We start from the raw sequence: 56327 nt of genomic DNA, 5'->3' as shown, positions 1-56327 counted from the left end.
GGCGATCCAGGCCGTAGCGATCTTGGGCATCACTTTTCTCTCCCTTAGGTATTTGGTGCATGCGGCGCACCGACGCAGACCGCGCAGTATAGAGTGAACATCCTGTTTTCGGCAGTCAGCCGGATATTCGGCTTTCGTGGCACAGGCCGGCGCTTGCGCCAGCGCCGGTAAAGGCACAGACAAGGCCTGGCCGCTGGTTTAACCTTCAGCTATCGACGTTCATTACACGCCGCCCGTAAACCCATGAGAGGGAAGCAAAATGCCGGAACATGATCTGCAGTCGCAGCTCGAAGAACTGCGTTATCAACTGGCCCAGGACACGCCGCTGACCGATGAGGAGCGGGCTTCGCTGCAAGCGATCGCCCAGGACATCGAAGTTCGCCTGGCGACGCAGGGCAGCACCGACCACAACGACTCGCTGGTGGATGGCGTCAACCTGGCCGTCGAGCGCTTCGAGGTCAGCCACCCAAGCATGGCCATGACGCTACGCAACATCATGCAGACCCTGGCCAACATGGGCATCTGAAGCAGGTCACGGGTCGCGCTGCGACCCTGACTCGCTGCGTTACTGGCGCACCAGACGGCGATTGTCCACGACCATCGCCTCGGTACTGCGGTACGGATTGATGTCCAGCCCGCCACGGCGCACGTAACGCGCGTAGACGGTCAGCTTCTCCGGCTGCAGCAAACGCTGCAGATCGAGAAAGATGCGCTCCACGCATTGCTCGTGAAAGTCGGCATGCTGACGGAAGCTCACCAGATAGGCCAACAGGCTCTCCGCCTGCAACGCCGCGCCACGGTACTCGACGACTACGCTGCCCCAGTCCGGCTGACCGGTCACCGGACAGTTGGACTTGAGCAAGTGGCTGTGCAGCGACTCCTCGACCATATGCCCGGCATCACAGGCCAACAGTCCCGGTTGAGGATGGTCGTAATGCTCGATGGTCACGTCCAGATCGTCGACGCAGCGCCCCGGCAGCGTCGCAACACCCTCGGCCGCCACCTCATCCAGTGTGCGCAGGCGCACCTTCACCGGCTTGCCGGCTGCCGCGGAAAGATCGCTGCTCATCACCTCGGCCAGCGCTTCCCGCGACTCGAACACCGACTGGTTCAGCGAGTTCAGATAGAGCTTGAACGACTTGGATTCGATGATGCTCGGCGAGTCCGCCGGAATCTCGAATTCACCGATCGCCACCACCGGCTTGCCGGAAGGCAGCAACCATGACAGTTCGTAGCAATTCCAAAGATCCACGCCCTGGTAGGGCAGCGTCTCGGCGGTGAGACCAAGCTCGGCCCACTTCGGCGCGCGCGGAATCGGAAACAGCAGGTGCGGGCTGTAGGTGGCGACGTAGTCACTGGACTTGCCCAGCGGGGAATGTTCGGCGGGATGCTGCATGGGGAATGGCCCTGAACGAGAAACGCCGCGAAGTTTAGCGCTTCGCGGCGTTCTTTTCAGTGGCATCGGCGCAGCGGCCGAAATCAAGTGCCAGCTACTGGCGCATCCCGCGCCCACTCTTGAGCAGCCCGACGGAGACCAGATAGAGCGCCGCCACCGCTACCAGCATGAAGCTGATCGCCACACCGATGCGGATATCCGAGACACCGAGAATCCCGTAGCGAAACGCATTGACCATGTGCAACACCGGGTTGGCCAGCGACAGCGTCTGCCAGAAGGGCGACAGCAGGTTGATCGAGTAGAACACCCCGCCCAGGTAGGTCAACGGCGTCAGAACGAAGGTCGGGATGATCGAGATATCGTCGAAGTTGCGCGCGAACACCGCGTTGATGAAGCCACCCAGAGCGAAGATACTCGCCGTCAGGGTGATCACCAGAACGGTCACGCCCAGGTGGTGCACCTGCAGATCGGTGAAGAACATCGACAGCAGCGTGACGATTACCGCAACCGCCAGCCCGCGAGTGATACCACCCAGAGCAAAACCAATGACGATCACATGCGGCGACACCGGCGAGACCAGCAGTTCCTCAATGGAGCGCTGGAACTTGGTGCTGAAGAAACTCGATACGACGTTGCTGTACGAGTTGGTGATCACCGACATCATGATCAGCCCCGGCACGATGTAATCCATGTAGCTGAAGCCGTCCATGTCGCCGATTCGCGCGCCGATCAGGCTGCCGAAGATGACGAAGTACAGCACCATGGTGATCGCCGGGGGCAGCAGCGTCTGCGGCCAGATGCGTGTGTAGCGACGGATCTCGCGCTGGACGATGGTCTGCAACGCGACCAGGTTGGGACGCAGTTCGCCGCTCATGACTTCACCTTCAGGTTGTTCTCCACCAGCGACACGAACAGCTCCTCCAGGCGGTTGGTCTTGTTGCGCAGGCTCAGCACCTCGATGCCCTGAGCGCTGAGCAGACGGAACAGTTCGGTCACGCCCTGACTCTTCTCCACCTGCACCTCGAGGGTGTGATGATCGATCAACTGCGCCGGATAGCTGCCCAGCTCCGGCGCGACCAGTTGCGACTCCTTGAGGTCCAGCAGAAAGGTTTCCACGTGCAGCTGCGAGAGCAGCTCGCGCATGCTGGTGTTCTTTACGATCTGGCCATGGTCGATGATGCCGATGTTGCGGCACAGCTGTTCGGCCTCCTCCAGATAGTGGGTGGTGAGGATGATGGTGATGCCTTCGCGGTTGAGTTCGGTAAGGAACGACCACATCGAGCGGCGCAGCTCGATATCCACACCCGCGGTGGGCTCGTCGAGAATCAACAGCCGCGGCTGATGGATCAGCGCCCGCGCGATCATCAGGCGGCGCTTCATGCCGCCGGAGAGCATCCGCGAGGAAACATCACGCTTGTCCCACAATCCCAGCTGGTTGAGATAGCGCTCCGCGCGCTCCTTGGCAATCTTCGCCGGGATGCCGTAGTAGCCGGCCTGGGTGACCAGGATGTCGAAGGCCTTCTCGAACTGGTTGAAGTTGAATTCCTGCGGCACCACGCCCAGGCAACGCTTGAGCCCGGACGGGTCGCGATCCAGATCGTGACCGAACACGTTGACCGTGCCGCCGCTCTTGTTCACCAGGGTGGAGAGGATGCCGATGGTGGTGGACTTGCCGGCGCCATTGGGCCCGAGCAAGGCGAAGAAGTCGCCTTCGGCCACGTCCAGATCGATACCCTTGAGGGCCTGGAAGCCGTTGCCGTAGGTCTTGGTCAACTGCCGGATGGACAGAGCAGTACTCATAAGAAGGTGCACACAACGCGAAGGGAGTGAAGCTAGATAAGGGCGCAAGTGACCGATTGCAACCGCCCATTTCCGGAGCGAGCGCCTCAGTGCTACGTGTCGGACTGCTCCAATGGCACAACGATCAATGCAGCACGCTGTCCTTCGGCAACATCGGCCATGGGGAAAAGAATGCGCGCGTCCGGCTCATCGACCACCCAGCGCATGCCGTCGTCCTCGGCAAGCAGGCTGCCAAGCGGCAATGGCGCAAAGTTCTCGATGTCAGCGGGTAGACACAGCCGAAACCGCGAGCTGCGCTTGATGATCTCTCGAGAAATACTCAGCAGCTGCGGTTGCGCCTCTGCACCCGCAGGCAACTCGCGCCCCTCGATCATTGCGATCAGCCCCTGCTCGAACTGCAGCACTGCCGGCGGCAGTGCCTCGTCCTTGCCTTCGGCAAGCTCCAAGGTAAACGCCTCGGCGCCATGAAGCGTGGCGGTCATGGCACTGAAGGTAGAGCTGGGCTGGCACTGCAACAGGACGCCGTCGACTGCCAGAGCATGCAGTCGGGCCAACGCATTGGGTTGTGCGCCCCCTCCCTCGCGCCAAGGGCAGATCGCAAACTGGGCGAGACGCGACGGGCGCATCGCTGAGTGCAGGTCATAGTGCCGGCGCTGGCGTCCGGACACGCTGAAGAAGCCTCCGACCAATGCCTCAAGCTCTGACGCACGAATGGCTTCGCCGCCCCATACATCAGCATGGGCACCGAGAAAGAGACGGTTAAGGTCATGTTCGATGTACCGAACCATGCGACGCATCGCTGCAGGATTGGCAAACAGCAGCAACAGTCGCGCACGGGGCTGCACATCGCCCCGTGCGAGCGCACGGATCAGGCGATCCAAAACATGTATGGGGATGAGTTCATTGCCGTGTATGCCGGCCGACAGGACCAGATCGCCGCCTTGATCCTGGCCGCTCGGCGGCGATACCAGCAGCGCGCCCTCGGCCAGCCAGTGCAGCTTCACCCCGCGCGGGGTGAGCTGGACTTTCTCGCAGGGCTCGCGCCCGGCGAGGGTCAGTTCCAGCAGCTTGCCGATAGCGAGCATGCCGGTCTGCAGTCAGTGATTGCAGTCAGGGCCGTGGACGTGCTCGTCGTCATCGGCCTCGACCGGCTCCATTTCCAGCTGCAGGCTAACCAGATTGGTGGCCAACGGACGCAGCACCAGATTGGCGTACTCGGTGTCGCCGTCCTCGACGTCCACACCGATCATCAGCTGACCGTTGCCGACCTGCTGAATCCAGACCTCGCGGCCCTGCCAAATCACGGCAAAACGGGTGCAGGAAGTTTCCAGTTGGGTTCCGTCGACATCTTCCAGAACTAGTTGCAGGCTATCGCTCATTGAATTGCTCTCGCTAGTAGAACGCGCGGCGCCCGCGGCGCTGCGCATGGGGAATGGTCAGGCCTGGGTCAGCGTCGCGACGGCGCGCTCGAGGCGATCCAGCCCTTCGTCGATATCAGCTTCGTCGATGACCAGGCTCGGCGCCAGGCGCACCACGTCGGGGCCGGCCTGCAGCACCATGAGAGCTTGCTTCTCCGCGGCGGCGCAGAAGGCACCGGCCTTGCCCTTCCAGGCCTCGCTCAACACACAGCCGATCAGCAGGCCACGGCCACGCACCAGGCTGAACACGCCATAGCGCTCACCGATCTGCATCAGGCGCGCCTTGAAACGCTCGTGTCGCGCCTTGACGCCTTCGAGCACCTCCGGCGTATTGACGATATCCAGCACCGTCTCGGCAACTGCGCAGGCCAGCGGATTGCCGCCATAAGTGGTGCCGTGGGTGCCGACGCTCAGGTGCGCGGCGATCTCGTTGGTGGTCAGCATCGTCCCGATCGGGAAGCCGCCGCCCAGGCTCTTGGCGTTGGTCAGGATGTCCGGCGTGACGCCGTAGTGCATGTAGGCGAACAGCTCACCGGTACGGCCGAGGCCGGTCTGCACCTCATCGAAGATGAGCAGCGCGTTGTGCTCGTTGCACAGCTGGCGAGCGCCTTCCAGATAGGCCTGGTCGCCCGGCAGGATGCCGCTCTCGCCCTGGATCGGCTCCAGCACCACCGCGCAGGTCTTGTCGGAGATCGCCGCTTTCAGGGCGTCGAGATCGTTGAAGGGAACATGGGTAATCCCTTCGATCTTTGGCCCGAAGCCGTCGGAGTACTTCGACTGCCCGCCCACCGTGACGGTGAACAGGGTGCGGCCGTGGAAGCTGTTGAGCGCCGAGATAATCTCGAATTTCTGCGGCCCGTAGACGTCATGGGCGTAACGACGGGCCAGCTTGAACGCCGCCTCGTTGGCTTCCGCGCCGGAATTGCAGAAGAACGCGCGGTCGGCGAAGGTCGCTGCCGTCAGCTTCTTCGCCAGGCGCAGCGCCGGCTCGTTGGTATAGATGTTGGAAATGTGCCAGAGCTTGCCAGCCTGCTCGGTAAGCGCCGCGACCATCGCCGGATGCGCATGGCCCAGTGCGTTGACCGCGATGCCGCCAGCGAAGTCCACCAGTTCTCGCCCGCTCTGATCCCATACTCGCGAACCCAGGCCACGTACCGGTACGAAGGCTGCGGGGGCGAAGGTGGGAACAATGACCTGGTCGAAATCGGCGCGTTCTACCGGGGTGTGCGGGGCGGACATCGGGGCTCTCCTGCGAGGCGACACGGAATGAGAAATGAAAACGCCCCGCCATCGGCGGGGCGTCACTCGCGCAGTGTAAACGCAGGGCCGGCCCTCGTGCGCACTCGAGAAGAAATTCTCTTGCGCTCCGCGCGCTCTTTCAGCCGAAGTGCTGCTGGTCCAATGCGATCGCCTGATCCAGGGTTTCCAGCAGCGCCTTGCGCACTTTGAGCTTGGTGTTCTTGTGCGCCACCATGTTGATCTTCTTCAGCTGCTCGGCCGCGGCTTTGGCGACTGCCAGCAGCTCACCGATCGGCACCACCTTGTCGAGAAAACCGGCATCCACCGCGCCAATCGGATCGAACATCTCGCCGTTGATCACCGAGCGATGGAAGGCTGACTTGCGCAAACGGTCACGCGCCAACTCGATGCCTGCATGGTGCATGGTCATGCCGATCTGCACCTCATTGAGGCCGATATGGAATGGCCCTTCGACACCAATGCGGTAATCGGCGGACAACAGTAGGAAGGCGCCTTTGGCGATCGCATGCCCTGGGCACGCCACGATGATCGGGAACGGGTGTGCCAGCATCCGGCGGGAGAAGGTCGAACCGGTAGCGACCAGCGTCATGGCGTTCTGCGGGCTCGACGTCATGACCTTCAGATCGTAGCCGCCGGACAGGATGCCTGGCTGCCCGGTGAGAATCACGACGGCACGGTCCTGCTCGGCGCGATCCAGCGCGGCGTTGAGCGCCTCGAACACGGCAGGCGAAAGGGCGTTGACCTTGCCATTGCACAGCGTCAGCGTGGCGACGCCGTCTTCGAATTGGTAGGAGACCAGCTCACTCATGACGAGATTCCTTGTTTTTAAAGTGGGCAGACGTTACCCAGCGCTCAGGCTCAGGTAAAGCGCGATGACCGACCGGCCGGTCACGCCAGAGGCGTCAAAGCCGCACCGAAACGTATCTGTACAGAAGGGATCAGCTCGATTCGAAGTCGGCCAGTGTCTCGGGGTGCAGGATGGCCTGTAGCTCGGGGTCGGCGAGATGAAGCCCGAAAGAGCCATCCGGCAGACCGACGGATATCCGGTAAGGCGCACCCTCCTCGTCCACGGTGATCTGCGCCAGATCCAGATAACGCGGCGTGCAGCGCTGCTTGGCGGCATCGCGCAACACCACAACACGGGGGCGGAGTTGGTATTGCCGATGTTTTTCCACTACCACGGCGACCTCGCCGGTGTGCAACTCGACGAGCGTACCCACCGGGAAGGCTCCCAGCCAACGGATGAATTCGCTCACCAGGTCCTCGTCGAACTGCCTGCCGCTGGCGCTGCGCAGGATCTCGAAGGCCGATTGCACCGGACGCGCGCAATCGTAGGCCCGGTGGCTGGTAATGGCGTCGAAAGCGTCGACAATGGTGATGATGCGCGTCATGTAGGAAATCTGCGCCGGCCCCGAACCCAGCGGATATCCAGTGCCATCGAGTCGCTCGTGATGGCCATACGCGGCGTGCAGTGCAGCCTCCGGAATACCGGGTTGCGCCCGCAGCGCTTCCAGGCCGAAGACCGGATGCCGCTTGATCACCTCGAACTCCTGCGCGGTGAGCTTTCCGGGCTTGTTGAGAATCTCCGGATCAATGCGCATCTTGCCGACGTCATGCAGCACCCCCGCCATGCCCAGCAGCTGGAGTTTGTCGTCCTGCAGGCCGAGATGATTGCCGAAGCCCATCGCCATGATCGACACCGACAAGCAGTGCAGGCTGGTGTAGAGATCCTTGTTCTTCAGCCGGACCAGCCAGAGCATGGCGCTTTCATTGCGCAGCATGCTGGCCAGGTTGCGCTTGACGGCGCCATGGCATGCGCGGGTGTCGATCACTCGTCCATGCTGCACGTCGGCCAGTACCTGTTCGATCAGGCGGGAGCCATCCAGATAGGCTGCGCGGGCCTCTTCCACCTCGGTCGAAAGCGCGTGCTGCGGTCGCTCTATCGGCTTGCGAACACGCGGCCCGACGACCGGAACCGGCGTATCGTGCTGCAAGCGAACTCTGCGCGTATCGTCGACATAGACATACTCGCAACAGCTGCGTAGCGCGCGTATCTCGGCGGGCTTCAGCAGCGGAAAACCCTGGAACGCAAAGTTCGTTTCATTCCACGGCCGATCCAGCTCGCAGACGTACATACCCAATTCCAGACGGGCGACAGCAACCCGACGCCGGGTCGGCACCAGCAAGGTATCGATATGCTTACCTGACTTGCTTGTCAGTTTCATGGAACAGGTGAGCTCCGCTCGGCTTCTTATTCAAAATAACCCAGGCATCGGCCAAGGCTGCAATCAGGAGTCTAGCGGAACGTGCAGCCTGTCACCTGAGCGAGACGAATTTGTTAAGCGCATGAATAAGCTAAAAAAGTTTTTGCCAAAGGCACAGGGTTCGATTACATTAGCGCGCCTCGACGGACATGAACCTCCGTCGATCCGGTGAGGTGTCCGAGCGGTTGAAGGAGCACGCCTGGAAAGTGTGTATACGAGAAATCGTATCAAGGGTTCGAATCCCTTCCTCACCGCCATATTCGATTCAAGCAAAACCCCTGACTTCCCCGAAGTCAGGGGTTTTTTGCGTTCTAGAGCCCAGATCCGAGGGCACCATACGTCCGTCAGCGATTGTCGTGCCGCCTGCCCTGTTGCAGATTGCTCGCAGTCCTTTCATGCCGCAATCACTTCCATGGCCGATCCCTACCACCTGCAGCGCTTCGTCGACGCGCAACAACTCCAGTATCCGCAGGCGCTGGCAGAACTGCGCAGCGGGCGCAAACGTACGCACTGGATGTGGTTCATCTTTCCGCAGCTGCAGGGGCTTGGCCGCAGCGCCATGGCACAGCGCTACGCGATTTCGGGCCGAGCCGAGGCTGAAGCCTATCTGCAGCATCCGCTGCTGGGCCACGTCTGCTGGCCTGCACCGAGGCGATGCTAGGGCATCACCGCAACAGCGCACAGCAGATTCTGGGAAGCCCAGACGACCTGAAGTTTCACTCCTGCATGACCCTCTTCGCCCATGTAGCGCCAGACGCCGCCCAGTTCGAGCAGGCGCTGCAAGCCTTCTTTGACGGTCAGCCCGATCCGGCCACCCTGAGACTTCTGAGCAGCGGCGACACCACCAGCTGAACGCCGGCCGACTCATCGCTGGCCGGCGGCGCCACCCGTTGCGCCGCCGCTGGCCGCACCGCCGCTGCTGGCTCCGCCTGCACCGTTACCGCTACCTGTTCCGATTCCACCCGGCGGTGTGACGCCGCCCTGATTAGCGTTTCCATTGGCACCACCCGGAGCGGTCTGCGGCTGGGTGGTGCCCGGAGCAGGATTCGCGCCCACGCCACCGTTCGGCTGGCGGACATTGTTCTGCGGACTCGGCAAACCGGTCCCGGTCGGCGGGTTCGTGGCACCCGGAACGTTGGGTCGGGGGTTGTACGCATCACTCTGCACGCCCCCTCGGTTGATACCAGGCGTCTGCTCCCGAGTGGTGCCCGGCTCACGGATACGGTTGATATCGCGACCGATCTGCTGGCGATTTTCTTCCAAATCGGCACCCATCTGGTCACGCTCCTGCTGCAGTGTCATGCCCTCCTGCTGCGCCAAGGCAGCGCTGGAAATGGCAGTGAGTAACAGTACTAGCGGTAACTTCGGCTTGTTCATTGTCCGTCCTCCGATGCGGTGTAAAACGGAAGACAACCAAAAGAAGCGACCAGCTCCATCGCTGGAAGCGTTCGCTGGTGCGGAAATTGCTTTCTCTTGAGTCTGGGCGAATGTCCGGCACGTCTCGTTTACCGGCGTCGGATTCTGGAAATCCGCGGTCACGTACCGTCTCCGCCCCTTCGGCAAGGCGATAATCGCTACACACAAGAATAAAAGGCCATGTCATGCTCAAGCAGAAGAAATTTCGGCAGGCGACACTGATCGTCATTGCCACGGCAGTGATTCTGATCCTGCCCAACCTGACTCGCATATTCAGCTGAGCGCGCCCACCGGCGCGCCGTGAGGAAACATCCATGCGCACGACCGCCGTTTTCCTGTTACTCGCCTTGAGCACCGCCGCAACGGCAGGTGAAATCGAGCAGCGCACCGCCGTCCAGACGTTGCAACGACCCGATGCTGTGCTGATTGATGTGCGTACCGCGGAGGAATTCGCCCAGGGTGCGCTAAAGGGCGCGACGCGCATTGAGACTCCAGACCTTGCAGGTCGAATCGGCACCCTGGTGCCGGAAAAGGATACGCCGGTGGTGGTCTACTGCCGCAGCGGCAGGCGCTCGTCGGCCGCGCAAGAGGTCCTGGAGAAGCTCGGCTACAGCCAGGTGATCAACGCCGGCGCTTATCACGAACTTGCTTCGATATTGCCGAGCAACTGACACCACGGACTGCCTCACCTCCCCCCGCCCGACCGCCAACTAGGGAACTTATGAGCAGCAAGGGCCACTGAAAAACGTGGTCTTCGCCGCATCATGCGCACCCTTGTCGGAGGATATGGATGAACTGGGACGCCCTGCTCAACGAGACACTCTGGATCAACCTGGCGATCGTGCTGGGCATCACCATCGTCAGCTACCTGGTTCTGCGCACCATCCTCGGGATCGTCACCAGGCGCCTCAACAAGCTCGCCACCGGGTCCAAGACCAAGTTCATCGGTATCGCCGCCGAACTGCTTTCACGCACCAGCAATCTGCTGATCCTGGCGTTCTCGCTACTGATCGCACTGAAGACGGTCGAACTGTCGCCTCGCTGGGAATCGACAATGTCCCACGGCTGGTTCATCGCCCTCGCGTTCCAGTTCGCGCTGTGGATGGACACCGGCGTGCGCCTGTGGATGGAGAGCCTGACCCGCGACGGCAAGGCCCGCAATCCGGTCACCACCACCATCATCGGCATCATGATCCGTATCGTGGTCTGGACCATGATGCTGCTATCGATCCTCGCCAACCTGGGTGTCGACATCACCGCCATGGTCGCCAGCCTCGGAGTTGGCGGTATCGCCATCGCCCTGGCAGTACAGACGCTGCTCAGCGACATCTTCGCCTCGCTGTCCATCGGCGTGGACAAGCCGTTCGAGATCGGTGACTTCGTGGTATTCGGCGAGGTGGCCGGCAACATCGAGCACATCGGCCTGAAAACCACGCGCATTCGCGCCCTCAGCGGCGAACAGGTGGTCGTATCCAACGCCGACCTGTTGCGGCAGATCGTGCACAACTACAAGCGCATGAACACGCGGCGGATCGTCTTCAAGTTCGGCATCACCTACGACACGCCAACCGAAAAGGTGAAAGAGGTGGCAGAACTGGTGAAGCGCATCATCGAAGGCATCGAAGTGGCGAAGTTCGACCGCGCGCATTTCCTCGGCTTCGACGACAGCCAGCTGACCTTCGAGGTCGTCTACATCATGCAGGTCTCGGACTACAACAAGTACATGGACACCCAGCAGGCGATCAACCTCGCCCTGCTGCAGGGCATTCGCGACATGGACGTGCAGTTCGCCTTCCCCACCCGCAGCATCGAATTCATCGGTGGGCGATTGCCGGAAATCAATGTTGCCGGCGTGCCGCAGGAAAAGCCGGCAGCCAACCAGAACGCCGACGATGCCGACACGCAAATGCTCGGCGCCCGGCCGAGCTGAACCATCCCCCGTCGCCGCCCGTTGGCCGGCGGCGACACCTCGTCCCTTCGCTGCAGCGGCGCAAGCGCCTATGCTGAAGACGGAAGCTGTTCGAACCTGAAAGGATAAGACTCATGACGCTGCTCTGGTTGCTGGTTCTACTGCTCGGCATTGCCGTAATCGCCCACCTGCGCCTGTCGCCGGTGCCGGCACTGGTGATCGTCGCCACCTACCTGGTCTTCATGACCGCTGCCGACACCTCCGGGGTGGTGGTATTCCTGCTCTGGCTCGCCTTGATCGCCATTGCGGTGCCTCTATTGGTCGCAGACGTGCGCCGCAAGTACTTCAGCGGGCCGATGTTCGACTGGTTCAAGAAGGTGCTACCGCCGATTTCCGCCACCGAGCGCGACGCCATCGACGCCGGCACCGTCTGGTGGGACGGCGAGCTGTTCAGCGGCCGGCCGGACTGGGACACCCTGCTCGGCTATCCGAAGGCGCGCCTTACGGATGAAGAACAGGCCTTTCTCGACGGCCCTACCGAAACCCTCTGCGCCCTGGTCAGCGAATGGGATATCGCCCAGCGCATGGACCTGCCGCCCGCCGCCTGGGACTACATCAAGGCCGAAGGCTTCTTCGCCCTGATCATCCCCAAGGAATACGGCGGCAAGGGCTTCTCCGCCTACGCCCACTCGCAGATCGTGATGAAACTCGCCACCCGCAGCGGTGACCTGGCCAGCACCGTGATGGTGCCCAACTCTCTCGGTCCGGCCGAGCTGCTGATGCACTACGGCACCGATGAGCAGCGCAACCACTACCTGCCGCGCCTGGCCAATGGCACCGACATTCCCTGCTTTGCCCTGACCGGACCATATGCCGGCTCCGACGCCGGCGCCATGAACGACAGCGGCGTGATCTGCCGCGGCCAATGGCAGGGCGAAGAAGTGCTCGGTATGCGGCTGAACTGGGAGAAGCGCTACATCACCCTCGGCCCGGTGGCGACCCTGCTCGGCGTAGCTTTCAAGACCTACGATCCGGATCACTTGCTGGGCGATGAGGAAGAACTCGGCATCAGTCTGGCGCTGATCCCCACCGACACGCCCGGCGTCGAGATCGGCCGTCGCCACCTTCCGCTGGGCGCTGCCTTCATGAACGGGCCGAACTGGGGCAAGGATGTCTTCGTGCCGCTGGAAGCCATCATCGGTGGTCGAGACATGATCGGCAAAGGCTGGATGATGCTGATGAACTGCCTCTCGGTCGGCCGCTCGATCTCCCTGCCGGCGACCGGCACCAGCGCCGCCAAAGTCTGCAGCTACGTGAGCGGTCGCTATGCGCAAGTCCGCGAGCAGTTCAACGTGCCACTGGCCGCCTTCGAAGGCATTCAGGAGCCGCTGGCGCGCATTGGCGGCAACGCCTGGCTGATGGACGCGGCGCGTATTCTCACCGCCAACGCCGTCGACCTGGGCGAAAAGCCCTCGGTGCTCTCGGCGATTCTCAAGTACCACCTCACCGAACGCGGCCGTGCCTGCATCACCGACGCCATGGATATCCACGGCGGCAAGGGCATCATCCTCGGCCCGAACAATTACCTCGGACGCCTGTGGCTGTCGGCGCCGATCTCCATCACCGTGGAAGGTGCCAACATCCTCTCGCGCAACCTGATGATCTTCGGCCAGGGCGCAATCCGCTGCCATCCGTTCGTGCTGCGCGAAATGGAGCTGGTCCACGAGCCGGATCGTGAAGCCGCTGTTGTGAAATTCGATGACCTGTTGATGCAACACATCGGCTTCGCCGTCAGCAACACGGCCAGTACCCTGCTGCTGGGTCTGAGCTTCGGTCTGATGGGGCGTGTGCCGGGGACGAGCGTCACGCAACCCTACTTCCGGGCGCTCAATCGCATCGCCGCGGCATTCGCGATGCTGGCCGATCTGTCGATGATGCTGCTCGGCGGTGAGCTCAAGCGTCGCGAGCGGCTGTCGGCGCGGCTGGGCGACGTGCTCAGCCATCTCTACCTCGCCTCTGCAGCGCTCAAGCAGTTCCATGACCTCGGCCATCCGACCGACCAGGAACCGCTGCTGCGCTGGGCGCTGGAGGATTGCCTGGAGAAGGCCGAATCCGCCCTGCAGGACGTGCTGGCCAACTTCCCCAACCGCATTCTCGGGCACCTGCTGCATGCTCTGGTGTTCCCCTTCGGTGCGCGCCACAAGGGGCCGTCCGACGTCCTGGACGCCGAGGTCGCCGCCCTCCTCGGCCGCCCGGAAGGCGATCCGGCTTTGGAGCGCATCCTCGATGGCATGTACCGCCCGCAGGATCCCGAGCAGCCGCTCGGCGCGCTGAAGCACGCTTTCGAAATCCTCGCCACCAGCCAGGACGCAGCGAAGAAGCTGGCCAAGGCGCTCAAGTCCGGCGCGGTGATGCCGGCCGCTGGCGAAAGTTCGATCGATGCTGCGCTGGCTGCCGGCGTCATAGATGCCGTGGAGGCCGAGCAGCTGCAGATGGCAGAACTCGCACGGCGCAAAGTCATCGACGTGGACGACTTCGCCAAGGAGGACCTGGAGTTGCAGGAAGGACGAATCCGCTGATTCCCGATCAGCCCCGGTAGCCCGGCGAGCGAACTCCAAACGCCTCGCCGGGCTCCAACCCTGCAAGCCCATCGAACTGCCAGTCGTCATGGATCTTGTCGTTGCTCGTCCCGAAGGCCTCTACTGCCCACCCGGTGATTTCTACATCGATCCCTGGCGTCCGGTCGATCGCGCCGTCATCACCCACGCCCACGGCGACCACGCGCGCTGGGGCATGGGCCATTACCTGGCTTCAAGCGACAGCGAAGGCATTCTGCGTTCACGCATCGCCGCCGATGTGCCGCTGCAAACGCTGGCCTACGGTGAGTCCATCGAACATCACGGCGTAAAGCTCAGCTTCCACCCGGCCGGCCATGTGCTCGGCTCGGCTCAGGTGCGACTGGAATACAAGGGCGAGGTCTGGGTGGCCTCAGGCGACTACAAGGTCGAGCCGGACGGCACCTGCGCCCCGTTCGAGCCGGTGCGCTGCCACACCTTCATTACCGAATCGACCTTCGGTTTGCCGATCTACAAATGGCCGTCCCAGGCCGAGATATTCCGCGACATCAATGACTGGTGGCGCGCCAACGCCGCAGCCGGGCGCGCCTCGGTGCTGTTCTGCTACGCCTTCGGCAAGGCGCAGCGCATCCTTCACGGCTTGGATGAAAGCATCGGCACCATCGTCGTCCATGGCGCGGTGGAGCCACTGAACAAGGTCTATCGCGAAGGCGGCGTCTATCTTCCACCGACCGTTTATGCCGGCGACCTGAAAAAGGGCGAACCTCGCCTGAAGCATGCCATCATCCTCGCCCCGCCGTCGGCTGGCGGCAGCACCTGGATGCGCCGTTTCGGTGACTATGCCGATGCCTTCGCCAGCGGTTGGATGATGTTGCGCGGCATGGATGTTGTGGCGCGCCCCCCGCCGTAGGCGTGGTGTCGACCGCGGCTTCGTGCTCTCCGATCACGCCGACTGGCCGGGCCTGCTCTGGGCCATCGAGCAGACCGGCGCCGAGCGGGTGATGGTCACCCACGGTTCCGTTCCGATCCTGGTCCGTTATCTGCGTGAGATGCGCGGGCTCGATGCGCAGGCCTTCGAGACCGAATATGGCGAAGAAGACGACGCGAACACCCAGGAGCCCGAATGACTAGGCGGATCACCACCCCGCCTTGTAGGAGCGAGCTTGCGCGCAAACCGGCCGCACCACACCGGTACGGAGGCGCCGCATGAAAGCCTTCGCCACTCTCTATAGCCGCCTCGACGCGACCACCTCGAGCAACGCCAAGCTCGCGGCAATGCGCGACTATTTCCGCGAGGCCGATCCGGCCGACGCCGCCTGGGCGGTCTACTTCCTTTCCGGCGGTCGACCTCGCCAACTTGTGCCGACCAAGGTATTGCGCGAAACCGCCATGCAGGCCTCGGCCTTGCCGGAATGGCTGTTCGAAGAAAGTTATCAGGCCGTCGGTGATATGGCCGAAACCATCTCGCTGCTGATGCCCGAGGCCGAGCACAGCTCCGAGGACGGGCTGGCCGTATGGATGCAGGACAAACTGTTGCCCTTGCGCGGTCTGCCGCCGGAAGAATTGGCTGAGCGATTGCCCGCACTCTGGGCACAGCTGGACCGGCTGAGCCTGATGGTATGCATCAAGCTGATCACCGGCGCGTTTCGCGTTGGCGTTTCGAAATTGCTGGTCACCCGTGCGCTGGCCTCGCTGGTCGATCTCGATCCGAAACGGGTCGCGCAGCGGCTGGTTGGCTATACCGACCTTTCGCACCGTCCCAGCGCCGAAGGCTACCTCGCGCTGATTGCCGACGAGTCCGAACACGAACATGCGCAGCGCGGCGGCCAGCCCTACCCCTTCTTTCTCGCCCATCCGCTGCAGGCCCCGGTCGAGGAGTTCGACACCCTGCTCAGCGCGCCAGAGAACTGGTTCGTCGAATGGAAGTGGGACGGCATCCGCGCCCAGCTGGTCAAGCGCGACGGGCAGATCTGGGTCTGGTCGCGGGGCGAAGAGCTGGTCAGCGAGCGCTTCCCGGAACTCTGCGAGCTGGCCAGCGAACTGCCGGACGGCACAGTCATCGATGGCGAGATCCTGGTCTGGAAGCACGCCCCCGGCGAGCCTACGACCAATCTTTTCGAACATTTCGATAGTGATGATTCAAAGACAGCCGAACGCTTCGGCGTGCAATCCTTCGCCCTGTTGCAACAGCGTATCGGCCGCAAGAATCTCACGGCGAAAGTGCTGGCTGACGCCCCCGTCGCGGTGCTCGCCTACGACCTGCTGGAATGGCAAGGCGACGACTGGCGCCAGCGCGCCCACCGCGATCGGCGGCAACAGCTCGAAACTGTGGTCGGCCGGTGCGCCAATCCCAGGCTCATGCTTTCGCCGCTGGTGAGCGGGAATGACTGGCACGATCTCGCCCGCCAGCGCGAAGCGTCACGTGCTCGCGGCGTCGAAGGGATGATGATCAAGGCCCGCGCGGCGCAGTACGGTGTCGGCCGGACCAAGGACGTCGGCGTCTGGTGGAAATGGAAGATCGACCCCTACTCCGTCGATGCCGTGCTGATCTATGCCCAGCGCGGTCATGGCCGCCGCGCCAGCCTCTACACCGACTACACCTTTGCCGTCTGGGACGGTGAACCGGGCGACCCCGAGCGCAAACTGGTGCCCTTCGCCAAGGCCTACTCCGGGCTGACCGACGAAGAAATGCGCAAGGTCGACGCCATCGTGCGCAAGACCACCGTGGAGAAATTCGGCCCCGTTCGCAGCGTGACGCCGACGCTGGTGTTCGAGCTGGGCTTCGAAGGTATCGCCGCCAGCAGCCGACACAAGAGCGGCATCGCCGTGCGCTTCCCCCGCATGCTGCGCTGGCGCCTCGATAAGCCGGTGGATGAGGCCGATACCCTGACCACCCTGCGGGAATTGCTGGGATGAAACCAAGGCACCCGGCACCCGCTCAGCCCTCACCCCAACCCTCTCCCAGAGTGAGAGGGAGCAAGAGCGGAGCAGTGCCAGGCGAGAACGCTGAGCAACCGCGCGATCGCCCCCCTCTCCCTCAGGGAGAGGGGCCGGGGGTGAGGGAAGCGTTAGGCGACCCCGACGTGAGCCAGCCCGCACTCCGGCCCTCTCCCCTCAGAGGGAGCAAGACCGGAGCCATGCCAGACGAAGATGCCGAGCAGCCACACGATCACTCCCCTCTCCCTCTGGGAGAGGGGCTGGGGGTGAGGGACGGGGCCGAGAGCCTCGCTGCGGGCTGGTTTTCCAGCCGTGCCTGGCAACCCTTCCCGTTCCAGCAGGAGGTGTGGCAAGCGATAGGCCATGGCGAATCGGGGCTGCTGCACGCCACCACCGGCTCCGGCAAGACCTACGCTGTCTGGCTCGGAGCCCTGAATCGCTTTGCGACCAAGGCACCCTCTTCCACCGCGACGGACAAGCCAGCGTCTTTGACGGTGCTCTGGATCACCCCGATGCGCGCATTGGCGGCCGATACCGCGCGGGCTCTGCAAGCACCGCTGGATGATCTCGGCATCAACTGGAGCATCGGCCTGCGCACCGGTGATACCAGCAGTTCCGAGCGTGCGCGCCAGGGCCGAAGGCTGCCCAGCGCGCTGGTCACCACACCGGAAAGCCTGACCCTGCTGCTGACCCGCGCCGACGCACGCCAGGCCTTTGCGGGCCTGCGCATGCTGGTGGTGGACGAGTGGCATGAGCTGCTGGGCAACAAGCGCGGCGTGCAGTTGCAACTGGCGCTGGCGCGGCTTCGTCAGTGGATGCCGAAGCTCATCGTGTGGGGGCTGTCGGCGACCCTTGGCAACCAGCCCCATGCGCTGGAGGTGTTGATGCATCCGGGGCGCGGCAAGCTGGTGCAAGGTCGGGTCGACAAGGACCTGCACGTCGATACCTTGCTGCCGCCGAGCATCGAACGCTTCCCCTGGGCCGGCCATCTCGGGCTGCGCATGCTGCCGCAGGTGGTCGAAGAGATCGACTCGGCTGCGACCACCCTCGTGTTCACCAATACCCGTTCGCAGTCGGAAATCTGGTATCAGGCGCTGCTGAATGCGCGGCCGGACTGGGCCGGGCTGATCGCGCTGCACCACGGCTCGCTGGCACGCGAGGTGCGCGACTGGGTCGAACTGGGCCTCAAGCAGGGCGCGCTCAAGGCCGTAGTCTGCACCTCCAGCCTGGATCTGGGCGTGGATTTCCTGCCGGTCGAACGTATTTTGCAGATCGGCTCACCCAAGGGCGTGGCGCGGCTGATGCAGCGGGCCGGTCGCTCCGGGCATGCGCCGGGCCGGACCTCCCGCGTCACGCTGGTGCCTACACACAGCGTCGAAGTCGTGGAAGCCGCTGCCGCCCAGATCGCGATCGCCGAACGCCGCATCGAAGCCCGCAGCGCGCCCCATCGACCACTGGACGTACTGGTGCAGCACCTGGTGAGCATGGCGCTGGGCGGTGGGTTTCGTCCGGAAGAATTGTTCGATGAGGTTAGGCAGGCCTGGTCGTACCGCGATCTCACTGGCGATCACTGGCAATGGGCGCTGGCCTTCGTGCGGCACGGCGGGCATTCCCTGACCGCCTACCCGGATTACCAGCGTGTGGAGCCGGACGACACCGGCCTCTGGAAAGTACCCAGTCGCCGCGTGGCGCTGCGCCATCGTATGAGCATCGGCACCATCGTCAGCGACGCCAGCCTGACGGTGAAGTTCTGGGCCAAGGGCGGCAGCGGGCGTTCGCTGGGCAGCATCGAGGAAGGTTTCATCGCGCGCCTGCGCCCCGGCGATAACTTTCTCTTCGGCGGTCGCCTGCTGGAACTGGTGCGGGTCGAGAACATGACCGCCTACGTCAGCCGCGCGACGGGCAAGAAGGCTGCCGTGCCGCGCTGGAACGGCGGGCGCATGCCGCTATCCAGCGAGCTGGCCGATGCCGTGGTCGAGCAGCTCGGTGCTGCCTCGCGCGAGCAGTTCAGCACGCCCGAAATGCGCCTGGTCGAACCGCTGCTTCGCGTCCAGATGGACTGGTCGGCGCTGCCCACCAAGACCACCTTGCTGGCCGAGGTGATGAAGTCCCGCGAAGGCTGGCACCTGTTCCTCTACCCCTTCGCCGAGCGCCATGTGCACCTGGGCCTGGCCAGCCTGCTGGCCTGGCGCATGGGCCAACGGCAGCCGCTGACCTTTTCCATCGCGGTCAACGACTATGGCTTCGAACTGCTTTCGGCCACCGAGGTGGACTGGCTGCACTGGCTGACGCCGGCGCTTTTCAGTGAAAACGACCTGCTGCAAGACGTGCTCGCCAGCCTCAATGCCAGTGAGCTGGCGCGCCGCCGTTTTCGTGAGATCGCGCGCATCGCAGGTTTGGTGTTTTCCGGCTACCCCGGAGCGCAGAAAAGCGCGCGTCAGCTGCAGGCTTCCAGCGGACTGTTCTTTGACGTCTTCCGCCAGTACGACCCGGCCAACCTGCTGCTGACCCAGGCCGAAGAAGAAGTGCTGCGTCAGGAACTGGAGGTCGAGCGGCTGGAGCAGACCATGAGCCGGCTGCAAGGGCGCCAACTGGACATCCATCAGGTCAAACGCACCACGCCGTTGGCGTTTCCGTTGATGGTCGAACGCTTTCGCGAAAGCATGAGTTCGGAAAAACTCGCCGACCGCATCCGCCGCATGGTCGCCGAGCTGGACAAGGCGGCTGGTCCCGGCGGCTATCAGCCGGAAGCGAATGCCAGCATCATGGTCGAACGTGAAACCGCGCCCAAGCGCAAACCGCGGCAGACCAAGGACGGCACGCCACGCCTCAGGAAGCCGAAACGCGCCCCATGACGCTAGCCTCAGCACGCCCATGTCTCACATGAATCCTTACCAGCCCATCGAACTGGCCGGCAGTACGCTCTGGTTGCTTGCGGAAAAGGCCGTCTACTGGCCTGAGCAGCAGGCGTTGCTGATAGCAGATATACATTTCGGCAAGGCCGCAGCCTACCGGCGCCTGGGCCAGCCCGTGCCCCACGGCACCACCGACGCTAACCTGCGCCAGCTGGACGATCTGCTGGCGCGGTACGCCTGCCGCCAGCTGATCTTTCTCGGTGATTTCCTGCACGCGCCGGAGTCCCGTGCACCATCCACGCTGGCCCGTCTGGCCGAATGGCGTGCGCAACATGCGCAACTGGACATCACGCTGGTGCGTGGCAACCACGACCGCCGTGCCGGCGACCCACCGCGCGAGTTGGACATAAGCGTAGTCAGCGAACCGTTACTGCTCGGCCCCTATGCCCTGCAGCATGAGCCGGACCCGCATCCGACCCATCACGTACTCGCTGGCCACGTACATCCAGCCTTTCAGCTACATGGCCGCGGCCGCCAGCGCCTGCGCCTGCCGTGCTTCTGCATCGGAGCGCGGCTCAGCCTGCTGCCGGCCTTCGGCAACTTCACCGGAACGATGACGGTGGCAGCCGAAGACAACTGGCAGATTTATGTGATCGGGGATGGAGAGGTCTGGCCGCTGAGACGCCCTGCGCCCGTCAGGCCTGGGATATGCCCGTGATGGTGATGCCATAACGCTCGGCCAGGCGTGTGGCCGGGGTGTCCTCCAGATCGGGCTCGTGCTCGTGCTCGATCTCCTGATCCGGATACAGCTCTTCTGCCTTGCGACTCACCAGCTCCACAGCCTCATCGATATCCGGCTGGTGCGCCGAGTCGATCTTCAGTGTCGCGGTGTTGCCGTCTTTGTTGTACGCAATGATCCAAGTCGTCATGAAAGTGCCCCTCGCCTTAAAGAAACCCGTGTGGACGTAATAACGCCCATTTTGGTTTTTGTAAGTTTTTAGACCCATCCGGCGTCGGCAGTTCGGTCCCTCACTTCAAAGTTAGCAGCTTTAATTGAATTGCCAGGAACAACCATGCGGACGCCCGGTCATCCGTATGCAAACACCATGGAGTCGGGAATATGAATGCCTCGCCTCTACGCATTACCGAACCGTCCGAAGAGCATTTGGTGAGCTTACTGCGCCAGCACGCCGAACCGCTGCCCGCTCTGGATGGCCCGCGCTTCGCCGATGCATTCGAACGCTTCGCCGACGCTCGGGTGGTGCTGATCGGTGAAGCCAGCCACGGCACCTCCGAGTTCTACCGCGCCCGGGCCGCGATCACCCGGCGCCTGATCGAGCGCCATGGTTTTTCCATCGTCGCGGTCGAGGCGGATTGGCCCGATGCCGCGCGAATCGACTGCTACTGTCGCCAGCGTGAATCGGTCGCCTGGACAGAGGATGCCTTCAAACGCTTCCCGACCTGGATGTGGCGCAATCGCGAAGTCGACGCTTTTGTCCGCTGGCTGCACAAGCACAATGCTGCACTTGATGCCGCACGGCGCGTCGAGTTTCGCGGCCTGGACGTCTACAGCCTAGGCAGCTCGATCCGCGAGGTGCTGCGTTACCTTGACCACACCGACCCTGAAGCCGCGGCGGATGCGCGCCAGCGCTATGGCTGTCTGAGCCCCTGGCAGGAAGACCCGGCCGACTACGGTCGAAACGTCATGCTCGGCCAGCCAACCTGCGAAAAGGCAGTGATCGAACAGCTGCAGGCCCTGCTCGCCCAGCGTCTCGAATATATTGGCCAGGATGGTGAACGCTTCTTCAACGCCGAGCGCAACGCGCGGGTGGTACTTGCCGCGGAGAGTTACTACCGGGCGATGTACCGCGGCTCGACAGAATCCTGGAATCTGCGCGACCGCCACATGTTCGACACCCTGCGGGCTCTGCTCGACCACCGCGGGGCAAACGCGAAAGCGGTAATCTGGGCGCACAACTCGCATATCGGCAATGCTGCGGCGACTTCGATGGGCTGGGGTGGCGAGTTCAACATCGGCGAACTCTGCCGCACCGCCTTCGGTCGCGATGCAGTGCTGATCGGCATGGCAACCGATCGCGGCGAGGTGGCCGCGGCGGCCAACTGGGACGAACCGATGCAAATCAAGCAGGTCATCCCGTCACGGTCGGACAGCTGGGAGCAGCTCTTTCTGCGCGCCGGCGTGCCGGCCTCGCTGACCGACTGGCGCAATGATCGCAGCGAATTTCGCAAGGCGCTCAGCCATCCACGGCTTGAGCGTGCGATTGGCGTCATCTACCGGCCGCTGACCGAGCGACAGAGTCACTACTTCCGCGCCATCCTTGCCGAGCAGTTCGATGCGTTGATCTGGTTCGACCAGACGCAGGCGGTGACGCCCATCGGCCCGCAGGACATCGATGCGAGCGTCGTACCGGATACTTACCCGTTCGGCGAGTAAGACGTCATCGCGGCGCCGGAGCGCTGCGACGCCGTCACGCAAGAAAGGGACAGTCGACCGGCTTATGCCACCGGCGCTGGCGGTGGCTGATCGGGCACGGTGGGCTCGCCGGGCTCGGACGGCTGGGTGGGAACGCCTGGCTCCTCCGGATCACCCGGAATCCCGGCGGCGTGCCAGCCATCGGTTTCGGCGGCGTGGAAATAGCGATTCGATCGAGCGTCCATAACGTCCTCCACTGCATTAACCCGCAGCTGCGGGCTGGTCTGTAGTAGAGGTCGGGGCAGGCGCTTTCTATCCAACCTTCCGTCGGGCGGCCGATCTGCCCCAGCGGATTACCACATCAGGTCGTCCGGCACCTGATAGGCGGCGTAGGGATCGTCGGCATCCGGCTCTTCGGTGCGGATGTTGAGCTGCACCACCCGCTGCGGGTCGCGCTCCTGAATCTTAAGCGCCGCTTCACGCGGGATCACTTCGTAGCCGCCGCCATGACGAACGATTGCCAGCGAGCCGCTGGCCAGCTTTTCACGCATCAGCTTGTTCACCGACAGCCGCTTGACCTTCTTGTCGTCGACGAAGTTGTAGTAATCCTCGGTGGTCAGCTTCGGCAGGCGGCTGGTCTCGATCAACTGCTTGATCTGTGCTGTACGGGCCTTCTGTTCGGCCTTTTGCTGCTGCTGGCGGTTGAGTTCCTGATCGCGGGCGATCTTTTCCGCCTGCGCCTTCAGCGCCGCTTCGCGTTGCGAATCGTCCTTCTCGACCTGGCCTTTCTTCTCCAGGCGCTGCTGCTTCTGCTTCTGCTTGACGGCCTGCTTGGCCTGCTTTTCGTTGACCAGCCCGGCTTTGAGCAGCTGATCACGGAGGGAAAGACTCATGTTTCGGCTCGTCTCGTCGTGAATTCAAGTGGGACGCGGGTGGACGCTTCGGCCGCCCACCGAGCGGCATTGTGGTGGATGTGAAAAGACACATCCACCCGGAAAGTACAGTTAGGCGCAGGACGGCGATCGTTCGGCCTTCTTCGCCTCGCCCCAGAGCGCGTCAAGCTCTTCGAGATCGCAGTTCTCGATTGGCCGCCCCCCTTCACGCAAGGCCTGCTCGATGAAGCGAAAACGCCGCTCGAACTTGCCATTCGCGGCACGCAAGGCGTTCTCCGGATCGACCTTGAGATGGCGCGCCAGGTTGACCACGACGAACAGCAGATCGCCAAGCTCTTCGGCAATGGCTTGCGGATCGTTCTCGCTCATTGCCTCCAGCACTTCGCCGAGTTCCTCGCGCACCTTGTCCACCACCGGCAGCGCCTCGGGCCAGTCGAAACCGACCTGCGCCGCGCGCTTCTGCAGTTTCGCGGCCCGGCTGAGCGCCGGCAGCGCGCTGGGCACGTCATCGAGCAGGGACAATTGTTCAGGTGCGGCCGCTTTCTCGGCACGCTCTTCGGCCTTGATCTCCTCCCAGCGCTGCTTGATGGCCGCTTCATCGAGGCGCGGCAGCTCCGGCGAGCTGTACAGATCGCCATCGGGGAACACGTGGGGGTGGCGACGGATCAGCTTGCGGGTGATGGCATCGACCACCGTGGCGAACTCGAAACGCCCTTCCTCCCGGGCCAGCTGGCTGTAGTAGACGACCTGAAACAGCAGGTCACCCAACTCGCCGGGCAGATGATCGAAGTCGCCGCTTTCGATGGCATCGGCCACTTCGTAGGCCTCTTCCAGCGTATGCGGCACGATGCTCGCGTAGTTCTGCTGCAGGTCCCACGGACAACCATGCTGCGGATCACGCAACCGGGCCATCAGGTGCAGGAGATCGTTGAGTTGGTACATAGGATTCCTCAGCGAATCGAAGGCTGGTGAGGGACGCTGATGACATCACGGTGGATGTAAAAAACGACATCCACCCCACGGTTCGGTCTCGGGCAAAACGCCCCAAAACCGTATTGCATCGTAGGGTGGATGACGCTTCAACCATCCACCATGGCGCAGTAGGCGCCGCCGCTGTGCTGCGCCTTACGTGGCTCTTTGGCGCTTGGCTTCGATGATGTTCGGCAGCTGCGAAATACGGCTGAGCAAGCGACCCAAGGCATTCAGCCCCGGAATCTCGATAGTCAGCGTCATCTGCGCGGTGCTGTCTTCCTTATTCGAGCGGGTGTTCATCGACAGCACGTTGATGCGCTCGTTGAGCAGCATCTGCGAGATGTCGCGCAGCAGGCCGGCGCGGTCGTAGGCACGGATCATGATTTCCACCGGATAGGTCTTCTCCGGTACCGGCCCCCAGCTGACCTGGATAATCCGCTCCGGCTCGCGCCCGGCCAGTTGCAGCACCGACGGGCAGTCCTGACGGTGGATGCTGACACCGCGGCCCTGGGTGATGTAACCGACGATGGGGTCGCCCGGCAGCGGCTGGCAGCAGCCGGCCATCTGCGTCAGCAGGTTGCCGACGCCCTGGATCTGCACGTCACCGCGCTTGCCCGGCTTGTACGGTGCCGAACGCCGCGGAATCAGCTCCAGCTGGTCGTAACCGCGCTCCGGCTCGACCAGCTGTTGCGCCATGTTGACCAGGTGCGCCAGGCGCAGGTCGCCAGCACCCAGCGCGGCGAACATGTCCTCGGCGTTCTTCAGGTTGGCTTTTTCGGCCAGCTTGTCGAAGTCCACCGGCGGCAGATCCAGACGGCCCAGTTCGCGCTCCAGCAGTGCCTTGCCGGCGGCGACGTTCTGGTCACGAGCCTGCAGTTTGAACCAGTGGACGATCTTCGCCCGCGAGCGCGAGGTGGTGATGTAACCCAGGTTCGGGTTCAGCCAGTCGCGGCTCGGCGAGCCGTGCTTGCTGGTGATGATTTCCACCTGCTCGCCGGTCTGCAGGCTGTAGTTGAGCGGCACGATGCGCCCGTTAATCTTGGCGCCGCGGCAGTTGTGGCCGATCTCGGTATGCACCCGATAGGCGAAGTCCAGCGGCGTAGCGCCCTTGGGCAGGTCGATGGCATGGCCGTCCGGGGTGAACACGTAGACCCGATCCGGCTCGATATCCACCCGCAGCTGGTCGGCCAGGCCACCGATGTCGCCGAGCTCTTCGTGCCATTCGAGCACCTGACGCAACCAGGCGATCTTCTCCTCGTAATGGTCGGAGCCGGAATTGACATCGGTGCCCTTGTAGCGCCAGTGCGCGCAGACGCCCAGCTCGGCCTCTTCGTGCATGGCGTGGGTGCGAATCTGCACCTCCAGCACCTTGCCCTCCGGGCCGATCACCGCGGTGTGCAGCGAGCGGTAGCCGTTCTCCTTGGGGTTGGCGATGTAGTCGTCGAACTCCTTCGGAATGTGCCGCCACAGGGTATGCACGATCCCCAACGCGGTGTAGCAATCGCGCACTTCCGGCACCAGCACGCGAACGGCGCGAACGTCGTAGATCTGGCTGAACTGCAGGCCCTTCTTCTGCATCTTTCGCCAGATGGAATAGATGTGCTTGGCACGCCCGTCGATGTCGGGCTGGATGCCGGTCGCAGTCAGTTCGTCCCTGAGCTGCTGCACGACGTTCTGGATGTACTGTTCGCGATCGAGGCGACGCTCGTGCAAGAGCTGGGCGATCTGCTTGTACTGCTCGGGCTCGAGGTAGCGGAAGGACAGGTCCTCCAGCTCCCACTTGATATGGCCGATGCCCAGGCGATGGGCCAGCGGCGCGTAGATATCGAAGACTTCGCGGGCGACCCGTTGACGCTTCTCGTCGTCGGCCAGCTTCACCGCGCGAATGGCACAGGTGCGTTCAGCCAACTTGATCAGCGCGACGCGCACGTCATCGACCATGGCCACCAGCATCTTGCGCAGATTTTCCACCTGCGCCTGGGAGCCGAGCACGAGCGATTCGCGTGGGTTGAGACTGGCGCTGATCGCCGCCATGCGAAGCACGCCTTCGACCAGCTTGGCCACCACCGGGCCAAAACGCTGGTTCACATCGGCCAGCTGGATCTTGCCTTCGCGCACGCCACGGTAGATAACGGCGGCGACCAGGCTGTCCTGGTCCAGCTTGAGGTCGGCGAGGATCTCGGCGATCTCGAGGCCGATCTGGTAGCTGGAGGTGCCTTCACTCCAGAGGTTCTGCGCCGCATTGGCCTGCTGTTCCGCCTCGCGGGCAAACTCGCAGGCCTCCTTAAGAGCCGCGCGGTCGAGTGCCGGGTCCATCCCCAGCACATGATCGAGCCAGCCATCCAGGTTGATACTGCCGTCCGTATTGATCGGCTGAAGCGCTCTGACCTGTACCATCTAAACCTTCCCTTCTGCGCAGCTAATGCGCCATGAACGCCGGCATTCTGCGTGCCGGTCGGTTGAACCACAGGCAATTCGCCTGTCAAGAATGCAGCGTCGAGCGCTAACCCCGCTCGAACAACGCCATGGCCTCGACGTGGGCGGTCTGCGGGAACATGTCCAGCACACCCGCACGCTTCAGGCGATATCCCTGGCTGGCCAGCTCGCGCGCATCGCGCGCCAGGGTGGCCGGATTGCATGAAACATAGACCACGCGCCGCGCCTTCAGCTTCGACATTTGTCGAACGATTTCCAGCGCGCCGTCGCGCGGCGGATCGAGCAGCACCGCGGCAAAATCATTGCGCGCCCAGGGTGCGTCAGCCAGCGGCTTCGACAAGTCGGCCCGATAAAAGTGCGCGTGCGCCAGAGCATTGCGACGGGCATTTTCCTGCGCCCGCGTGACCATCGTCTCTACACCCTCGACACCCACTACTTGAGCGCCCGAGCGCGCCAGCGGCAGGCTGAAATTGCCTAGCCCGCAGAACAGATCAAGCACTGTCTCATCCTGGCCGACGTCCAACCATTCCAGAGCCTGAGCGACCATCGCATCATTGACCGGCGCGTTGACCTGGACGAAATCGCCCGGACGCCAGGCCAGCTCCAGATCCCAGGCATCCAGTCGGTAACCCAGCGTCGCCGCGGGATCATCCGATTCAGGCTCACCCTCGCCCTGCCACCAGAGCTGCGCTCCATTGATGGTGGCGAAGCTGCGCAAACGTGCCACGTCTGTTTCCGACAAGGCTGCGGTGTGGCGGATCAGCACCGCCTCGGCCGTACCACTGAAGAGTTCGACGTGGCCGATAACCTGCGGCTTGCTCAGATCACGCAATGCAGCCAGCAATGCCGGCAGCAGCGATTGCAAGGGCTGTACCAGAACCGGGCATTCACTGATGGAGACGATTTCCTGGCTGGCGCTGGCGCGGAAACCGATGTCCAGATGCTTGCGCTTGACGTCCCAGCGCACTGCCAACCGAGCGCGACGGCGATAGCCGAAAGCCGGTCCCACCAGCGGCTCGGCCCATACCTCCGGCTGCAGATCGGCCACCCGCGCGAACTGCTCGGCGAGCGTGTGCTGTTTCAGCGCAAGCTGATCGGCGACGGGCACATGCTGCAGGTTGCAACCGCCACATCGGCGAGCATGCGGACAGGGTTCGGCCCGACGCTGCGCACTGGCCTGGAGCACGCGCTCGCAGCGCGCTTCGACGATCTGACTGCGCGCAGCCAGCACGCGCGCCTCGACCTCTTCGCCAGCCAGCGCGCCTTCGACGAACCAGGTGCGCCCCTCGATGAAGGCAATGCCGCGCCCATCATTGGCCAGTCGCTCGATAATCAGGCGCTGCTTCTTGCCGACCGGCACCTGGGGCTTGCGCTCGCCGCCGCTAGGTTGAAAGCGCAGAGCGCCGCTACGTTTGGCCATCAGCTGAAACCTGCGCTGTTGTGTTCGTTGAAAATGTCATGGGCGACGCAATGCGGCGCATGGGAGCGCGCCGCTGATGCGCGAGTCAATTGGGCGCGTCATACACACCGGTCGACAGATAGCGGTCGCCACGATCACAGATAATCGCCACGATCACCGCGTTCTCGACCTCTTGCGACAGACGCAACGCCGCGGCAACGGCGCCACCGGAGGACACGCCACAGAAGATGCCTTCTTCGCGCGCCAGACGGCGCATGACCTGCTCGGCCTCGGCCTGCGACATGTCGACGACGCGGTCGACGCGCTCGGCCTGATAGATCTTCGGCAGGTATTCCTGCGGCCAGCGACGGATGCCGGGGATGGCCGCCCCCTCCATCGGCTGTAGGCCGACGATCTGCACCGCGGCGTTCTGCTCCTTGAGGTAGCGCGAGACGCCCATGATGGTTCCGGTGGTACCCATGGAGCTGATGAAATGGGTGATGCTGCCGTGAGTCTGCCGCCAGAGCTCCGGCCCCGTGCTGTTGTAGTGCGCCTCCGGGTTGTCGCCATTGGCGAACTGATCGAGCACCTTGCCGCGACCTTCAGCCTGCATCTTCAACGCCAGGTCGCGGGCACCCTCCATGCCCTCTTCCTTGCTGACCAGGATCAGCTCGGCGCCATAGGCGGTCATCGCCGCCTTGCGCTCGGCCGTGGAGTTGTCCGGCATGATCAGGACCATCCGGTAGCCCTTGATCGCCGCCGCCATGGCCAGGGCGATCCCGGTATTGCCGGAGGTCGCCTCGATCAGGGTATCGCCGGGCTGGATGTCGCCGCGCATCTCGGCACGGTTGATCATCGACAGCGCCGGGCGGTCCTTGACCGAACCGGCCGGATTGTTGCCCTCGAGCTTGACCAGAATGGTGTTGCTGGTCTTACCCGGCATCCGCTGCAGGCGAACCAGCGGGGTGTTGCCGATGCAATCGGCAATGGTCGGATAGTGTGTAGTCATGGCGTCGCACGGCAGCGGAAAAGGTTGCCATGATACCGGCAACGCTCGACGACGGGCAGACCGTCTCTGCCTGTCCGCCACGACAACGGCTTACCCGCCGTCCCTCCCGATCAGGCTATGGCCGCGCGAGGATCTTCGGCGCCGCTTCGATGATCTGCCGCGAAAGGTGCTCCATACGCGGTGATTGCACCTTCCAGGTGTGCCAGTAGAGGGCAATTTCCAGCGGTTCGTCGGTCGCCAGATCGACCACCTCACCAGTCTGCAACGCATCATGCAGCAACAGTTCCGGCACCATCCCGTACCCCAGCCCGTAGCGGATCGCGCTGAAATGAGGTTCGGCACCGGGGACGAAATGGCAGGGATAGGCGCCCTCCGGCAGCCCGAAGCGGCGCAGCAGGAACGACGACTGCAGGGTGTCCTTGCGCGTGTAGGCAACCACCGGCGCCTTGCGCGCGGCGTTGCGGGTCAGCCCGTTGGCAAAATGCTTCTGCCGGAACTCGCTGGATGCCACCAGTCGGTAGCGCATGCTGCCCAGCGGGCTGGCCGTGCAGCCACGCATCGGCTTGGGCTCGGTGCTGATGCAACCGATCGCCAGACCCGTCTCCAGCAGACTGTAGGTGTGATCCTGGTCCTCGACGGTGAGATCGAGCAAGACCCGCTCGCGGATCAGCACCTCGGCCAGCGCCGGAAAGAACCAGGTGCCCAGGCTGTCGGCATTGAGCGCCGCGACCACGACCAGTGGCGCATCGCTGCGCTCGGCGAGGTCCGCCAGCAGATCGGCCTCGAGCAGGGTCGCGCGTTTGAGGTACTGCAGCAGGCGTTGCCCGGTTTCGGTGGGTCGGCAAGGCCGACTGCGCACAACCAAGGCGTTGCCCAGCGCACTCTCCAGTGCACGCACCCGCTGTGAAATCGCCGGTGGCGTCAGGTGCAGGCGCTGCGCAGCCTGTTCGAAGCTGCCAGTACGGATCACCGTGCGAAACGCTTCGGTCTGCTTCGGATCGAGATTCATGCGACCTGCCGATTAAGAAAATGTTTGGATGGCCTAAAAATACTTAGCCACGACAAATTTAGCCATCATTGCTCCATAATCGCGCATCCCTCGCTGCAGCGCCCCACTGGCGTGCAGCCCAGCCCGTCCGGAGTATCGTCGTGGAACTGCTGCACACCATCTACCTGATCGCCATCACGGCCGAAGCGATGTCCGGCGCCATCATGGGCATGCGCCGCGGCATGGACCTGTTCGGCATCTGCCTTCTCGGCACCGTGACGGCGCTGGGTGGCGGCACCGCGCGGGACGTGCTGCTCGGTCATTATCCGGTCGGCTGGATCGCTCACCCGGAGTATCTGACCTTCACCATCGGCGCGGCGATCGTCACCGGCTTCATCGCCCGCCACCTGCATCACCTGCGCATGGTCTTCCTGCTGGTGGATGGCCTCGGCCTGGTAGCGTTCACCGTGATCGGCTGCGATGTGGCGATGGGCATGGGCGCGCACCCGTCCATCGTCGTACTGGCTGGCGTGATCACCGGCATCTTCGGCGGGCTGATGCGCGACGTGTTGTGCAACCAGGTGCCGATGGTGCTGCAGCGTGAGCTGTACGCCACCGTCGCGCTGTTCACCGGTGTCTTCTACGTAGGCATGCTGTGGCTGGAGATCAATACCACGCTGGCCACTCTGGCGGCATTGGGCTGCGGCTTCCTGTTCCGCGTACTGGCGATGACCTTCCACTGGAAACTGCCGGACTTCAACGGCAAGGAAATCCGCGGCCTCGACTGAGGCTGCGACGCCACGGCTAGACCTGGCGTGCAGATTCCACCGAGCCGAGTCGCTACACTAGCGCGCTGCAATCAGGATCGGTGGACGGACTGTGCTGAAAGACCTAGGAATTCGTGGCCGCGTGCTGATGCTGACGCTGCTGCCCAGCACCTTGCTGGCGGTGGTGCTCGGTGCCTACTTCACCTGGATGCAGCTGTCCGAGATGCGCCACCAGCTCGACGAGCGCGGCCAGCTCATCGCCGAGCAGCTGGCGCCACTGGCCGCGCCCGCGATGAATCTGGGCTACGACAAACGCCTGCAGCGCATCCTGACCCAGGTGCTGGATCAGGCCGACGTCCGCGCCGTGACCATTCTCGATCCCGAACGCGTGCAGCGCGTACATGCCGGTCCGCGCATGTTGACCCCGCCTCCGCCGAGCGATCCGGAGAGTCTGACCCGCGTCAGCAGCATGGACCACACGCGCATCCTCATGCCGGTGCTCAGCCGCCACCTCAACCTCGCCGACGAAACCCGCGGGCCGGACGAAAAGCTCATCGGCTGGCTGGAGCTGGAACTGTCGCACCACAATACCCTGCTGCGTGGCTATCGCAGCCTGCTGACCAGCCTGTTTCTGGTGAGTGCCGGCCTGATCATCACCGCCCTGCTGGCTCTGCGCATGAGCCGCGCCATCAGTCTGCCGCTGCAGCGTGTCAAAGGCGCCGTCGCGCAGCTCAAGGACGGCCACCTGGAAACCCGCCTGCCACCATTGGGCAGCCATGAAATGGACGAGCTCGCGTCCGGCATCAACCGCATGGCCGAAGCACTGCTCAGCGCCCGTGAAGAACTGCAGCAGAGCATTGATCAGGCCACCGAGGATGTGCAGCAGAACCTGGAAACCATCGAGATCCAGAACATCGAACTGGATCTGGCGCGTAAGGAGGCCCTGGAGGCCAGCCGGATCAAATCCGAATTCCTCGCCAACATGAGCCACGAGATCCGCACGCCACTGAACGGCATCCTCGGCTTCACCCAGCTGCTGCAGAAAAGCGACCTCACTCCGCGGCAGCAGGATTATCTGGGCACCATCGAGCAGTCCGCCGACAGCCTGCTCGGAATCATCAACGAAATTCTGGACTTCTCCAAGATCGAGGCCGGCAAGCTGGTGCTCGACAGCGTCCCGTTCAACCTCCGTGATCTGATCGAGGACACACTGACCATCCTCGCCCCGGCTGCACACACCAAGCATCTGGAGCTGGTCAGCCTGGTCTATCGCGACACGCCGCTGTCGCTGCTGGGCGATCCGCTGCGCCTCAAACAGGTGCTGACCAATCTGATCAGCAACGCCATCAAGTTCACCAACGAAGGCACCATCGCCGTCCGCGCCATGGTCGAGGACGACAATACCGATCGCGCCCAGCTGCGCATCAGCGTGCAGGACACCGGCATCGGCCTGACCGATCAGGACCTGCGCGTGCTGTTCCAGGCGTTCAGCCAGGCGGACAACTCCATGTCGCGCCAGCCCGGCGGTACCGGCCTTGGACTGGTCATTTCCAAACGACTGATCGAGCAGATGGGCGGCGAGATCGGTGTCGACAGCATCCCCGACGAAGGCTCCGAGTTCTGGATCAGCCTCAGCCTGCCGAAGGCACGGGATGACATCGAAGACCTGCCGCACCCGGCCTTGCAGGGCCGGCGGATCGCATTGCTGGAGCAGCACCCACTGGCCCGCCAGGCATTGCAGCATCAGCCGGAAAGCCTCGGCCTCGAAGTGCATACCTTCGATACCCTCGACCAGATGCAGGAAGCCATCAGCGCTCAGCGCCAGGGCAGCCAGCTGATCGACCTCGCCGTGCTCGGCGTCACCGGCCGCGAAATCGAGCCGGACGCGCTCAGCCGGCGCCTGATGGAAATCGAGGCGCTCGGCTGCAAATGCGTGGTTCTATGCCCGACCACCGAGCAGGGCCACTACCACGACGCCCTCCCGGAAGCCCACAGCTATACCCAGCTGCAGGGCAAACCCGCCTGCACGCGCAAGCTGCAACGCGTACTGGTGGCGCTGGTACGCCCCAACCAAAGCTACCCGGAACCCACCGCGGCGGCGCCCGACCGGCCGGCGCGTGTGCTTTGCGTGGATGATAACCCGGCTAACCTGCTGCTGGTAAAAACGCTGCTCGGCGATATGGGCGCCGAAGTCGTTGCGGTGGATAACGGGCCCGCCGCGCTGGAAGCGGTCAAGCAGCATGCGTTCGACCTGATCCTTATGGACGTGCAAATGCCCGGCATGGACGGCCGACAGGCCACCGAAGCCATTCGCCACTGGGAGCACACCAACAACAGCGCGCCGTTACCGATCATCGCGCTCACGGCTCATGCACTGGCGAACGAGAAACGCTCGCTGCTGCAGAGCGGCATGGACGACTACCTGACCAAGCCGATCAGCGACCGGCAGCTCGCCCAGGTGGTGCTGAAGTGGACCGGCCTGGCCCTGCGCAGCCAGCCGCAACGTGCAGCGGAGCCGCCGCAGCAGGCTGAACCGAGCCTGAAAGTGCTGGATGAGGAAGAAGGCCTGCGCCTGGCGGCAGGCAAGGCCGATCTCGCCGATGACATGCTCGGCATGCTGCTGCAGTCACTGGAAGGCGACCGCCGAACCATTCGCGAAGCCCGCCAGGCAGGAGATCGCCAGGCGTTGATCGAGCGCGTACACCGCCTGCATGGCGCCACCCGTTATTGTGGCGTGCCGCAGTTGCGCAACGCCTGTCAGCAGAGCGAGACCCTGCTCAAGCAGAACCATCCGGACAGCGAGGCCGCGCTCGACGAGCTGGACGCCGCCATCAGCCGCCTGGAGCAGGAAATCCAGGTCGACAGCTGATCGACCGCGCCGGGTGCCTCATCTGCGCCCGGCGACGCCCATCGCGTTGCACCGTTTTTTCAGGAACCAGCATGAACGACCACCCCGCTTCCGACGCCTTCCAGCATGCCGAACTCGACTGGGACGAGAACGGCCTGCCGCAGTCCCGCCAGTACGGCGACGTGTACTTCTCCCGCGCCAGCGGCATGGCCGAGACCGAACATGTGTTCCTCACGCAGAACGATCTGCCCCAACGCTTCGCCGCGCTACAGGACAACCAGCGCCTGGTGATTGGTGAGACCGGCTTCGGTACCGGGCTGAACTTTCTTTGTGCATGGCATCTGTTCGAGCGCGTAGCCCACCCGCAGGCGCGGCTGCACTTCATCAGCGTCGAAAAGCACCCGCTGACCCGCGAGGACCTGCAGCGCGCACTGGCGCTGTGGCCGGAGCTGCGAGAGCAGTCCGAGCAACTGCTGCAACAGTACGTGGCGCTGAATCCGGGCTATCAGCGTTTCGTCTTCGCTGGCGGCCGCGTTGTGCTGACCCTGCTGATCGGCGACGTGCTCGAATGCCTGCCGAGCCTGGATGCGCAGGTCGATGCCTGGTTCCTCGACGGCTTTGCCCCGGCGAAGAATCCGCAGATGTGGCAACCGATGCTGTTCGCCGAGCTGGCCAGGCTTTGCGCGCCCTACGCAACGCTGGGCACGTTCACCAGCGCCGGCTTTGTGCGGCGCGGCCTGATCGAGGCCGGCTTCGACATGCAGCGGGTGCCCGGCTACGGCCACAAACGCGAGATTCTGCGCGGGCACCTGCGAGCCGCCAACGTCAGCATTTCGGACAAGCCCTGGTTCGCTCGCCCGGGCTATACGACGGCCGAACGCCACGCGGTAATCGTCGGCGCCGGCCTGGCCGGCTGCGCAACGGCTGCATCGCTGGCCGCCCGCGGCTGGAAGGTGACAGTCCTTGAGCGCCACGCCGCGGCGGCCCTGGAAGGCTCGGGCAACCCGCAAGGCGTGCTCTACCTCAAGCTTTCTGCCCACGGCACCGCACTGTCGCGGCTGGTGGTCAGCGGCTTCAGCTATACGCGCCGCTTGCTGAGCAATTTGCAAGCAGGCCAGGACTGGCAGGCATGCGGCGTACTGCAACTGATCTACGACGAAAAGGAGCGCGAACGCCAGGCCGAGCTGGCGGCAGCCTTCCCGGCCTCTCTGGTCCATCCGCTGTCGCGCGAAGCCGCTGAGGCGCTGGCCGGAGTGGCCCTGCCCGAGGGCGGATTGTTCTACCCCGAAGCCGGCTGGGCCAACCCACCGGCGCTATGCCAATGGCTGCTGCGGCGACCGGGAATCGAGCTGCACAGGCATCATGAAGCGCTCGAACTGCGCCGTAATGGGCGATCCTGGCAGGTGCTGGGCGGCCAAGCATTGTTGGCCGAAGCGCCCGTGGTGATCCTGACCGGCGCGGCGGACGCCGCGCGTTTCAGCCAGAGCGCCTGGCTGCCGCTCAAGCGTATTCGCGGGCAGATTTCCTGCCTGCCGGCGAACACCCAGAGCGGCCAGCTGCGCACCGTGCTGTGCGCCAAGGGCTACGTCGCGCCACCCCGAGATGGCACGCACACGCTGGGTGCCAGCTTCAACTTCCAGCAGACCGACGATACCCCCAGCGTCGCCGAACACCAGGCGAATCTGGAAATGCTCGAGCAGATTTCAGCGGATCTGTACCAGCGTCTGCAGGCGGACCCGCAACGTACCGAGGAGCTGGACGGGCGCGTGGCATTTCGCTGTACCAGCCCGGACTATCTGCCGCTGATCGGGCCATTGGCCGAGCCCGAGGCCTTCGCTGAAACCTATGCGGCGTTGGGCAAGAACGCCCGTCAGTCGCTGCACACGCCCTGCCCGTGGCTCGACGGGCTCTACGTCAATACTGCACATGGCTCGCGCGGAATGATCAGCGCCCCGCTGTCCGGCGAGCTGCTGGCCGCCTGGCTGGACGACGAACCGTTGCCGCTGCCTCGGGACGTCGCCGAAGCCTGCCACCCCAATCGTTTCCTGCTACGCAAGCTGATTCGCGGTACCTGAGACGTTCCGATGCCCGAGCCGCTGCCTACCGCAGGCTGTGGCTTGCATCGTGCGCCGTCCGCACGGATACTCCCCCCACTATACTTCACATCCTGGGAGGCATCATGAAATCACTGTCTTTGCTGACGCTCGGCTGGTTTGCATTGCAGGCCCACGCCGCGCCTGACGTCGATACCGAGCAGCTGCGCGGCGAGGCTGCCAGCCTGATTCCACCGTTCCAGCAGCAGTTGCTTGGCACGGTCAAGCAGGCGATGGCAGACGGTGGCCCGGCGGAAGCCGTCAAGGCATGCCGTCTTCTCGCGCCGGAAATCGCCAGCCAGCATAGCCAGGCGCCCTGGAAGGTAGGCCGCACGGCGCTGAAGCTGCGCAATCCGGACAACGCGCCAGACACCTGGGAGCGCTCGGTGTTGGAGCAGTTCGCCAAGCGTTCGGCTGCAGGTGAACCGATCGAACAGCTCAAGCATGGTGAGATAGTGGCAGGCGAGTACCGCTACATGCAGGCGATCGGCACCGCTGAGGCCTGCCTGGGTTGTCACGGCGAAAAGATCAAGCCGGAGCTGGTGGAGCTGATCGACCAGCACTACCCGCAGGATCAGGCCCGCGGGTTTCGCGAGGGCGATCTGCGCGGCGCCTTCACCCTCAGCCGTGCCCTGCCACGCTGATAGGCCGTACACTCCGTCGGCGGGTGCGTGGCCCCGCTGCGCCCCGCCGTTCATCCAAGAAACGCTCGCCAGCGCGAGCGTACCAACGATGGACGATGGAACGCTGACGACGGAGCACGCATGCAAACCGATACGGTCCCTACCATTCCCCTGGCATCCGGCAGCTTTGCCTGATGGACGTTCTACTGCTGGAAGCACTGGGCATCGGCCTCATTCTCGGCCTGTTGCTTGGCCTCACCGGCGCCGGTGGCTCGTTGGTCGCCCTGCCCCTGCTACTCAGCCTGCACCTGCCATTGCGCGATGCCATCGGCGTCAGCCTCGGTGCGGTGGCCATGTCCGCACTCATCGGCGCGATTCCGCGGGCACGGCTCGGCCAGATCGCCTGGCGCCCGGTCATGCTGCTGGCTGTCTGCGGCTTGCCGGGCAACGCTACCGGTCAATGGCTCGGGCAGTTCATACCGGAGCGCGCACTGATCATCGGTTTCTGCCTGTTGGTGCTGTGGTCCGCCTGGCGCATGTGGCGCGGCGCCAACCTGCCGGCCAAGGAGAACGTCGAGGACCGACAGATGGCGCTGCTGGGCATCGGCGTTGGCGTTGGCCTGCTCTCCGGGCTGATGGGTGTCGGCGGCGGCTTTCTCATCGTCCCGGCGCTGCTCTGGTTTACTTCGCTATCGCTGCTCAGCGCCATCGCCACCTCGATGGCGGTGATCGCCGTCGTCAGCGGCGGTGGCTTCCTGCTCTACCTCACCGATGCCGAGCCACCGCTACCGCTGCTCGGTGGCCTGGCGCTGGGCGGTGCCTTCGGCGTGCTGGCCGGTAATCGCCTGGCGCAATACCTCAACAGCAGTCTGCTGCAGCGCCTGTTCGCGCTGATGTTGGTCACCGTCAGCCTGTCGCTGGGGATTCAAAAGCTGGTGCTGGGTCACTGACGATCAGGGTCGTCCCAAAACGGCCGGTTCGCTTCCCATTCGATATCGGCACGGCTGCGGCCGATGTCCTTGAGCATGTCGTCACCGAGCGCGGCCAGCTGGCGCCGTTGGCGTGCCAGTTCGTTCCAGCGCTGCAGCTTGTGCCAGGCCTGTCGCAGCAATCCCGGCGCGGGTGCCCGAAGTGCCTTCGGCAGATGGAAAGATTGCAAAGCGACTTTGTGCATGTTCATCACGACGCCCTCCAGTTGGGTTGGCGTCAGTCTCGCGCCCGGATTAAGATCAATCCAACGAATGTTCCTGATGCCTTGCATCTCGAGGATTGATGAATGGCCAACTACCCGAATATCGACACCGAACTGCTGCGCAGCTTCGTGGCCATCGCCGACCACGGTGGCTTCACCCGTGCCGCAGCCGCGGTGAACCGCACCCAGTCGGCGGTGAGCATGCAGATGAAACGCCTGGAAGAGGATGTGTTACAGCGCCCGCTATTCGAGCGCAACGGTCGGCAGGTCAGGTTTACTGCCGAGGGCCAGATACTGCTGGGCTACGCGCGGCGCATTCTCAAACTGCACGGCGAAGTCATGACCACCCTGCGCCAGCCACACATGGTCGGCGCGGTGCGCATCGGCACGCCAGACGATTACGTCATGCGTTTTCTACCCGGCATTCTTTCGCGCTTCGCCCAGGCGTATCCGCTGGTGCAAGTCGAGGTGCATTGCGAGCCATCGACCCAGTTGTTGCAGCGACGGGATCTGGACCTGAGCATCGTCACCCGCGAACCGGGCACCGAGATTGGCCAGTTGCTGCGCCAGGAGCACGTCGTCTGGGCCGCCGCCCCGGGCTTCGACCTGCATGAGCATCGCCCCCTGCCGCTGGCAACGTTCAATACCGATTGCTTCTGTCGCGCCTGGGTATGCAACGCGCTGGATGCGCGGGAAATCGAGTACCGGATCGCCTATAGCAGCCCGAGCCTGTCGGCGATCATGGCGATCGTGGGTGCAGGATTGGCGCTGACCGCACAGCTGCAGAGCCTGATTCCTGCCGATCTGCAGATACTCGGTGAAAAGGAGGGCCTGCCGCGCCTGCCTCAGACCAGCATCGTGCTGCTGCGCAATCCGCAGCAGCAGTCGCCGGTCAGCGAAACGCTCGCCGGCTACATCGCCGATGGCTTTCGCCTGTAACGACAACGCCGGTCATGGGCGACCGGCCGCCATCTCGTCGAACACTTCCGGCACCAGCGCCGCATCGCCCTTGTCCGTCAGTTGCTGGCGTTGCGTCTGCTGCGGATCGTCGAGAATCGCCAGTAAGCGCGAGCCGCGCTCAGTCAGGACGAAGTTCTCGCCATTGCCGCCCTCCTCCTCGGGCCGCGAAACGATGAAGCCACCTTCGAATAGCAGACTTTCGTAGTCGGCCGCCTCGGCACGCAGGCTGTCCAGATTCGGCATCGGTTGACCTTCACTTTCCATCTGCGTCGCATGTTCTTCGGCGTAGTGGCGTGGCTTGAAACTGTCATTGGCGCCGCGTTGAACTTCATGCAACAGACGCTGGATAAGGCCCCAGTTATAGCTCATGGTCGTTCTCCCTCAGCAGATGTCCGCCTCACGAATGAGGCGCCTACTGATTGGGACCTTTCACCACGTCGACCGGTTCGTTGTCTGAACTAAAGTGGCGGCGCTGCGATCCACCGTTCAGACCGATTGAACGAGGAGCGAGCCATGAAATTGTTGATGATTGCCCTGACCGCCGCCGCACTGGCCAGCCCGACCGTGCACGCCGCGTGCACCCCGGACGAAGTGAATGCCAAGGCCGAACAGCTGGCCGAACGCGTCAATCAGCTCACCAAGAGCAATCCGGAGCGCGCCAAGGAAATCAATGAGGAGATTCGCCAGATGGAAGCCAAGCGCACCGCCGACCAGTTGGGCGACGAGTGCGAGGCCTATGACAAGCGTCTGAAGCAGATCGAGGAAGCGGAGCGCGAGGCCGACATCCCACCGGCCGACGCGCAGCGCTGAGGCTGAAGGCCGACGGTTACTCGGCCGTCGGCTTCTTGCGCTTAAGCGGTGCCATGCCATCCTGGCTCACCACCGGCGATAGTGACTCGCGCTTGGCGCCGTTCGGGCGCTTGCCGGCGGGTTTGGCTTTCTTCTCGGTGCCTTTCTTCTTTTCGATCTTTTTCTTCTTGGTGCCAGCTGCCTTGCCCGACGCTTTAAGGTTCTTCGGGCCCATATAGCTGCCTTTCAGCCCCTTGATCACCCGCCGCTCGAAACGCTGCTTGAGATAACGCTCGATGCTGGACATCAGGTTCCAGTCGTTGTGACAGATCAGCGAGATCGCCAGCCCTTCGCCACCGGCGCGCCCCGTACGACCGATACGGTGCACGTATTCGTCACCCGAGCGCGGCATGTCGAAGTTGATCACCAGATCCAGCCCTTCGATGTCCAACCCGCGCGCCGCCACGTCGGTCGCTACCAGCACCTTGACGCCGCCTTCCTTGACCCGGTCGATCGCCAGCTTGCGGTCTTTCTGGTCCTTGTCGCCATGCAGCACGAACGCCTTCACGCCCTCGGCAACGAGCCGGCCGTAGAGGCGGTCGGCCTGTACGCGGGTGTTGGTGAAGATCACTGCCTTCTTGTACGTCTCGTTGGCGAGCAGCCAGTGCACCAACTTTTCCTTATGCTCGGTGTTTTCGGCAGTGATGATCTGCTGGCGCGTGCCTTCGTTGAGTTCGCTGACGCGGTTCAGCTGCAGCTGCAGCGGATCGCGCAGCACGCTGGCGGTCATCTCGCGCAGCGCGGCGCCGCCACTGGTCGCGGAAAACAGCAGCGTCTGCTGGCGTTTGGCGCACTCGCCGACCAGACGCTGCACGTCCTCGGCAAAGCCCATGTCGAGCATGCGGTCGGCTTCGTCGAGGATCAGCATCTCGACATCCTTGAGGACCAGCGTGCCGGCATTCAGGTGCTCGATCATGCGCCCAGGCGTGCCGATGAGAATGTCCGGCACCTTGCGCATGACTGCGGCCTGGACCTTGAAGTCCTCGCCACCGGTAATCATCGCCGACTTGATGAAGGTGAATTGCGAGAAACGCTCGACCTCCTTCAGCGTCTGCTGCGCCAGCTCTCGGGTCGGCAACAGAATCAGCGCCCGAACATCGGTGCGCACCACGGCATCGCCAATCAGCCGATTGAGCATCGGCAGTACGAAGGCGGCGGTCTTGCCGCTGCCAGTCTGTGCCGTCACCCGCAGGTCACGCCCTTCCAGCGCCGGCGGAATGGCCGCCACCTGCACTGGAGTCGGCTCGACGAATTTGAGTTCGGCGACGGCCTTTAGCAGGCGTTCGTGCAGGGCGAATTGGTCAAACAAGGGAGCTACCTCGGAGGTCGAAAAAAACAATGGCATAGGGTAACTCGTCTGCAGGGCAAAGGCGCGTTCTGTAACGGTCGCCATGTTTTCCCAGGCAAACACAGGCTAAGCTGAGGAGATCGAAGCGGCTTAATACCCAAGAGGTTCGCATGATGCCCAAAAAGCGAGTGGTACTGCTGACTGGCGCACTTTCACTGGCGTTATACGCCGCTGCTGGCGCAGCGCAGCCGAACAGTGATCACCCAGGCAAGGGCAAGCCCGACCGCGCACAGCAGCATCAGCCTTCGGCACAGCAGCCGCATCGCTACCAGGGTCCGTCGGTGGACATCGGTTCGGTCCGCATCACCCTGCGTAGTCATCGCGATCTGCTAGCGCCGGTCTCGTCTCTGCCACCGGGCATCCAGAAGAATCTGGCGCGCGGCAAGCCGCTACCGCCGGGCATCGCCAAGAACATGGACAGCCGTCTGCTGGGACACCTGCCGCGCTACGAAGGCTACGAGTGGAAACAGATCGGCCGCGACGTGGTTCTGGTCGCCATCGCCACGGGCATCGTTTACGAAATACTCGAGAACATACTGGATTGATCGGTTCGCGTTCAGGCAGCCCGCGCGATGAGGGCAGCCTAGCGTCCTACTCTGGCTGGCAGGTCAACTTGATGCGCAGGCGAATCACGTCGCGCTTGAACTTGGACGTCAGTGCCTTGCGCTCACCTGGTTGCAACTCCGTGCGTCGCGTGCGCGGCGCTTCCGGGCCGTTCTGGAACACGGCGGTACACACTGCAGCAGTGCCCCCATAGTTGAGCAGCAGTAGCCCGGCGAGGTCGCGATCAATGGTCTGCGGGGTGACGGTGATCTCCGCGCCGTTGAGCTGCTGCTCGACGTCTACCGGATAAGTGACCGCATTGGCCGTGAGTGGCAGCAAGGCGACGAGTAGGTAACCGATTGTTTTCATTTTGACTGGGCTCCTCTACGAAGTGGCCAGCCTAACAGACCTTGCTAAAGGAACCGAAGGAATGAAAGTGCCCCGTGTGACCCTCGATCAGTGGCGCACCCTGCAGGCGGTCATCGATCACGGCGGCTTCGCCCAGGCGGCCGAAGCGCTGCATCGGTCGCAGTCTTCGGTCAGCTACACCGTGGCACGCATGCAGGAACAACTGGGCGTGCCGCTATTGCGCATAGACGGGCGCAAGGCAGTGCTGACCGAGGCAGGAGAAGTGCTGCTGCGCCGGTCGCGACAGCTGGTCACACAGGCCAGTCAGCTGGAAGAACTGGCGCACCACATGGAACAAGGCTGGGAAGCCGAGGTGCGCCTGGTTGTCGATGCCGCCTACCCCAGCGCCAAGCTGATCCACGCCCTCACCGAATTCATGCCGAAGAGCCGCGGCTGCCGGGTGCGCCTGCGCGAGGAAGTGCTCTCCGGGGTCGAGGAAGTGCTCAAGGACGGCACCGCGGACCTCGCCATCAGCGGCCTGGACATCACCGGCTATCTGGGCAGCGAGCTCAGTACCGTGGAGTTCGTCGCCGTCGCACACACCAACCATGCCCTTCACCAGCTCGGACGCAAGCTCAGCGTGCAGGACCTGCAGAGCCAGATGCAGATCGTGGTGCGTGATACGGGCCTGCGCCAACCTCGTGATGCCGGATGGCTGGGTGCCGAACAGCGCTGGACGGTGGGCAGCCTGGCGACGTCGGTGGCCTTCGTCAGCAGCGGTCTGGGCTTCGCCTGGCTGCCCCGGCATCTGATCGGGCGCGAACTGGCCGAGGGCATACTCAAGCCGCTGCCACTGGTCCAAGGCAGTATTCGCCGGCCACTGTTCTATCTCTACACTAACCACGACAGACCGCTCGGGCCGGCTACCCGGATTCTCATCGAGCTGATCAAGACGTACGATGCTGGCCAGGCCAATCCACTGGCCGGCTGACAGCTTCCCCAACATCAGGAAAGACATCATGTTGAAACGCATCGCCCTCGCCGCCTGTACCGTTCTGCTGGCCGGCAACCTGTTCGCCGCGGAAAACCCTCGCGTACTGCTGACCACCAGCCTGGGCGAGATCGAGCTGGAGCTCGAAGCGGAAAAGGCACCGATCAGCGTCGAGAACTTCCTCGGCTACGTCGACAGCGGCTTTTATGACGGCACCGTGTTCCACCGCGTCATTCCGGGTTTCATGGTCCAGGGCGGCGGCTTCGGCGAAGGCCTGAACCAGAAGCCGACCAAGGCCCCGATCAAGAACGAGGCGGACAATGGGCTGCACAACGTGCGCGGCACCGTCGCAATGGCCCGGACCCAGAACGTGAATTCGGCTACCAGCCAGTTCTTCATCAACCATCGCGACAACGATTTCCTCGATCACGGTGGCCGCGACTTCGGCTACGCGGTGTTCGCCAAGGTCGTACGCGGCATGGAGGTGGTCGACCAGATCGCCCAGGTGCCCACCGGCAACCGCGCCATGATGCAGAACGTGCCGCTGACCCCGGTGAAGATCATCACCGCGAAGAAACTCTGATCCACGAGGGGCCGGTTCACCGGCCCTTTTCATTTCTACCGGCACTACCCGGCTGCCGCCAGCGTGCGAAACCCTCGACCGACAGGAGATCGCGACATGACCGAACCACAAAGTCCACTGAACACCCCGGAAGGCGAAGCACAGCTGCTGCAGGACCTGCTCAGCGCGGAGCGCGCCGGGGCCAAGGTGGCCGGCGACTCGTTGCAACAACCCTGCACGCCCGAGCAACGGCAACTGCTCGAGCAGGTCCGTCAGGGCGAAATCGAAAGCTGCAAGTTGCTGCTCAACTGCCTGCAGCATCTGGGGCTGGAGCCCAACAAGGACACCGGCACCTTCTATGGCAAGGCGATGGCCATCGAGTCGCTGGACGAGCGCCTGCCCTTCATCGACAGGGGCCAACAATGGGTGATCCGCAAACTGCGCGAGTACCTGCCGGGATGCCAGGACCCGCTGTTGCGTAGCGAACTGCAACGCATGCTGCTGATCCACGAGGAGAACAGCGCCGCCTCCCAGGCCTGAGACAAACGACTAGCTGCCGGCCTGCCGGTACGGCAGCGCCTGGCGCGCTGCTTCGGCGTAGGCCAGCACCCCCGCACGTTCCTGTCGCAGGAAATCCGCTACCGCAGCGCGCAAACCAGGGTGCTGCAGATAGTGCCAGGAGCGCGTGACCACCGGCTCGAAACCACGAATGAGCTTGTGCTCACCCTGCGCCCCCGCATCGAATCGCTCCAGGCCGCCCGCGATGGCCTGATCGATACCCTGGTAAAAGCACGTCTCGAAGTGCAGCCGGTCGAACTCCGCCAGACAGCCCCAGTAACGACCGTACAGGCCAGACGCACTGCGCAGGCTGAAGGCCATCGCCACCGGCCTCGAGCCCTGTAACGCCAGCACCACGCGAATCGCTTGCGGCATGCGCTCAGCCAGCAGGCTGAAGAATTGCCGAGTCAGATAGGGCGTCTGACCGCGGACCTGATAGGTGTTGGCGTAGCAGGCATAGACGAAATCCCATTCCGCCTCGCTGAGCTCGTGCCCATCGCGCCACTCGAAGCTGATGCCCTGCCCCGCCACCTGTTCGCGTTCCTTGCGCAACTGCTTGCGCTTGCGCGAGGTCAGTGCATCGAGAAAGTCCTGAAAATCGCGGTAACCACGGTTGTGCCAATGAAACTGGCAGCCGATGCGCTCCAGCCAGCCATCCCGCCCCGCCAGCAGCTGATCGGCCCGCGGCTCGCTGAAATTCACGTGGAGCCCGGACAGTTCCTGCCTTTCAAGCCCAGCGGTGAGTACATCGAGCAGCTCACCGGCAGCCTGTACGTCGCCCAGCAGGCGACTGCCGGTGACCGGGGTGAAAGGCACCGCGCAAAGCAGCTTGGGGTAGTAGGCGATGCCGGCCCGCTGGCAGGCATCCGCCCACGCCCAATCGAACACGTACTCGCCGTACGAATGAAACTTGCGATACAGCGGCAAGGCTGCCTGCAACGCGCCCTGCGGGTCGCGCAGCAGGAGATGGGCAGGTTGCCAGCCGCTACGCCCACCCACGCTGCCGCTGTCTTCCAGCGCGCAGAGGAAGGCGTGACGAAGGAAGGGCTGATCATCGCTCAGCAGCGCGTCCCATTCGGCGGGGGGCAGTTCGGCGAGGCGGTACAGGGTCTGGATAGGCATGCGCGCAGTCTGGCCTGTCCCGCAGGCGAAAAAAAGCCCCGCCAGGGCGGGGCTCAATGGAGCATCACGGATGAGGTGATGTTTTAGAACACGTACTGGGCGCGCAGGCTGATGGCGTCGCCGTCGTCGTCGCCATTGGCGTTTACCACGTCGTCCACGCTGGTCTTCAGGTAGTTGGCCGAGAGCTTGACCGACTCGTTGGCGTACCAGTTGAGACCGATGGTGTGGGTCTTCGCACCAGCTTCTGCGCTGTCCAGCGCACCGACATAACCGCTCGGTGCAACACCGGTTTCATCGACGGTGATGTCGTCGAAGCGGTAGAACACTTCCCATGCACCGATCTGCTTGTTTTCCGGCTTGATCTTGTCGAACTTGCCGCCATCGAGCTTGTAGGAACGCGACTCGCCGGTCAGGGTGTAGGCCAGCTGGACGTTGTAGCCGGACGCTTCCAGATCCTCGAAACCATCCTGGGCGTCGACGGTGCGGGTCAGGTATTCACCCTGAACCGAGAACGGGCCGATCATGTAAGCCGCTTCCAGACCCCAGGCCTGATCGCTGCCGTCAGTGACAGTGCCGCCGAATGTGGCACGGTTGCCGTTGGCGCTGTCTTCGGTAGTGCCACGCACGGACAGACGCGGACGGATGCGCTCCAGGTAACCTTCTTCCACGTCACGCTTACCGAAGCTGGCGCCGAGGTGCAGCACCTGGTCCTTCTCGACGATCGGAGCTACCACGCCACGCAGCACGAAGCTGGTGTTGTTGGAGCCATCTTCATCTTCCAGCATGTCGGCACCGGCGCCGGCGTCCTGACGGTAAGCACCGGCTTCACCGTGGAACATGCCGACGGTGGTACGCACGCGGATGCCTTCGCCGTCTTCGTGGCTGTTCAACCAGGGCGCCAGGTCATAGATCGCAGAGCGCTCGATGGCGGTGATCCACTTGGAGCTGACCGCTTCTTCCAGGCCAAAGGTCGGATTGATACGGCCAATCGAAACCTGGACCGGCTTCCAGCCGTTGTAGTGGATGGCCAGTTCGTCCCAGTTGCTGGAATCGTTGGTGAAGTTGCGGTTGAAGGTGTAGCCCCAATCGGTGAAGGCAACACCGGAAATCTCCAGACGCGCACGACGGAAATAGGTCTCGTCTGCGCGCTCGCCGTTCTGGGTGTAGAAACCATCGAAGCTGTCGGCATCAGCCTGCAGGCGGCCATTGATCTTGAACGAGAACTCCTTGTCGGTGGTTCCGACCTCCAGGCCGCCCTTGGTCTTGATAACGAGATCGGCGCCGTCGGTGGTGACGGTACCGGCGAAAGCCTGGGCGGAAACGGCCAGAGCCAGAGCGCTGGCAGCGAAACCGGCGAAGTGCTTACGGATCATCCAAAATTCCCCTTTATGTTTAGCGTCGGAAACACACGAGATGGGCTCTTTGTGTTGGGGGGAATCTTGGCGACGGCGTATGTCAGCCAAATGGCTGATATGTAAAGCTTTTGTGACAGCGGAACTTTCCGTGGAGCCGCATCACAGAGCGGCTGCGGCACTTTTTCGTCAGCTGCGAACGTTGCGCTCGCTGGGGCGTCGGGCTCCGGCGACCAGCTTGTCGACGGCCCTGGCGGCTGCAACCATGCCGAAACTGGCGGTCACCATGGTCACCGCGCCGAAGCCTCCGGCGCAGTCGAGCTTGACCCCCTCACCAACGAAGCTCTTGCTCTGGCACACGCCGCCGTCCGGCTTCGGGTAGCGCAACTGCTCCGTGGAGAACACACAGGGTACGCTGTAGGTGCGCCCCGGCGTGCGCGAGAAGTTGTATTCGCGACGCAGCAGCGAGCGCACCTTTGCCGCCAGCGGATCGTTGAAGGTCTTGTTCAGATCAGTGACCTGGATCTGTGTCGGATCGATCTGCCCGCCGGCGCCGCCGGTGGTGATGATCTGGATCTTGCGGCGCTTGCACCAGGCGATCAGCGCCGCCTTGGCCGGCACGCTGTCGATGCAGTCGATGACGCAGTCCATGTCTTCGGTGATGTACTCGGCCATGGTTTCGCGGGTGACGAAATCCGCCACTGCATGAACCTGGCAGGCCGGGTTGATGGCGCGAATACGTGCGGCCATCTCGTCGACCTTGGCTTTGCCCACTGCGCCATCTTGGGCGTGAATCTGCCGATTGGTATTGGTGATGCACACATCGTCCAGGTCGAACAGGCTGATCTCGCCTACCCCGCTGCGCGCCAGCGCCTCGGCCGCCCACGAGCCGACGCCACCGATGCCGACCACCGCCACATGCGCAGCCGTCAGCCGCTCGAGGCCGACGCGGCCATACAGGCGGGCAATACCGCCGAAACGCTGATCATCGATAGACATGCCGACTCCCCGGAAAAAACCTGGCGATTATAAGACCTCATGACGCCACGACCACTGCATCCAGCCGTCACCGCAACCGCGCCTTTGCTTTAATATGGCGCCCTTTCCCCGCCGCACCGGAGCCCTGATGACCGCGCCTGCCCTCTCCCCGACGCTCGAACTCGCCTGCGAGCTGATCAATCGCCCATCGGTGACGCCGCTGGATGAAGGCTGCCAGCAGCTGATGAGCCAGCGCCTGGCGGCCTGCGGCTTCGCCATCGAGCCGATGCATATCGAGGACGTGGAGAACTTCTGGGCCATTCGCGGCAACGAAGGCCCGGTGCTGTGCTTCGCCGGCCACACTGACGTGGTCCCTACAGGCCCGCTGCAGGCCTGGCAGAATCCGCCGTTCAGTGCGCGCATCGACGAGCAGGGCATGCTCCACGGCCGCGGCGCGGCAGATATGAAAGGCAGCCTGGCGGCGATGGTCGTGGCAGTGGAGCGCTTCGCCGCCGATCACCCGAATCACAAGGGGCAGATCGCCTTTCTCATCACCAGTGATGAAGAAGGCCCTGCGCACCACGGCACCAAGGCCGTCGTCGAGCGCCTGCGCGAGCGTGGCCAGCGCCTGGACTGGTGCATCGTCGGCGAACCGTCGAGCACTGCCTTGGTAGGTGACGTGGTGAAGAATGGCCGCCGCGGCTCACTCGGCGGCACCCTCACCGTACGTGGCCAGCAGGGCCATGTGGCCTATCCGCATCTGGCGAAGAACCCCATCCACCTGGCTGCGCCTGCGCTAGCGGAATTGGCCGCCGAGCACTGGGACGACGGCAATGCCTTCTTCCCGCCGACCAGCTTCCAGATCTCCAACCTGAACGCCGGCACCGGCGCCACCAATGTCATTCCCGGCACGCTGGAAGCGGTGTTCAACTTCCGCTTCTCCACCGAGTCCACCGTCGAACAGCTCAAGCAGCGCACCGCCGCGATTCTCGACAAGCACGGTCTGGACTGGAACGTGGACTGGGCACTGTCCGGCCTGCCGTTCCTCACCGAACCGGGCGCGCTGCTCGACGGCGTGGCCAAGGCAATCCGCAGCGTCACCGGCCGTGAGACCACGCCGTCCACCAGCGGCGGCACCTCTGACGGGCGCTTTATCGCCACCCTCGGCACCCAGGTGGTCGAGCTCGGCCCGGTCAACGCGACCATCCACCAGGTCGACGAACACATCCTGGCCAGCGATCTCGACCTGCTGACCGAGATCTACTACCAGACCCTGGTGAACCTGCTCGCATGCTGATCTGCCCGATCTGCCAGGCGCCGCTGAGCGCGCTCGACAACGGCGTGGTCTGCGCGGCCAACCACCGTTTCGACCGCGCGCGTCAGGGTTACCTGAACCTGCTTCCAGTGCAGCACAAGAACAGCCGCGATCCGGGCGACAACCAGGCCATGGTCGAAGCACGGCGACGCTTTCTCGACGGCGGCCACTATGCGCCGCTGGCCCGACGCCTCGCCGAGCTGGCCGCCGAACGCGCGCCGCAGCGCTGGCTGGACATCGGCTGTGGCGAGGGCTACTACACCGCCCAGCTGGCCGAGGCACTACCGGACGCCGAAGGCTATGCACTGGACATCTCCCGCGAAGCGGTCAAGCGCGCCTGCAAACGCGCGCCGCAACTGGAATGGCTGGTGGCGAGCATGGCCCGCGTGCCGCTGGCCGATGCCAGCTGCGACCTGCTCGCCAGCGTGTTCAGCCCGCTGGACTGGCAGGAGGCGCGACGCCTGCTCGCACCCGGCGGCGGACTGCTGCGCATGGGACCGACCCGCGAGCACCTTTGGGAGCTACGCGCCCGGCTCTACGACGAGGTACGCGACTACGATGACGAGAAGCACCTGTCGCTGATTCCCGAAGGCATGCGCCTGGCCCACAGCGAAACCCTCAGCTACGAGCTGCAGCTGGACAACGCCCAGGCCCGTGCCGACCTGCTGGCGATGACCCCGCACGGCTGGCGCGCCAGCGCCGAGCGCCGCGCCGCCGTGATCGACAGTCACCTCAGCGTGCGGGTTGCGATACGCTACGACTGGATCGAACGCACGCCCTAGCGTTCGTATATTTGCCTACGACCAAAACCTCGCACCACCACATAAGGCAGTCGCCCATGCGTCAACCCGATATCGAGATCTACCTCAGGGATGCCAGTCAGGAGGCCGTCGGCAAGTGGCTGGCCCAAGCCATTGGCTCATGTTCCGCCTGGCAACAGAAAGGCCAGACCTTCAAGTGCAGCGCCGCCGGCATTCCGGTGACCTGGCTGCCGAAGGCGGTGGGCAAATGGCATTGTCTGCTGCTGGAAAGCGATGCCACCCCCTGGGACGATGACCTCGCCTGCGCCCGCGCGGCGTATCAGGCTTTAGGTGTGGAAATCCGCTGCGCGCCAGGCGGCTGGCAGGAAGAGGAAGCCGTTGAAGAGGCCGACCGCTGGATCCGCATCAGCGATGACGGTGAAGAGGAAATCGTCTGGCGGACGGGCTGATCGGCATCGGCCGTATCGCTCATCCATGGTGGACCGAAACCACCGGATAGCAAAACAAAGCCCGTCACTTGGACGGGCTTTGTCATTGCGCAACCGAAGTTACACGCCGGCGACGTCTTCGGCCTGCAGGCCCTTCTGGCCCTGGGTTACCGAAAACTCCACCTGCTGCCCTTCGGCCAGCGAGCGGTGGCCGTCGCCACGGATCGCGCGGTAATGCACGAACACGTCGGCGCCATTACCCCGCTGAATGAATCCATAGCCTTTTGCATCGTTGAACCACTTGACGGTTCCGGTCTCACGCTCAGCCATTACCACTTCTCCAACTCGCTTTTTGTTATTCCTCGGAAGAGGGGTCGACGGTCAGGCCTCCGTGCATTCGGCTCCGGCGCAAATGCGACTCGAACGCGACCGTTGCCGGAGTATAAAACAACGATTTTCGCTGTCAGCCTCTTTTTTCCGCTGCGGATTTGACACCTCGCCCGCCCCGGCCAATGCCGGAACGGGTGCTCTGTTCAGGCGCTCCGGCGGCGTCGCCATAGCCACAGGGCGAGCACGCCCAGGGTCAGCAGCAAGGGCACCAGAGCGATGTTGGCGAACTTCAGCGTACGCCCCAGCGCTTCGATATCGGCATTGAGCTGGTAGCGCACCTCACGCAACTCCTTGCGGATACGCACCTTCTCCTGCTGGAACTGACGCAACGCCTGCTCCTGCTCAGCCGTCAGCTCCAGCGCCTGCTCCGGGTCCGGACTCTGCAGCTCGGCCAGTTGCTGCTCGGTATCAGCCAGGCGCTGCTGCAGCACTTCTTCCTTCTCGCGGAAACGATCCTCGGCCTCGCGCTGCAAGGTTTCTACCATCACGAACGGACGGGTGAAGCGACCACGCGAACGCACGCTGATCAGCGCATCGGTGCCGGAAAGGTTGTCCAGCGCATTGATCACGAACGCGCAGTTGTCCGCCCACGGCTGCGGAACGCGCTGGCCGAAGAAGTCCTGCACCTGCACCCACATGCGATCACTCAGCAGATCGGTATCGGCGACGGCGATCACGTTGATGTTCTGGCTTTCCTTGATGCCCTCTTCACGGCCTTCGATGCCGTCCGGAAAGGCAGTTTTCGCCGGCCCCTGGATGCGCGCCGCCAGGGTGTAGCGCTCGCCGGTCGGCTCGAGGCCAAGCAGCAGGGTTTCCGGGTTGTCCAGCGTGGCGAAGCGCTCGGCCTCCACCGGCATGGCGTAGTCGGAACTGCCGAACAGCGGCGTGAAGCGCGTCGTCGCGTCCTCCAGCGGCTCCAGAATGCCGGCACTGGCGATGGTGATGTTTTCCAGCGCGGCGGTGGTCACGTCATCCTGATCCAGCGCGTTGCGCGGCAGGCTCAACCAGCCTGCGTGGCGCACCGGACGGCGCTCCGCACCGACGCCAACCGACATCGCGTAGGCTGCATCGACCAGCGCCTGTTGCGGCACCATGCGCACGCCCCAGGCCTTGAACAGTGGCTCGAGGTCGGAGGCACGCTCCTCGCCGAATTCTCCCGGACCGATGCCCATGCCCGGATCGGCCTCGCTGTGCGGATCGACGAATACCAGCAGCTTGCCGCCACGCAGGACGAACTGGTCGATGGCGTACAGCGTCTGCTCCGGCAGATCCTTCGGGTGAATCAGCAGCAACACCGAGACGTTGGTCGGGATCATGTCCACATCGCGGCGCAGGCTTTCGATATGGAACAGCTGGCGGACTTCCTCCAGTACCATCCACGGCGGCGTCGCCTGCTGAGTCCGCATGTCGAAACCGCCGGTCAGCTGCAACCCTGACAGCACGCCGACCACCGGCAGCTCGCCGCTAGCCAGGCCCTGCACCAGGCGGCTGATCTCGTACTCGAGAAACTCTTCCTGATCCAGCGGGAAGAACGGAATGATCTGCGTGCTGCCCTCGGCATTGGTGCCGGCGAGGCCGAAGTAGATCTTGTCACCGCCCTGGTTGAGCGGCACCGCCTGCAGGCCGAACTCGGCGGCGTGGTCCTCCTCTTCGGAGAACGGCTGCGGGTCGATCACATGCAGCTTGAGCTTGCCAGCGGAGGCCCGCTCGTAGGCCTTGAGCATCTCCTCGACGCGACGCGCGTAGTTGCGCAGCGCCACCAGCTCCTTGGAGGTCTCGTCCGAGTAGAAGAAGTGCAGTTCGATCGGTTCCTGCAGGCCGTCAAGAATGCGCTCGGTGCCCTCGGAAATGGTGTAGAGCTTCTGCTCGGTCAGGTCGAGCCGCGCATTGGTGAACAGCATGCCGGACAAGCCGTTGAACAGCAGAAATGCCAGTGCGATCAGCAGCAGCCCGGCACCGGAATAGATGACTCGTTTCATGTCTGCTCCCTCAGGCGGCTTTCTTCAGATCGACGACCACGGCAGTGGCAGCCAGCCAGGCGACGATCAGCGTGACGAAATACAGCAGGTCACGCAGGTCGATCACACCCTTGCTGATGGAATCGAAACGGATCAGGAAGCTCAGCGAAGCCACCGCATCGATCAGCCACTGCGGCGCCCAGGCGAAGGCATCCAGCACCATCGGCAGGCCGCTGACGATGAACAGGAAACACACCGCCACCGCGAGAATGAAGGCGATCACCTGGTTCTTCGCCAGCGCCGACATGCACGAGCCGATCGCCAGAAACGCGCCCGCCAGCAGCCAGCTGCCGAGATAACCGGCGACGATCACACCGTTGTCGGGCTCGCCCAGGTAATTGACGGTGATGACCATCGGGAAGGTCAGCAGCAACGCGATGCCGGCGAATACCCAGGCGGCGAGGAACTTGCCGGTAACCGCCTCGAAACGCGTAATCGGCAGCGTCATCAAGAGCTCGATCGAGCCGGACTTGCGCTCCTCCGCCCACAGGCGCATGGCGATCGCCGGCACCAGGAACAGGTACAGCCAGGTATGGAAGCTGAAGAACGGCGTGAGGTCGGCCTGGCCGCGCTCGTAGAAACCGCCCAGGTAGAACGTGAACACCCCGGAGAGGACCAGGAAGATCACGATGAACACGTAGGCCAGCGGCGTGGCGAAATAGCTGCCCAGCTCGCGCTTGAAGATAACCGGCAACTGGGTCATAGCGACTCCCCGCGAGTCAGGTTACGGAACACCTCATCCAACCGGCCGCGTTCCACGTCCAGCTCCTTCACCACCCAGCCATGCTGGGCGATCAGAGCACTGACCTGGGGGAAAATCACCTGCCCCGGCTGCGCCAGCAACGTCAGGCTATGCTCGGGCTCGTTGAATTCGACACCGGCCACGCCGGGCAACGCGGCCAGGGCAACGTCGTCCAGCGGACCGTCGCTGACCAGCGTGACGGCCTGGTGATATTTCGACCGGCTCTCCAGCTCCAGCGGCGTGCTGTCGGCCACCAGTCGGCCCTGGGCGATGACCACCGCGCGGGTGCAGACCGCACTGACCTCTTCGAGGATATGCGTAGAGATGATGACAATCTTGTCCTGCGCCAGCCCCTGGATCAGCTGACGTACCTGGTGTTTCTGGTTCGGATCGAGGCCATCGGTGGGCTCGTCGAGGATCAGCACCTGCGGATCGTGCAGGATCGCCTGGGCCAGGCCGACGCGACGCTTGAAGCCCTTGGACAGCGTCTCGATGGTCTGCCCCAGCACGTTCTCCAGCTCCACCTGGGCGACCGCGGCTTCGACCCGCTGGCGCTTGTCCGTCCCACGGAAGCCGCGGACTTCAGCGATGAACTCGAGAAAACCGCGCACCGTCATGTCGCCGTAGCAGGGCGCGCCTTCGGGCAGATAACCGATCTGCCGCTGGGCCTGCAGCGTCTGGGTGCGAATGTCGTGGCCGAGGATACTCGCCGTGCCCGACGTCGGCGCGAGAAAGCCGGTCAGCATCTTCATAGTGGTGGACTTGCCGGCACCATTCGGGCCGAGAAATCCCAGCACCTCGCCGCGCTGGACCTGGAATGACAGGTCGTCGACCGCGGTGTGCTGGGCAAAACGCTTGGTCAGGTTGCTTATTTCGATCATGGACTCTCACCAGTGCACCAAAGGCCCTGGCGTGCCGCCGCGCGACCCGAGCCAGGTCCTGCAAAAATGCCGGCGGCACTATAAGAACAGCAACCCGACGAATGCAACCAGTCCCTAGACTGAGAGGACTACGCTGTTCATCACCGCTCTGCGCGCAATTCGCTATAAGGCCATGCCGCACGGATCGCAGACGCCCAGAATGCCGGCAGAGATTGAGAGACTTCCAGGCAGGCATGCCGCGACACGCCGATCCATTAGCAAGGACAAACCATGAAACTACGCAGGTCCAGAGAGTTAGCGAAAGTACATCTCTGCTGTTTGTTTGGCGCCATGGCGTGCTCAGCGTACGCCAGTGAGCCTGCGGAGTTTCCTGACGCACAAACCAGTGATCCAGCGGCAATGGGATGGATGGTTGGCTCGCCGCCACCGGCTGATCGAATCCTGCGCTTCGAGGATGGCAGTTATTTTCGCTTCCCACAGATGCGCTGGAGTGTCGCCAACTTTCGACAGCTGATGCCTACCGTCAATGTCTCACGCGGCCTAGGTCAGTCTTCACTACTCGAGCGCCAGCCAAGCAACGAGATCGATCCGCTGACATTCGTCCCTCTTGGTGGGGGCGAGCCAATGACCTGGCAGCAATCGCTGCAAGCCAATTACACCGACGGCATCATCATCCTTCACCGAGGGAAACTGGTGTACGAGCGCTATTTCGGCGTCCTGAAGCCGGAAGGGCAGCATGCTGCCATGTCGATCACCAAGACCTTCACCGGTACGCTGGCGGCACTTCTCGTGTCCGAAGGCAAGCTAGACGCCGAACGTATGGTCGCCGACTACGTTCCCGAATTGGCCGTGTCGGCCTTTGGGAATGCCAGCGTGCGCCAGCTCATGGATATGACCACCGGCATTCACTTCAGCGAAGATTATGCGGACCCCAAGGCCGAAGTATGGGCGCACGCCGCCGCCGGCAATCCGCTGCCGAAACCCGCTGATTACCAGGGGCCACGGATCTATTACGAATTTCTGCAAACGGTCAAACCGCAAGGTCGCCATGGCGAGGCCTTTCATTACCGCACCGCAAATTCCGACGCTCTCGGCTGGGTAATTGCGCGAGTAAGCGGCCAGAACGTCGCACAGCTGTTGTCGGAGCGCATCTGGAGTCGATTGGGCGCGGAACAGGATGCCTACATGTCGGTAGACTCCATCGGTACGCCGTTTGCCGGTGGCGGCCTGAATGCCAGCCTGCGCGACCTTGTGCGCTTTGGCGAAATGATGCGTAACGAAGGTCGATACAACGGCACTCAGATTCTGCCGCCGGAAGTCGTGGCAGATATCCGTGGTGGAGCAAATCGAGACGACTTTGCGAAAGCCGGTTATCGACTGCTACCCGGCTGGAGCTACCGCAACATGTGGTGGGTCAGCCATAACGAGCATGGCGCTTTCATGGCCCGCGGGGTCCACGGACAAGCGCTTTATATCGATCCGCTGGCGGAGATGGTGATCGCACGGTTCGCCAGCCATCCAGTGGCGAGCAATGCGGCAAATGACCCTACTTCCTTGCCCGCCTATGAAGCGGTCGCCAGGCATCTGCTGAACGCCGCCGATAGCGTGCGGAAGGTGCGAACACCCCTGGATTGAACGGCCTGTGATGACAGTTCTGAGCGACCTCCAGACAAAGCGCCTGCTTCTGCGGCAATGGAAGCCAGCCGATCGCGCACCGTTCGCCACGATGAATGCGGACCCCAGGGTCATGCGGCACTTCCCCGCCCTGCTCAGCCGGGCCGAGAGCGATGCAATGGCTGACCGCTGCCAGGCGCTGATCGAAGAACGCGGCTGGGGATTCTGGGCCGTCGAGCTGAAAGCCCGCGGCGCATTCATCGGCTTCGTCGGTCTGCATACGCCGTCGGCAACCTTGCCGTTCTCGCCGTGTGTGGAAATAGGTTGGCGCCTGGCGGCTGATTACTGGGGCCAGGGATTGGCCAGCGAAGCGGCGTGGGTCGCGCTAAAGACAGGGTTCGGCACGCTCGATCTTTCCGAAATCGTATCCTTCACTACTATCGAGAATCGACGTTCACGCGCCGTGATGGCCCGTCTTGGCATGCGTGAAACGGAGGAGTTCGAGCATCCAGGAGTGCCAATCGGCCATCCGCTTCGCCGGCACTGCCTGTATCGACTGGATCGCGAACGCTTTGCGGCGCAGTTGGCTGCAGCTGAATGACCGTTCATTCACGATTGGCTGGACTTCGCTGGAAACCCTGTTAGAACGGCACGCGCATAGCCGGACCCTCATCCCCACCCTACGGATATTCTTCAATGCCTCAGCTGTTCCTCGCGCTTCTGTTCCTCGGCTTTTCCGGCTTCGCTCATGCGGAAGATGCCGATATCGCCCGGCTGTTCGACGAGGTTGGCGTGGGCGGAACACTGGTGATCGAATCGGCTGAAACCGGCCAGCGCTACGTTCACAACGAAGCCCGCGCGAAGCAGCCGTTCACCGCCGCCTCCACATTCAAGGTGCTGAATACGCTGATCGCGCTGGAGGAAGGCGCCATCGCCGGCGCCGACGAGATCATCCCGTGGGACAACACCCGTTACGAGATCGAGGACTGGAACCGCGACCAGACGCTGAAGAGCGCCTTCCAGGTCAGTTGCGTCTGGTGCTATCAGTGGCTGGCGCGGCGGGGGGGGGGGGGGGACCCCCC

Annotated in this window: 54 protein-coding genes, 1 tRNA gene and 2 pseudogenes (1 of these 57 running past the window's edge); 28 read left to right on the top strand and 29 right to left on the bottom strand. The window is 63.4% G+C overall.

What is annotated here, in order from left to right:
* Positions 1-30, bottom strand: partial view of an MlaA family lipoprotein gene (locus tag F753_RS47865; protein ID WP_023447141.1) — the 5' portion only. Its footprint begins 672 nt before the window's first position; the window shows 30 of its 702 coding nt (coding positions 1-30); the start codon lies at positions 28-30; the stop codon falls past the left edge of the window.
* Positions 31-259: 229 nt separating this feature from the next.
* Here F753_RS47865 and F753_RS47860 point away from each other — a divergent pair, with 229 nt between their 5' ends.
* The gene (locus tag F753_RS47860; protein ID WP_011912816.1) at positions 260-526 is read left to right on the top strand and encodes a DUF4404 family protein; all 267 of its coding nucleotides are present in this window, start codon (positions 260-262) and stop codon (positions 524-526) included.
* A 39-nt stretch (positions 527-565) separates the two neighbouring features.
* Here the strand turns inward: F753_RS47860 and queF are convergent, their stop codons facing one another.
* From queF to F753_RS47820, 8 genes are all read right to left on the bottom strand, one after another.
* Positions 566-1396, bottom strand: coding sequence for an NADPH-dependent 7-cyano-7-deazaguanine reductase QueF (gene queF / locus F753_RS47855; RefSeq protein WP_023447140.1), 831 nt, complete (start codon positions 1394-1396; stop codon positions 566-568).
* A 94-nt stretch (positions 1397-1490) separates the two neighbouring features.
* On the bottom strand, positions 1491-2270 hold the full coding sequence (locus F753_RS47850) for an ABC transporter permease (protein WP_014820047.1): 780 nt from the start codon (positions 2268-2270) through the stop codon (positions 1491-1493).
* On the bottom strand, positions 2267-3196 hold the full coding sequence (locus F753_RS47845; protein WP_023447139.1) for an ABC transporter ATP-binding protein: 930 nt from the start codon (positions 3194-3196) through the stop codon (positions 2267-2269). The genes F753_RS47850 and F753_RS47845 overlap by 4 nt, the downstream gene beginning before the upstream one ends.
* A gap of 92 nt (positions 3197-3288) precedes the next feature.
* Positions 3289-4281: a succinylglutamate desuccinylase gene (locus F753_RS47840; protein ID WP_023447138.1), complete on the bottom strand. Its 993-nt coding sequence runs from the start codon at positions 4279-4281 to the stop codon at positions 3289-3291.
* A 12-nt stretch (positions 4282-4293) separates the two neighbouring features.
* Positions 4294-4575: a hypothetical protein gene (locus F753_RS47835; RefSeq protein ID WP_003282913.1), complete on the bottom strand. Its 282-nt coding sequence runs from the start codon at positions 4573-4575 to the stop codon at positions 4294-4296.
* 57 nt (positions 4576-4632) lie between these two features.
* Positions 4633-5853, bottom strand: a complete 1221-nt coding sequence (locus F753_RS47830; protein WP_023447137.1) for an aspartate aminotransferase family protein — start codon at positions 5851-5853, stop codon at positions 4633-4635.
* Positions 5854-5992: 139 nt separating this feature from the next.
* Complete coding sequence (locus tag F753_RS47825; protein ID WP_023447136.1) at positions 5993-6682, bottom strand: crotonase/enoyl-CoA hydratase family protein; 690 nt, start codon at positions 6680-6682, stop codon at positions 5993-5995.
* Positions 6683-6812: 130 nt separating this feature from the next.
* Positions 6813-8099 (bottom strand): HD-GYP domain-containing protein, encoded by a 1287-nt coding sequence (locus tag F753_RS47820; protein WP_031298485.1) that lies wholly within the window; start codon positions 8097-8099, stop codon positions 6813-6815.
* Between the two features lie 206 nt (positions 8100-8305).
* Between F753_RS47820 and F753_RS47815 the strand changes: the two genes are divergently transcribed.
* Positions 8306-8395, top strand: a tRNA-Ser gene (locus F753_RS47815).
* Between the two features lie 155 nt (positions 8396-8550).
* Positions 8551-8990, top strand: a pseudogene (locus F753_RS47810) (DUF1810 domain-containing protein).
* 12 nt (positions 8991-9002) lie between these two features.
* Here F753_RS47810 and F753_RS47805 read toward each other — a convergent pair.
* Entirely contained in the window at positions 9003-9515 is a 513-nt protein-coding gene (locus F753_RS47805) for a hypothetical protein (protein ID WP_023447132.1), read from the bottom strand.
* A 353-nt stretch (positions 9516-9868) separates the two neighbouring features.
* Here F753_RS47805 and F753_RS47800 point away from each other — a divergent pair, with 353 nt between their 5' ends.
* The 7 genes and pseudogenes from F753_RS47800 to pdeM all read left to right on the top strand — a co-directional run bounded on the left by F753_RS47800 (position 9869) and on the right by pdeM (position 20549).
* A complete protein-coding gene (locus F753_RS47800) occupies positions 9869-10225 on the top strand; it encodes a rhodanese-like domain-containing protein (protein WP_023447131.1) in 357 nt (118 codons plus the stop codon).
* A 119-nt stretch (positions 10226-10344) separates the two neighbouring features.
* Positions 10345-11484: a mechanosensitive ion channel family protein gene (locus tag F753_RS47795; RefSeq protein WP_023447130.1), complete on the top strand. Its 1140-nt coding sequence runs from the start codon at positions 10345-10347 to the stop codon at positions 11482-11484.
* A 113-nt stretch (positions 11485-11597) separates the two neighbouring features.
* The gene (locus F753_RS47790; protein ID WP_023447129.1) at positions 11598-14042 is read left to right on the top strand and encodes an acyl-CoA dehydrogenase; all 2445 of its coding nucleotides are present in this window, start codon (positions 11598-11600) and stop codon (positions 14040-14042) included.
* Positions 14043-14130: 88 nt separating this feature from the next.
* Positions 14131-15166, top strand: a pseudogene (locus F753_RS47785) (ligase-associated DNA damage response exonuclease).
* A gap of 79 nt (positions 15167-15245) precedes the next feature.
* Complete coding sequence (locus F753_RS47780; protein ID WP_023447128.1) at positions 15246-16955, top strand: ATP-dependent DNA ligase; 1710 nt, start codon at positions 15246-15248, stop codon at positions 16953-16955.
* A 221-nt stretch (positions 16956-17176) separates the two neighbouring features.
* Positions 17177-19831 carry a ligase-associated DNA damage response DEXH box helicase gene (locus F753_RS47775; protein ID WP_245218683.1) on the top strand — a complete coding sequence of 885 codons (2655 nt, stop codon included), beginning with the start codon at positions 17177-17179 and terminating at the stop codon, positions 19829-19831.
* A 28-nt stretch (positions 19832-19859) separates the two neighbouring features.
* Positions 19860-20549 (top strand): ligase-associated DNA damage response endonuclease PdeM, encoded by a 690-nt coding sequence (gene pdeM / locus F753_RS47770; RefSeq protein WP_023447126.1) that lies wholly within the window; start codon positions 19860-19862, stop codon positions 20547-20549.
* On the opposite strand, the gene F753_RS47765 is transcribed toward pdeM, so the two are convergent.
* Complete coding sequence (locus F753_RS47765) at positions 20527-20760, bottom strand: hypothetical protein (protein WP_023447125.1); 234 nt, start codon at positions 20758-20760, stop codon at positions 20527-20529. The genes pdeM and F753_RS47765 overlap by 23 nt on opposite strands.
* Before the next feature lie 191 nt (positions 20761-20951).
* Between F753_RS47765 and F753_RS47760 the strand changes: the two genes are divergently transcribed.
* Positions 20952-22286, top strand: a complete 1335-nt coding sequence (locus F753_RS47760; RefSeq protein WP_023447124.1) for an erythromycin esterase family protein — start codon at positions 20952-20954, stop codon at positions 22284-22286.
* A gap of 62 nt (positions 22287-22348) precedes the next feature.
* Here F753_RS47760 and F753_RS49790 read toward each other — a convergent pair whose 3' ends face one another.
* The 7 genes from F753_RS49790 to F753_RS47730 form a co-directional block, all read right to left on the bottom strand.
* Positions 22349-22510 (bottom strand): hypothetical protein, encoded by a 162-nt coding sequence (locus F753_RS49790; RefSeq protein ID WP_023447123.1) that lies wholly within the window; start codon positions 22508-22510, stop codon positions 22349-22351.
* A gap of 108 nt (positions 22511-22618) precedes the next feature.
* Positions 22619-23158: a DUF2058 domain-containing protein gene (locus F753_RS47755; protein WP_014820031.1), complete on the bottom strand. Its 540-nt coding sequence runs from the start codon at positions 23156-23158 to the stop codon at positions 22619-22621.
* Positions 23159-23269: 111 nt separating this feature from the next.
* Entirely contained in the window at positions 23270-24100 is an 831-nt protein-coding gene (mazG, locus tag F753_RS47750; RefSeq protein WP_014820030.1) for a nucleoside triphosphate pyrophosphohydrolase, read from the bottom strand.
* 183 nt (positions 24101-24283) lie between these two features.
* On the bottom strand, positions 24284-26527 hold the full coding sequence (relA, locus tag F753_RS47745) for a GTP diphosphokinase (RefSeq protein ID WP_003303988.1): 2244 nt from the start codon (positions 26525-26527) through the stop codon (positions 24284-24286).
* A gap of 106 nt (positions 26528-26633) precedes the next feature.
* Positions 26634-27986 carry a 23S rRNA (uracil(1939)-C(5))-methyltransferase RlmD gene (gene rlmD / locus F753_RS47740; protein WP_023447122.1) on the bottom strand — a complete coding sequence of 451 codons (1353 nt, stop codon included), beginning with the start codon at positions 27984-27986 and terminating at the stop codon, positions 26634-26636.
* Between the two features lie 85 nt (positions 27987-28071).
* Positions 28072-28974 (bottom strand): cysteine synthase CysM, encoded by a 903-nt coding sequence (cysM, locus tag F753_RS47735; protein ID WP_003303986.1) that lies wholly within the window; start codon positions 28972-28974, stop codon positions 28072-28074.
* Positions 28975-29089: 115 nt separating this feature from the next.
* Complete coding sequence (locus tag F753_RS47730; RefSeq protein ID WP_023447121.1) at positions 29090-29983, bottom strand: HTH-type transcriptional regulator ArgP; 894 nt, start codon at positions 29981-29983, stop codon at positions 29090-29092.
* Positions 29984-30123: 140 nt separating this feature from the next.
* Here F753_RS47730 and F753_RS47725 point away from each other — a divergent pair, with 140 nt between their 5' ends.
* From F753_RS47725 to F753_RS47705, 5 genes are all read left to right on the top strand, one after another.
* Positions 30124-30750, top strand: coding sequence for a trimeric intracellular cation channel family protein (locus F753_RS47725; protein ID WP_023447120.1), 627 nt, complete (start codon positions 30124-30126; stop codon positions 30748-30750).
* Positions 30751-30841: 91 nt separating this feature from the next.
* Positions 30842-33598 carry a response regulator gene (locus F753_RS47720; RefSeq protein WP_031298479.1) on the top strand — a complete coding sequence of 919 codons (2757 nt, stop codon included), beginning with the start codon at positions 30842-30844 and terminating at the stop codon, positions 33596-33598.
* 71 nt (positions 33599-33669) lie between these two features.
* Positions 33670-35652 (top strand): bifunctional tRNA (5-methylaminomethyl-2-thiouridine)(34)-methyltransferase MnmC2/FAD-dependent 5-carboxymethylaminomethyl-2-thiouridine(34) oxidoreductase MnmC1, encoded by a 1983-nt coding sequence (gene mnmC / locus F753_RS47715; protein WP_023447118.1) that lies wholly within the window; start codon positions 33670-33672, stop codon positions 35650-35652.
* Positions 35653-35756: 104 nt separating this feature from the next.
* Complete coding sequence (locus F753_RS47710; protein WP_014820024.1) at positions 35757-36314, top strand: Tll0287-like domain-containing protein; 558 nt, start codon at positions 35757-35759, stop codon at positions 36312-36314.
* Between the two features lie 173 nt (positions 36315-36487).
* Positions 36488-37243, top strand: a complete 756-nt coding sequence (locus F753_RS47705) for a sulfite exporter TauE/SafE family protein (protein ID WP_023447116.1) — start codon at positions 36488-36490, stop codon at positions 37241-37243.
* Here F753_RS47705 and F753_RS47700 read toward each other — a convergent pair.
* Positions 37237-37473, bottom strand: coding sequence for a DUF1127 domain-containing protein (locus F753_RS47700; RefSeq protein ID WP_023447115.1), 237 nt, complete (start codon positions 37471-37473; stop codon positions 37237-37239). The two genes, F753_RS47705 and F753_RS47700, sit on opposite strands and share 7 nt — an antisense overlap.
* A gap of 96 nt (positions 37474-37569) precedes the next feature.
* Between F753_RS47700 and F753_RS47695 the strand changes: the two genes are divergently transcribed.
* Positions 37570-38424 carry a LysR substrate-binding domain-containing protein gene (locus F753_RS47695; protein ID WP_003303972.1) on the top strand — a complete coding sequence of 285 codons (855 nt, stop codon included), beginning with the start codon at positions 37570-37572 and terminating at the stop codon, positions 38422-38424.
* A gap of 12 nt (positions 38425-38436) precedes the next feature.
* Here F753_RS47695 and F753_RS47690 read toward each other — a convergent pair whose 3' ends face one another.
* Entirely contained in the window at positions 38437-38814 is a 378-nt protein-coding gene (locus tag F753_RS47690; protein ID WP_023447114.1) for a hypothetical protein, read from the bottom strand.
* Positions 38815-38958: 144 nt separating this feature from the next.
* Here F753_RS47690 and F753_RS47685 point away from each other — a divergent pair, with 144 nt between their 5' ends.
* Positions 38959-39255, top strand: coding sequence for a hypothetical protein (locus F753_RS47685; RefSeq protein ID WP_023447113.1), 297 nt, complete (start codon positions 38959-38961; stop codon positions 39253-39255).
* A 16-nt stretch (positions 39256-39271) separates the two neighbouring features.
* On the opposite strand, the gene F753_RS47680 is transcribed toward F753_RS47685, so the two are convergent.
* Positions 39272-40603: a DEAD/DEAH box helicase gene (locus F753_RS47680; protein WP_031298477.1), complete on the bottom strand. Its 1332-nt coding sequence runs from the start codon at positions 40601-40603 to the stop codon at positions 39272-39274.
* Positions 40604-40752: 149 nt separating this feature from the next.
* Between F753_RS47680 and F753_RS47675 the strand changes: the two genes are divergently transcribed.
* Positions 40753-41187, top strand: a complete 435-nt coding sequence (locus tag F753_RS47675) for an anti-virulence regulator CigR family protein (protein WP_023447111.1) — start codon at positions 40753-40755, stop codon at positions 41185-41187.
* A 46-nt stretch (positions 41188-41233) separates the two neighbouring features.
* Here F753_RS47675 and F753_RS47670 read toward each other — a convergent pair whose 3' ends face one another.
* Entirely contained in the window at positions 41234-41554 is a 321-nt protein-coding gene (locus F753_RS47670) for a hypothetical protein (RefSeq protein WP_023447110.1), read from the bottom strand.
* Between the two features lie 61 nt (positions 41555-41615).
* Here F753_RS47670 and F753_RS47665 point away from each other — a divergent pair, with 61 nt between their 5' ends.
* The 3 genes from F753_RS47665 to F753_RS47655 all read left to right on the top strand — a co-directional run bounded on the left by F753_RS47665 (position 41616) and on the right by F753_RS47655 (position 43626).
* Positions 41616-42524, top strand: a complete 909-nt coding sequence (locus F753_RS47665) for a LysR family transcriptional regulator (protein WP_023447109.1) — start codon at positions 41616-41618, stop codon at positions 42522-42524.
* 28 nt (positions 42525-42552) lie between these two features.
* The gene (locus tag F753_RS47660; protein ID WP_003303960.1) at positions 42553-43107 is read left to right on the top strand and encodes a peptidylprolyl isomerase; all 555 of its coding nucleotides are present in this window, start codon (positions 42553-42555) and stop codon (positions 43105-43107) included.
* Between the two features lie 96 nt (positions 43108-43203).
* Complete coding sequence (locus tag F753_RS47655) at positions 43204-43626, top strand: DUF6306 domain-containing protein (RefSeq protein ID WP_023447108.1); 423 nt, start codon at positions 43204-43206, stop codon at positions 43624-43626.
* 9 nt (positions 43627-43635) lie between these two features.
* On the opposite strand, the gene F753_RS47650 is transcribed toward F753_RS47655, so the two are convergent.
* From F753_RS47650 to tcdA, 3 genes are all read right to left on the bottom strand, one after another.
* Positions 43636-44766, bottom strand: coding sequence for a GNAT family N-acetyltransferase (locus tag F753_RS47650; protein ID WP_023447107.1), 1131 nt, complete (start codon positions 44764-44766; stop codon positions 43636-43638).
* 83 nt (positions 44767-44849) lie between these two features.
* Complete coding sequence (locus F753_RS47645; protein WP_014820015.1) at positions 44850-46139, bottom strand: OprO/OprP family phosphate-selective porin; 1290 nt, start codon at positions 46137-46139, stop codon at positions 44850-44852.
* A gap of 168 nt (positions 46140-46307) precedes the next feature.
* The gene (tcdA, locus tag F753_RS47640) at positions 46308-47117 is read right to left on the bottom strand and encodes a tRNA cyclic N6-threonylcarbamoyladenosine(37) synthase TcdA (protein WP_023447106.1); all 810 of its coding nucleotides are present in this window, start codon (positions 47115-47117) and stop codon (positions 46308-46310) included.
* 127 nt (positions 47118-47244) lie between these two features.
* On the opposite strand from tcdA, the gene dapE reads away from it, so the two are divergent.
* Genes dapE through F753_RS47625 form a run of 3 tightly spaced genes read left to right on the top strand, consistent with a single transcriptional unit; the run spans position 47245 to position 49621 of the window.
* Positions 47245-48393: a succinyl-diaminopimelate desuccinylase gene (gene dapE / locus F753_RS47635; protein ID WP_023447105.1), complete on the top strand. Its 1149-nt coding sequence runs from the start codon at positions 47245-47247 to the stop codon at positions 48391-48393.
* Entirely contained in the window at positions 48387-49193 is an 807-nt protein-coding gene (locus F753_RS47630; RefSeq protein WP_023447104.1) for a putative RNA methyltransferase, read from the top strand. The genes dapE and F753_RS47630 overlap by 7 nt, the downstream gene beginning before the upstream one ends.
* A 56-nt stretch (positions 49194-49249) precedes the next feature.
* A complete protein-coding gene (locus tag F753_RS47625) occupies positions 49250-49621 on the top strand; it encodes a hypothetical protein (protein WP_023447103.1) in 372 nt (123 codons plus the stop codon).
* Between the two features lie 99 nt (positions 49622-49720).
* Here the strand turns inward: F753_RS47625 and F753_RS47620 are convergent, their stop codons facing one another.
* The 4 genes from F753_RS47620 to F753_RS47605 form a co-directional block, all read right to left on the bottom strand.
* Positions 49721-49930 (bottom strand): cold-shock protein, encoded by a 210-nt coding sequence (locus F753_RS47620; protein WP_003283763.1) that lies wholly within the window; start codon positions 49928-49930, stop codon positions 49721-49723.
* A gap of 203 nt (positions 49931-50133) precedes the next feature.
* Positions 50134-51969 (bottom strand): GldG family protein, encoded by a 1836-nt coding sequence (locus F753_RS47615; protein WP_023447102.1) that lies wholly within the window; start codon positions 51967-51969, stop codon positions 50134-50136.
* 10 nt (positions 51970-51979) lie between these two features.
* Positions 51980-52711 (bottom strand): ABC transporter permease subunit, encoded by a 732-nt coding sequence (locus tag F753_RS47610; protein WP_003303946.1) that lies wholly within the window; start codon positions 52709-52711, stop codon positions 51980-51982.
* On the bottom strand, positions 52708-53631 hold the full coding sequence (locus F753_RS47605) for an ABC transporter ATP-binding protein (protein WP_014820008.1): 924 nt from the start codon (positions 53629-53631) through the stop codon (positions 52708-52710). Before F753_RS47605 ends, F753_RS47610 begins: the two co-directional genes overlap by 4 nt.
* A gap of 330 nt (positions 53632-53961) precedes the next feature.
* On the opposite strand from F753_RS47605, the gene F753_RS47600 reads away from it, so the two are divergent.
* The 3 genes from F753_RS47600 to F753_RS47590 form a co-directional block, all read left to right on the top strand.
* On the top strand, positions 53962-55266 hold the full coding sequence (locus tag F753_RS47600) for a serine hydrolase domain-containing protein (protein ID WP_084799412.1): 1305 nt from the start codon (positions 53962-53964) through the stop codon (positions 55264-55266).
* A gap of 10 nt (positions 55267-55276) precedes the next feature.
* Entirely contained in the window at positions 55277-55846 is a 570-nt protein-coding gene (locus F753_RS47595; protein WP_023447100.1) for a GNAT family N-acetyltransferase, read from the top strand.
* 95 nt (positions 55847-55941) lie between these two features.
* Positions 55942-56327 (top strand): penicillin-binding transpeptidase domain-containing protein (locus F753_RS47590; RefSeq protein WP_023447099.1); only part of this gene is annotated, 386 nt, incomplete at its 3' end.

The sequence above is a fragment of the Stutzerimonas chloritidismutans AW-1 genome (assembly GCF_000495915.1).
GTDB lineage: Bacteria > Pseudomonadota > Gammaproteobacteria > Pseudomonadales > Pseudomonadaceae > Stutzerimonas > Stutzerimonas chloritidismutans.
Note: the sequence above shows the minus strand (reverse complement) of the source record. Positions and strands in the feature narration are given on the sequence as shown.

What these genes read in the sequence shown, in the direction of transcription:
- F753_RS47845 (WP_023447139.1), bottom strand. Translation starts at nt 3,196, where the DNA reads ATGAGTACTGCTCTGTCCATCCGGCAGTTGACCAAGACCTACGGCAAC.
- F753_RS47730 (WP_023447121.1), bottom strand. Translation starts at nt 29,983, where the DNA reads ATGAATCTCGATCCGAAGCAGACCGAAGCGTTTCGCACGGTGATCCGT.
- queF (WP_023447140.1), bottom strand. Translation starts at nt 1,396, where the DNA reads ATGCAGCATCCCGCCGAACATTCCCCGCTGGGCAAGTCCAGTGACTAC.
- relA (WP_003303988.1), bottom strand. Translation starts at nt 26,527, where the DNA reads ATGGTACAGGTCAGAGCGCTTCAGCCGATCAATACGGACGGCAGTATC.
- F753_RS47795 (WP_023447130.1), top strand. Translation starts at nt 10,345, where the DNA reads ATGAACTGGGACGCCCTGCTCAACGAGACACTCTGGATCAACCTGGCG.
- F753_RS47840 (WP_023447138.1), bottom strand. Translation starts at nt 4,281, where the DNA reads ATGCTCGCTATCGGCAAGCTGCTGGAACTGACCCTCGCCGGGCGCGAG.
- F753_RS47600 (WP_084799412.1), top strand. Translation starts at nt 53,962, where the DNA reads ATGGCGTGCTCAGCGTACGCCAGTGAGCCTGCGGAGTTTCCTGACGCA.
- F753_RS47790 (WP_023447129.1), top strand. Translation starts at nt 11,598, where the DNA reads ATGACGCTGCTCTGGTTGCTGGTTCTACTGCTCGGCATTGCCGTAATC.
- F753_RS47755 (WP_014820031.1), bottom strand. Translation starts at nt 23,158, where the DNA reads ATGAGTCTTTCCCTCCGTGATCAGCTGCTCAAAGCCGGGCTGGTCAAC.
- F753_RS47690 (WP_023447114.1), bottom strand. Translation starts at nt 38,814, where the DNA reads ATGAGCTATAACTGGGGCCTTATCCAGCGTCTGTTGCATGAAGTTCAA.
- dapE (WP_023447105.1), top strand. Translation starts at nt 47,245, where the DNA reads ATGACCGCGCCTGCCCTCTCCCCGACGCTCGAACTCGCCTGCGAGCTG.
- F753_RS47835 (WP_003282913.1), bottom strand. Translation starts at nt 4,575, where the DNA reads ATGAGCGATAGCCTGCAACTAGTTCTGGAAGATGTCGACGGAACCCAA.
- F753_RS47675 (WP_023447111.1), top strand. Translation starts at nt 40,753, where the DNA reads ATGATGCCCAAAAAGCGAGTGGTACTGCTGACTGGCGCACTTTCACTG.
- F753_RS47595 (WP_023447100.1), top strand. Translation starts at nt 55,277, where the DNA reads ATGACAGTTCTGAGCGACCTCCAGACAAAGCGCCTGCTTCTGCGGCAA.
- F753_RS47760 (WP_023447124.1), top strand. Translation starts at nt 20,952, where the DNA reads ATGAATGCCTCGCCTCTACGCATTACCGAACCGTCCGAAGAGCATTTG.
- tcdA (WP_023447106.1), bottom strand. Translation starts at nt 47,117, where the DNA reads ATGTCTATCGATGATCAGCGTTTCGGCGGTATTGCCCGCCTGTATGGC.
- pdeM (WP_023447126.1), top strand. Translation starts at nt 19,860, where the DNA reads ATGAATCCTTACCAGCCCATCGAACTGGCCGGCAGTACGCTCTGGTTG.
- F753_RS47825 (WP_023447136.1), bottom strand. Translation starts at nt 6,682, where the DNA reads ATGAGTGAGCTGGTCTCCTACCAATTCGAAGACGGCGTCGCCACGCTG.
- F753_RS47700 (WP_023447115.1), bottom strand. Translation starts at nt 37,473, where the DNA reads ATGAACATGCACAAAGTCGCTTTGCAATCTTTCCATCTGCCGAAGGCA.
- F753_RS47800 (WP_023447131.1), top strand. Translation starts at nt 9,869, where the DNA reads ATGCGCACGACCGCCGTTTTCCTGTTACTCGCCTTGAGCACCGCCGCA.
- F753_RS47630 (WP_023447104.1), top strand. Translation starts at nt 48,387, where the DNA reads ATGCTGATCTGCCCGATCTGCCAGGCGCCGCTGAGCGCGCTCGACAAC.
- F753_RS47695 (WP_003303972.1), top strand. Translation starts at nt 37,570, where the DNA reads ATGGCCAACTACCCGAATATCGACACCGAACTGCTGCGCAGCTTCGTG.
- F753_RS49790 (WP_023447123.1), bottom strand. Translation starts at nt 22,510, where the DNA reads ATGGACGCTCGATCGAATCGCTATTTCCACGCCGCCGAAACCGATGGC.
- mnmC (WP_023447118.1), top strand. Translation starts at nt 33,670, where the DNA reads ATGAACGACCACCCCGCTTCCGACGCCTTCCAGCATGCCGAACTCGAC.
- F753_RS47625 (WP_023447103.1), top strand. Translation starts at nt 49,250, where the DNA reads ATGCGTCAACCCGATATCGAGATCTACCTCAGGGATGCCAGTCAGGAG.
- F753_RS47645 (WP_014820015.1), bottom strand. Translation starts at nt 46,139, where the DNA reads ATGATCCGTAAGCACTTCGCCGGTTTCGCTGCCAGCGCTCTGGCTCTG.
- F753_RS47665 (WP_023447109.1), top strand. Translation starts at nt 41,616, where the DNA reads ATGAAAGTGCCCCGTGTGACCCTCGATCAGTGGCGCACCCTGCAGGCG.
- F753_RS47710 (WP_014820024.1), top strand. Translation starts at nt 35,757, where the DNA reads ATGAAATCACTGTCTTTGCTGACGCTCGGCTGGTTTGCATTGCAGGCC.
- F753_RS47805 (WP_023447132.1), bottom strand. Translation starts at nt 9,515, where the DNA reads ATGAACAAGCCGAAGTTACCGCTAGTACTGTTACTCACTGCCATTTCC.
- F753_RS47820 (WP_031298485.1), bottom strand. Translation starts at nt 8,099, where the DNA reads ATGAAACTGACAAGCAAGTCAGGTAAGCATATCGATACCTTGCTGGTG.
- F753_RS47705 (WP_023447116.1), top strand. Translation starts at nt 36,488, where the DNA reads ATGGACGTTCTACTGCTGGAAGCACTGGGCATCGGCCTCATTCTCGGC.
- F753_RS47670 (WP_023447110.1), bottom strand. Translation starts at nt 41,554, where the DNA reads ATGAAAACAATCGGTTACCTACTCGTCGCCTTGCTGCCACTCACGGCC.
- F753_RS47620 (WP_003283763.1), bottom strand. Translation starts at nt 49,930, where the DNA reads ATGGCTGAGCGTGAGACCGGAACCGTCAAGTGGTTCAACGATGCAAAA.
- F753_RS47655 (WP_023447108.1), top strand. Translation starts at nt 43,204, where the DNA reads ATGACCGAACCACAAAGTCCACTGAACACCCCGGAAGGCGAAGCACAG.
- F753_RS47605 (WP_014820008.1), bottom strand. Translation starts at nt 53,631, where the DNA reads ATGATCGAAATAAGCAACCTGACCAAGCGTTTTGCCCAGCACACCGCG.
- F753_RS47830 (WP_023447137.1), bottom strand. Translation starts at nt 5,853, where the DNA reads ATGTCCGCCCCGCACACCCCGGTAGAACGCGCCGATTTCGACCAGGTC.
- cysM (WP_003303986.1), bottom strand. Translation starts at nt 28,974, where the DNA reads ATGACTACACACTATCCGACCATTGCCGATTGCATCGGCAACACCCCG.
- F753_RS47850 (WP_014820047.1), bottom strand. Translation starts at nt 2,270, where the DNA reads ATGAGCGGCGAACTGCGTCCCAACCTGGTCGCGTTGCAGACCATCGTC.
- F753_RS47660 (WP_003303960.1), top strand. Translation starts at nt 42,553, where the DNA reads ATGTTGAAACGCATCGCCCTCGCCGCCTGTACCGTTCTGCTGGCCGGC.
- F753_RS47780 (WP_023447128.1), top strand. Translation starts at nt 15,246, where the DNA reads ATGAAAGCCTTCGCCACTCTCTATAGCCGCCTCGACGCGACCACCTCG.
- rlmD (WP_023447122.1), bottom strand. Translation starts at nt 27,986, where the DNA reads ATGGCCAAACGTAGCGGCGCTCTGCGCTTTCAACCTAGCGGCGGCGAG.
- F753_RS47860 (WP_011912816.1), top strand. Translation starts at nt 260, where the DNA reads ATGCCGGAACATGATCTGCAGTCGCAGCTCGAAGAACTGCGTTATCAA.
- F753_RS47610 (WP_003303946.1), bottom strand. Translation starts at nt 52,711, where the DNA reads ATGACCCAGTTGCCGGTTATCTTCAAGCGCGAGCTGGGCAGCTATTTC.
- F753_RS47615 (WP_023447102.1), bottom strand. Translation starts at nt 51,969, where the DNA reads ATGAAACGAGTCATCTATTCCGGTGCCGGGCTGCTGCTGATCGCACTG.
- F753_RS47650 (WP_023447107.1), bottom strand. Translation starts at nt 44,766, where the DNA reads ATGCCTATCCAGACCCTGTACCGCCTCGCCGAACTGCCCCCCGCCGAA.
- mazG (WP_014820030.1), bottom strand. Translation starts at nt 24,100, where the DNA reads ATGTACCAACTCAACGATCTCCTGCACCTGATGGCCCGGTTGCGTGAT.
- F753_RS47685 (WP_023447113.1), top strand. Translation starts at nt 38,959, where the DNA reads ATGAAATTGTTGATGATTGCCCTGACCGCCGCCGCACTGGCCAGCCCG.
- F753_RS47775 (WP_245218683.1), top strand. Translation starts at nt 17,177, where the DNA reads ATGCCAGACGAAGATGCCGAGCAGCCACACGATCACTCCCCTCTCCCT.
- F753_RS47765 (WP_023447125.1), bottom strand. Translation starts at nt 20,760, where the DNA reads ATGACGACTTGGATCATTGCGTACAACAAAGACGGCAACACCGCGACA.